The sequence below is a fragment of the uncultured Finegoldia sp. genome, from assembly GCF_947252345.1.
Lineage (GTDB): Bacteria > Bacillota > Clostridia > Tissierellales > Peptoniphilaceae > Finegoldia.
In genome coordinates, this window is the sequence record NZ_CAMXVC010000017.1 from 1 (window position 1) to 40441 (window position 40441).

Below are 40441 nucleotides of genomic sequence, written 5' to 3' on the forward strand. Positions count from 1 at the left end.
CAAATAACCTGAAATTAATTTCAGGTTATGCTTGACTTTTGTTAGCAGGTTTTTGCGGGAAAATTTTCCTGATTTTCTTTATACAGTGAATTTGATGTGATATAATTGTTACGGAAATTACTTAGGGGGTTTTTATGGGAGAATATAACATTTTCGATATTTTGGGGCCTGTGATGATTGGACCTTCTAGCTCTCACACGGCAGGAGCTTGCAGAATTGCCAAGACTGCCCTTATGATTGCTGGAAATAAATTCAAGAAAGTCGAGTTCGACCTTCACGGTTCGTTCGCAAAGACCTACAAAGGCCACGGAACTGACAGAGCGTTGTTGGCAGGGGTTTTGGGAATTGAGCCTGACGATATTAGACTTAGAAATTCATTCGAGATTGCAAAAGAACGTGGGCTTGATTATGTTTTTAGAGAAGCTGACTTGGGGGATGTTCATCCAAATACCGCAAAAATCACTTTTACATACGAGGATGGAAGAACTATGTATATAATCGGTTCATCAATAGGTGGCGGAAATATCGAAATTATAGATATAAACGGAATAGCTGTTCAATTTACTGGAAGCTATCCGACTATTTTGTTGAAATACGTCGATGTCAGAGGAATAATTTCATTCATCTCAACAGAACTTGCTCACAGAGGCTACAACATTGAAGGAATGAAAACTTTGAATCACGACGGAATTGTAACTTTGATTGTCGAGTTGGATAAAAACATCGGTGAAGATTTGTCTGAAAATCTGCTTAAGGACAAAAGATTTTTGTTCACAAAATATATTCAGCGAAATTAAGGAGAGTTTATGTTTGACACATCATTAGAAATAATTAACACTTGCAAAAAAGACAATCGAGATTTTTATGAATACGTTGTTGAAATAGAAAACAAAAGAACGGGAAAAACCGAAGAATTTATCAGAAGTGAACTCAGTCATATGCTAGATGTGATGGAAAAATCTGCGACGGATTTCTTGGAAGCACCTTCAGTGACTAATCAGCATATGATAGACGGATTTGCATACAAAATGCACAAGTACGCACAAAAAGGCGATTCAATCGTGGGAGAATTTAACGCAGAAGCGATGGCGATGGCTTTTTCAACATTGGAAATCAGTGCGGCGATGGGAAAAATCGTGGCGAGCCCTACCGCAGGTTCAGCGGGAATACTTCCAGCGGCTCTTATGAGTTTCAAAAAAAGATACAACTTGTCGAGAAAACAACTTGTAGATGCGATGCTTACAGCCGTTGGAGTGGGACAATTGCTCGGAAAATATGCGACATTTTCGGGAGCAGACGGAGGTTGCCAAGCAGAGACAGGCTCAGCAGCAGCGATGGCAGCAGGAGCGATGGTCTTCTTGCGAGGAGGAAGCGTGGAGCAAATTTTTCACGCGGGTTCATTCGCAATCTTGCATGTGCTTGGACTTGTGTGCGACCCAATCGCAGGACTTGTAGAATACCCTTGCACATTTAGAAACGCAATGGGAGTGACTAACGCTATGATAAGTGCGGATATGGCACTTGCAGGCGTGACAAGCATAGTTCCGTTTGAAGAAGTTTGCCAATCGATGAGAAAAGTCGGCAAAACTCTCCCACCTTCATTGAGAGAAACAGGATTAGGCGGCGTTGCAGGAACTAAAACAGGACAAGAAATCAGAAGAAGATTTCTGGGCTCATGCAATATGAACAACGACCAATACGAATAAAAAATTATCCACAGGATTTTAAAATCTTGTGGATTTTTTATTGCAAATAAATTTAAAAAATTATTTTTTGTTCACGCTCTTAGCAATCAAAATCGCCAACACAAACGACAATGCGATTTCAAAAGGCATATTCGTCGCCACAAGCCCGCCTAAAAAATACTGAGCCTTGATGTGAATGACCTCCTCGATTTGTTTTGAATGAAAAACATAGGCCATTCCCAAAACGCCAACCGTGTTCATAACACTTCCCAAGATTGCTGGAACGCCGTAGCGAATAACATCGTTTTTTGTTTTCAACTTATTGTAAACTTGATAAGTCACGACAGCTATCAAAACCCTCGGAAGAATTGACACCAACGGATTGTAAAACATAAACGAAAGAATTGTCGGCGAAATAATATTATTAATCAACGAAAACAAACCGAACAACAAACCAACGAACAAACTCACCCAAGGACCGCAAACCAAAGCCGCAATAATCGTCGGAATATGTAAAGTAGTGATTCTAACCGGGCCAATAGGAATCATTCCAAGAGGAGTAAGTCCGAGGACAATCGTCAACGCACCGAAAACTCCAATCTTTGTCAAATCTTTAGTAGTTAATTTCATTTTTTCCTCCTGACTAAATTTTATTTAATTATACCATTTTTCACAGAGATTTAAAAAACGCGACGATTTATAAAAAATATCAATAAATAAATCCTACAACTTTGGTAACAAATTTATTATAATAAAATACGTATGAAAATAGGAGGTATGCCAAAAATGAAAAAAATATTAGGAGTTCTTCTCACGGCGAGTATGGTAATGACAAGCGTCACACCGACAATCGCACAAGAACAAAATAAAATAACAACCGAAAGAATCAATGGAAATAATCGATACGAAACATCGGCGCAAATAAGCCGACAAACATTTCCGAACACAGCAAAAACGGTTGTAATAGCAAACGGAGAAAACTTCGCAGACAGTTTAGTCGCAGGAAGCTTGGCAAACAAAGAAAACGCACCAGTATTGCTAACTCAAAAAGAAAAATTGCCACAATCAATCAAAAATGAAATAAAAAGACTAAACCCAGAAAAAATAATTGTAGTCGGCGGCAAAGAATCAGTAAACATAAAAGAACTAGAAAATGCAACAAGAATATCGGGAAATGACAGATACCAAACATCGGTAGAAGTTATGAAAAAAATAGACCCTAATTCAAAAGTAATCATAGCCAGCGGATTAAACTTCGCAGACTGTCTGTGTTCAACGCCACTAGCGACAAAAGAAAATTTGCCGATAATACTTACGGACGGACACAATCTCCCACAAGAAATAACAAAAGATAAAGTCGCGCTAATCATAGGAGGAAGAAACTCTGTAAACATCAAAGGATTGGAAAACACAAAAAGAATAGCAGGAGCTGACCGATACGAAACGGCATTGCTAATAGCCAAGGAATATGGAAACTTGAACAAATTTATCTTAGCAGATGGAAGAAACTATCCTGATGCATTATCTGTAAGTCCATTGGCACACAAAAACGACGAGCCAATTCTATTAACAGAGCCAAATCGCACAGATTTTATCAGAAAAATAGTAAAAGAAAACAACACAAAACAAATCACAGTAGTTGGTGGAGAACAATCCGTAGCAGCAGAACAAGTCGGAAAAATAGTTGGACAAATAGAAAAAGATAAAACAGAAGATAAGAAAGAAGAAACAAAACCACAAGACAAACCAACTATAACGCCAAGTGCACCAACAGTTCCAAGCACACCAAGCAAACCAGAAGAAAAACCTGGCGAAACAAAGCCAGAAGACAAGCCGGGTGAAACAAAGCCAGAGGAAAAACCTGGCGAAACAAAGCCAGAAGACAAGCCGGGTGAAACAAAGCCAGAGGAAAAACCTGGCGAAACAAAGCCAGAAGACAAGCCAGGTGAAACAAAACCGGAGGAAAAACCTGGCGAAACAAAACCGGAGGACAAAATTGTTGAGTTTGGCGATGCAAAACTAAAAGCAAAACTTCTTAACCTATTTAAAAATTACGATGGCAAAGACGTGTTTGACAATGATATGCAAGAATACGACTTCAAGTTGTTGGATAAGAACTACCGAATAGACAAAAACGCAACAGATTTGACAGTAAAAGATATGGAACAACTTCAATCTTTTGCACATAGAGGAGTGGATGACAACTTCGATGTACTAGAATTTGGAAGCATCAAAGGATTGGAAACGGCTACAAACTTGGAAACACTCACACTCAGTGGAAATCCAGATGATTCATCAAAGTCATTCCAAGATATTACGCCATTAAAAAAACTCAAAAAATTAAAATTATTGAGATTGTCACACAATGCAATAAAAGATGTAAGTCCATTAAAAGACTTGACAGGATTGGAAAAGTTATACATTTCTCACAATCAAATAGAAAATGTAGCTGATTTGAACAATTTAAAAAATTTAAAAAATTTGGATATTTCTGTCAACAAAATCAAGGATATTTCGTCATTAAAAGATTTAGTTCAGGTTGAAAATTTGGACATTAGGAACAACGAAATATCTGACACCACTGTAATTGGAAATTACAAAAAACTAAATTGGTTGATGGCAAATGCAAACAAAATCGAAAACATATCCTCACTAAAAAACAACAAAGAATTAAAGTATTTGAATTTAGAAGAAAATCTCATAAAAGATGTATCTTCAATTTCTGAGCTAACAAAATTGGAATCATTGGATTTGAAAAATAACAGAATTGACAATATTGATTTTTCAAAATTGACAAACTTAACAGAACTCTATTTGGGTCACAACTTTATTTCTGATATTAGTTCGCTTTCAAATTCTAAGAAAATAACAGACTTAGATTTGTCTAGCAATACTTTTAAATCATTAGACGCACTAAAAGAGTTGAAGGATATCTTGTATTTAAATATTGGAAATAATCAGTTTAAAGATTTGTCTCCTATCAAAAATATGTCAAAATTGAGCCAATTGGACATTCATTCTACGGGAATAACAGACATAAAAGTTTTAAAGGAACTCAAAGATTTGACAGATGTCAAAGTAGGAGAAACTTGGATTAATGATTTAGAAGCACTAAACAATGAAAAAATATTTTCTGCTGAAGCCAATAAGTTGTCTACAAGCATTAAAGGGCTCAAAATTGTCGACAACAAAGTAGAATTTGACAATCCCTTCAAAAATTTAAACAAAGTTTTCAAAAAGTTCAAGTCAATCAAAGCAGATAATAAAGCAATCAAGGCAGAAGTTACAGAAAACAATAAAATAATACTAACTATTCCTGAAAATATTAAGAAAGAAGACTTGGATGTTATCAGATTGAATTATTCGTTTGAAAGTAATTCATTGACAGAACCTGTTTATGAGTACAAGATTGAAGTTTCTGACTTACAACAAACTAAACCATCACCTGAAGAAGAAAAAATATCGATGATTCAAAATTTAAGTGATGAAAAGTTAGCTGCAAAGGATGCTATTGCTAAGATAAGGGTTGGTGGTATAATCAACAATATTCCTAGTGGCAAATTTATAGTAAAATTGGTCGATGAAGATGGAAAAGAAAGTTATCCTGAAATTGAAGTTACTGGTAAGCAATCAAGAGCTGTCAGAATTATAAATATCAAGCTTCCAGAAAATACAACTGATAAGGAAAAAACATACGAAATATTTGCTTCATCAACCGGAAAGAAGGAAAATTTCAAAAAAGCAGATTTTAAGCTAAAACAAGATAAATCTTCGGGAACACCAGAAGTTGAAAAAACTTTCAAGATTAATTCGAGCAATCAGGACGTTGTAATAACAGTAAATGGCGAAGAAAAATCACAAGCTAAAAAAGGCGACGTTGTTGTAGTAAAGGCAAAGTCTGGAAAAGAAATATCGATGTTTTATGCAAGTGGATCGAATGAACAAGGAGTTTCAATGAAAGTCAACTTCAAACAAAAAGGAGATTCTTATCAATTCACAATGCCAGAAAGCGACTGTACTTTGAATGTCTCAACAAAAGATAAAAAAGTTGCAGTGGAAAATATTCAAGGACTCATATTACAAACTTCGGACAAAGTATCAAAGGATTCTTCTACTGCGAAAGTTCAAGTAATGGGTAGTTTGAGTGGAATTACAAATGATAAATTTGTCGTAAAACTTGTCGACAACAATGGTAATGAAACATTCCCTAAGGTAGATGTTTCAGGTGATGTAAACAATACTATGAGAACTGTTTCGTTTGAAATTCCTAAAAATACAACAACAAAAGAAAAAGAATACACGGTTTATTTGTCATCAACAGGCTCTAAAACTGATTTTGCAAAAGTAACTGTAAAAATAACACAGGAAAAATCGGATACAGAAGAACAAATTCCTGAAGGAATATTTGAGTTATCACTAGAAACTCCAGGAAAATCAGAAAAACTAGATGCTGCAGGTGGAAAAGTTGTTCTAAAAGTTATGGGTAATTTTAAAAATGTTTCCGACGATAAATTCGTAGTCAGATTGATTGATGCTAAAAGAAACGAAATTTTCCCACAAGTTGCAGTTAGGGGGAAAGGTGGAAGCAGAACTTTGGAATTTGAAGCACCTAAAAATGACGAATCTACAGAAAAAACTTACACAGTTTATGCAACTTCAACTGGCTCGCACACAAAATTCTTCAGTGATTCAGTAGAATTAAAACAAAATGCGGCTGAAAACACAAAAACAACTATCGAAAAAATCAATGTTCTTACGCCAATACTAAAAAAATCAGAAAAGCTAAGAGCTAATATAATCGGCGAAAATGTAAATCCCGATAATTTGGATGTTTTATTTTACAGACTTCAAGATGGAAAATTTGTTAAAGAAAATCTAAGGTCAACATTTGAAAAGTCAGGTAAATTTGTGCAAATTGTCGCAGATAATCCAACCGTAGAAAAAGGCAGTGAAGAAAATGCGTTCAAAGTTGTAGTCAGAGATAAAAAAGACCATTCAAAATCAAAAAAAGCGTTCTTCAGAGTAAAACACAAAGGGGATAAAGCTAACTATGAGGCAATACTTCCAAGTTATGTTAACGCGTCAAAAGACGGAAAAATAATCGAAGTTGGTTTTAATGAAGAAATCGAAGAAATATTTGATGGAAGCATTAAAGCAGGGATAAGTATTGACAAAAATGCCGATGGAAAATTTGATGACTTGGGCAAATTAGATAGCGTTGAGGTGGCAGATAAGAAATTCACTGTAATTCTTCAACAACCGTTGGATGTACAAAGTCTTGGCACTAAAACAGCCACAATAAAAATAAATCAAGGTGTATTTAGGAAAAAAGGCACTGAAAACTTGAACAGAGTTGTTGACAATATTATCAATATTGGAGAGCCAATCGTCCGCCAAGCTACAATCCAAGGCGACAAGGTCATCACCAACAAAAACAGAACGGTCACTATCAAAGTGAATGGAATGAATTTGTCAAGGGATGCAAAAGCAAAAGCTGTAATGCAAACAAAACTTTCACAAGAAGGGAAACAGCCAGAAGTTAAAGGAACAATTTTTGGGGCTGGCGATGAACAAACTATAACATTCGAACTTCCAGAAAACGAAACTAATAGAACTGTATCGTACGAAATTTTGTACAAACAAGGGAAATACGGAAAATTCGAAAAATTACCTGGAAATAATCCAAAATCCAGAGCAAATTCAATCGTGATTTCTTTGGTCGCAAACGGAGGAGATGTAAATGCTTCTACGTTATCATTTATGAAAATTCAAACTTATGGAGCAACATCTACAGAAGCTGGAAAAGTTCCAGATATAACTTACGGAGTGACGCCGAAAATTCAAGAATCCAAGAAGACATTTACTCATGTTTACGGAACTAATTTAGAAGCGAAGAAAACAAGAATAAAAATCACAGACGAACGAGGAGTTGAATGGTACATCGTAAACCAACCTTCATTAGGAGCTGCGGCATTTAAGATGGTAGTCCCTGCATTGATTGGGATTGATGGCGATGGCAATTATCAAACTATGGAAATAATTGGACCTAATACTTTGATTGGCGACCACACATTCACATACAAAGTTGCAGTAGATGGCAAAAAATACGATGATAATGTCACAGTTTCAGTTAAAATTCCAGCAAGTGGTAAAACAGATTCAGGAAAATTCGACTTAGATAAACAAGAAACTACATTGAAGATAAATTATGTCGATGAAGACGGCAAAAAAATTAAAGAATCTACAACAAAAAAATCATACAGTTTCTTTGAAGAATGTGCAGCAGGAATTTATCCGGAATCTATTAAAGATTACCGACCTGTTAAAATAATTTGCAAAAAAGACGGAAAAATTATCAATCTTCCAGGAGACAAAGACTATACAGATTACAGAAATCTTCAAACATTACTGAGAGTAAATCAAATTGGAGAAAATCCTGAATACACTATAGTTTATGAAAAAACCGGTTCGATAGTAGTATCTAAAAATAATTAAAAAATATCACACACAAAGCTTTCTTGATTTTCAAGAGAGCTTTTGTTTGTTCACGGGTTGAAAAATTAAAACAACACACAAAATTTTGCCGGTCAAAATTGAGCAACTCGAAAATTTTAAAAAAATTTTTTTAAATTCGGCAAATTGCTCACGCAATTAGGCAATGGTGTGCGAATATGTTATAATATTTTATATATGAGCATAAATTAAGAATGACTGATGGAGGTTATTTTGGAAGTTATAAAGGTAAAAAAAAGTTTAAATTTAAAGGGCGAGGTCAAGATTGATGGTGCCAAAAATTCAGCACTTCCTATTATAGCTGCTTCTATTTTGGGAACTGAGCCGATTATTTTGGAAGATGTTCCTAAGTTGAAGGATGTTTCTATTATATTAAAAGTTTTAGAAAAATTGGGTTCAAAGGTAACTTATTTGGACAAGAATAAGGTTGAGATAGATAGTAGCAATGTTAACAATTTTGTAACGCCACATGAATTGATGAACAAGATGAGGGCGTCTTTTTTGGTGATGGGTCCTTTGTTGACGAGACTTGGTCAAACGAAGACTTATTTGCCAGGAGGTTGTGCTATTGGGTCGAGGCCTGTTGATTTGCATTTGAAAGGCTTCAAGGCGTTGGGAGCGGAGATTGTATCTACTGACGAAAAGATTGAGGCGAAGGCTGAAAATGGTTTGGTCGGTGGGGAAATTTATTTGGATTTTCCTAGTGTTGGTGCTACTCAAAATATTATGATGGCGGCTACGATGGCAAAGGGCGAAACTGTTATCGAGAATGCTGCGAAGGAACCAGAAATCGTTGATTTGGCAAGTTTTTTGAATAAATTGGGAGCAAAGGTTCGTGGCGCTGGTACTTCTACAATTAGAATTGTCGGCGTTGACAAATTACACGGTGCGAAGCACACGATTATTCCGGATAGGATTGAGGCTGCGACTTTTATGGTTGCGAGCGCTATTACAAAGGGAGATGTCACAGTTAGAAATTGTATTTCTTCCCATATTATGCCGATTATTGCGAAGTTGAGAGAGGTTGGCTGTACTGTGATTGAAAATGAAGATGAGGATTCTATCAGAGTTATCGCGACGAGTAGGCTCAAGGGAACGAAGATTAAGACGCTTCCGTATCCTGGATTTCCTACGGATGTTCAGGCACAATTTATGGCTTTGATGACTGTGTGCGAGGGACAAAGCAGTGTCGAGGAGACTGTTTTTGAAAATAGATTTATGCACGTCGAGCAACTTCAGAAAATGGGAGCTGCTATTGCGACTGAGGGAAATGAAGCCAGCATTGCAGGAGTGGACTGCCTTCACGGTGCGACTGTGCGCTCTACTGATTTGAGAGCGGGTGCTGCTCTTATCTTGGCGGGGCTTGTTGCAGATGGTGATACAATTGTGACTGATATTCATCACATCGATCGTGGTTACGATGATATAGTGCATAAGTTTAAGAATTTGGGAGCAAATATAGAGCGAATTGAAATAGACGAGTAATAAAATTGATATGGTGAGGGATTGTTATTTTATTGAACAACCCTCTTTTTTGTAGGTGAGTGTATGAAGTTTAGTGCGACGGTGAAACATATTATTTTCGAAAATGACTCCAACGGTTTCAGGATTTTTTCGTGTGACAAGGATGGCGAGGATATTATCGTAAAGGGCAATAGTTTTAAAATTATGCCAGGAGATTTTCTCGATATCGAAGCGAATAAGGTTCTGGACAGAAAATACGGCGAGCAATACAATATCGTAACAGTTGAAAGGTCAAATAAGCCGAGTCTGTACAATATTTTCAACTACCTTAAAAGCGGTTTGATTAAGGGAATTGGAGAGACAACTGCGAGAAATATCGTCGATAAGTTTGGCGAGGACACGATGGATATTTTGAAAAACAGTCCATCTAAGTTGACGGAGGTCAAGGGAATCGGCAAGAAAAATTACAAGAAAATCAAAGAATCACTCGATGAGAAGAAGGATTATGCGGAGATTTTTTTGTATTTGCAGTCGTTGGGATTAAGTCTTCATCAGTCGAATATTATTTCCGATTATTACAAGGAGGACACGAAGAAAATCATCACACAAAATCCTTACGTTTTGATTGATGACATCAGAGGGATTGGTTTTAAGACGGCGGATATCATCGCTCAGAGGATTGATATCGCACCGGATTCTCCATTTAGAATCAAAGCTGCATTCAAATATTATATGGAGATGGAGGCAAATTCCAACGGCAATTGTTATGTTCTGGAAGATGATTTGATAAATGGAATTGAAAAGCTGTTGAATATTGAGTTTGAAAACAAATCGGACACTTTGGAGATGTTGGTTGTGAATGGAGTTATCGCCATTGACCACACCGACGATGAAAAGCGTGTGTACCTTCCGAAAATCGAGAAATCGGAGATGAGATGCGCACTCAACATTTCCAATATTTTGAAGACGGAGATCGAAGATGAGTTTGACGTGGAGGGTGAATTGTCGAACTTGAAAAATTCTGGGCTGGATGAGTTGCAACTAGAAGCGATAAAAAAATCGATGACGGAAAAAATGCTGATAATAACTGGTGGGCCAGGTACTGGTAAGACGACAATAATCAACAATATTACGAAAATTTTTAAGAAAAATGACAAGGAGATTATCTTGGCGGCTCCGACGGGTCGTGCTGCGAAGAGGTTGTCCGAAAGTTGCAACGAAGAAGCGAAGACTATTCACAGAATTCTAGGCTACATACCTGTGAATGACGGGATGGTTTTTGAGCACGACGAGGACAATCCAATTGACTGCGATTTGATTATCATCGATGAGGCGAGTATGATGGATATTTTCATCGCAGACAGTCTGTTTCGCGCGCTGGATTCTACGACAAGAGTTGTGTTCGTAGGAGATTGTGACCAACTTCCGAGCGTTCAGGCGGGAAATGTGTTGAATGATTTGATTGAATCGGGAAATATTGTGACTATTAAGTTGAAGAAGATTTTCCGCCAAGCACAAAACTCGAACATAATCGTCAATGCGCACAGGATTAACAACGGGGAATTTCCTATCTTGAACGAGAAAAACAAGGATTTTTTCTTCATCGAGGAGGACAATCCCGAAAATGTAAAAAAAACCATTTTGGATTTGTGCGCCCAAAGGCTTCCCAATTTCTACAAAAAAGATGAGTTTGACGATATTATCGTTTTGACGCCGATGAAAAAATCGAGCTGTGGAACAAAGGAATTGAACACGGCGCTGCAGGAAGTTTTAAATCCCCAGACACCAGCGACGGATGAAATTGAGCAGGCGGACAGGATTTTCAGGCTCAACGACAAGGTTATGCAGATAAAGAATGACTACTCGAAGGAATTTATTGATGATGACTCGACGGGAGTATTCAATGGAGATATCGGCAGAATCACTTATGTAGACCCGATTGACGAGTCGATTGATGTGCTGTTTGACGACAAAACAGCGAGTTTTACGAAAAAAGAATGTGACGGATTGACGCTGTCTTATGCGATTACGATTCACAAATCACAGGGAAGCGAGTTTCCAATCGTTGTAATTCCGGTGACACAGGCTCCATTTATGTTGTTGACGAGAAATCTCTTGTACACAGCGATAACAAGGGCGAAGGAGATTGTCGTTTTGGTCGGAAGCTTGAAAATTTTAAGGCAGATGATTTCAAACAACAAAATAATGAAAAGAAATTCGGGGTTGGACAAGAGAATCAGGGAATATATGAATGTTCATGTAGATTCGAGTGAGCAAGATATGATGAGAGAGATGTTCGAAGATGAGGAATTTTAGTTTTTTATTTCAAAAACGCTGCATCAATTGTCACGTCAACGCACAATACGAGTATATGCTGTGCGAGGATTGCCTAGACAAACTCGTGTTCGTCGACGGCTACCGTGACATTGACGATTCTGAATGTTATTTTTCGTTGATGTATCAGAAATTGGCGAAGAAATTGATTTACGATTACAAGCTCAACAAAAAAGAAGTTATAAAATACGTCCTGAGCGATATTTTAATCGACAAAATAAAAGAAAAAAACCTCTCTGACTACACGCTTGTCATAGTTCCATCTACACGAAAGACGATTGCAAACAGAGGATTCGACCACGTTCACGAAATCGCACGAGAAATCAGCGAACAAAATAATATGGACTATCTCGAAGGTGCGATAAAAAAAACAAGAGAAACCAAAATACAGCACAACCTGTCACAAATGCAAAGATATCAAAATCTAAAAGGGGCATTTGCAATCGAGACTGATTTGTCGGACAAAAAAATCCTAGTCGTCGACGATATCGTCACGACCAAGAACACTTTATGTGAAATCAAGAGGACGTTGAACGGGAAATATCTCGACTTGAAATTCATAGCAGTGGCAAGCAGGGCGAACGAAAAATACAAAATGTGCGACAGTGTATTTGATTTATAAAAAAACACATCAGGATTAATTTCCCGATGTGTTTTTCTCGTTAAACTTCTTTTCGTGATAGTCTATATCTTCCAACAGCGTTTTAAAAATCTCGTTAAAAGAAGGATTATATTGTTGCAAAGTCGACTTGTTCAAAACTTCCCTCGCCTTTTGAAACTGATGGTCTTCAACGTAAGCTATCGCCAAGTTAAAGTAGTACAGGCTTTTTGAGTAGTCTGTTTTGGGTTTATCCTTGATTTTTTTGAAATTTTGGAAAAGTTTATCCAAATTTCCATCTTTTTCGTAACTTGCCATAAAAAACTTGATTTCTCGTGCGATTTGTCTGTCGAGAATCATATTCTTGAGCACGACTAAAATGAAAATTGCTAACAAAATCGCTGTGACAATCAAAAAAGTGAACGATAATATTGTAAAAACTCTCGTTATTCCCGAAATTTTTCTCGTGAAATATATTGCCAGGGATTCCACCAAAAACGTAAGAATAAAAAGAATTGTGAATTTTGTTTTTGTTAATTTAATTCTCATATAAACCTCCGTACGTTAAATATATCGTATTTTGGTGTATTTTACAAGTAAATTCGTGTAAATTTATGTGAATTGGAGTTTTAAATTTGCAAAATGATTTAAAATATCATTGTAAAAATTGATTTATTGTGGTATATTATTTAATGAAAATTTTATTTAATGGAGGAAAATATTATGGATTTACCCGGTGAGCCGAGCTCATTGATTATTTTTTCGATAATTGCAATTGTTGCAGTGGGATACTTTATGTATATGAATGGAGTTGGATATTTTAGGAGTATGTCAGCTATGTGGTTTTATCAAACTCAGGGGATTTTTGAAGACAATATTCACGCAAGTTTGAAAAAAACCAGCGGAAAAGCGACTAAGGTGTTCAGAATTAAAAAAAGTGGATTCTACGATTTTAACTTGAACAGCGAATTAGACAGTGGCAACGTGACAGTTAGCCTGATTGATTCTTTGGGAAACAAAGTGTTCGAGTTGAACAAGATGAACGGATTTTCTTCTGATTATCTGAACGAATCTGAGAAATATCGACTTGTTTTTAGCTACAACAAAGCTAGTGGTAAGTTTGAACTTTCATGGAAATAGATTGGGGAATGAAGTGCTCCCTTGTTAAATTTAACTAAAACGCAAAGATTTTGCTGATGACTTCTGTTTTACGCAGATTTCATCAGCTTTTTTATTTTCAAAAGGAGGAATTATGTTAAAAAGTATAGCATTTATTATTATTTTGTCGCTGATTTTGGGGAAAATTTTCAAAAAAATAAATTTGCCACCGATATTGGCATTTCTAATCGTGGGAATAACGCTTGGGCCATTTGCGTTTAATTTGATTGACAAAAAAATTCTGGATATTTCATCTGAACTAAGAACAATTGCATTGGTAATAATCTTGACTCGTGCGGGGCTGTCACTTGACATCGACGATTTGAAAAAAATCGGACGACCAGCGGTGTTAATGTGTTTCGTGCCGGCGGTTTTTGAAATGTGCGCTGTGGGACTCTTAGCTCCGATTTTTCTGAAGGTGGATGTGTTGGACGCGTTTATAATCGGCTCGATAATCGCTGCGGTGTCTCCAGCAGTTGTCGTTCCACGAATGATACGACTAATTGAGGAAGGCTACGGAGATGAACACAAAATCCCGCAACTTATCTTGGCGGGAAGTAGCTGCGACGATGTTTTCTGCATAGTTGTGTTCACGTCGTTGGTGGCATTGGCCAAGACAGGAAACATAAATGTGCTAAAATTCTTTTCGGTTCCTATTTCGATTTTGGTCGGAATAGTAGTAGGAGTTGGAATTGGGATTGTGTTTGTGAAATTTTTCAGAAAATTTCATATGCGTGACACTGTGAAAGTGTTGATAATTCTGAGTGTGTCATTTTTGCTGTTGGAATTGGAAAAAATATCACCCGTTCCATTTTCGGGACTCATCGCGATAATGACGTTGTCCATGGTTATGAAGAAGATTTACGAAGATTTGGCAGAAAGATTATCAGAAAAATACAACAAATTGTGGGTTGGCGCAGAAATATTCTTGTTCGTCTTAGTCGGAGCGACTGTAAATGTAAAATATGCGATAAATTCTGGAATTATGGTTGTTGTGTTGGTGATTTGCGCCTTGTTTATTAGAATGGTTGGTGTGTACGCATCCATTTTGAAAACAAAACTAACTCCAAAAGAAAGACTGTTTTGTATGGTAGCCTACACTCCAAAGGCAACTGTGCAAGCAGCCATCGGTGCAATTCCGTTGTCGATGGGATTGAAAGTAGGGGATATGGCATTGACTGTAGCGGTTATTTCTATCTTGATTACTGCACCATTTGGAGCGATAATGGTGGATAATTTGTATAAGAAATTGTTAACAAAATAAAAATTAAAAAACTAGAATAATTGGCGTTTGTAGCCAATTTATTCTAGTTTTTGTTTAACAATTCGATTTGTTTTATTTTCAAAAATTTATTATCATTCTTTAGTTCTTTTTCATCTACATTTATTTTAATCCTGTCAGATTGTTTTAAATCATCAAATTTTATAATCTTTGGCTGATTTGATGAATTAAATTCTACTATTTTGCCATCTTTTTCTAAATGTTTGCAGTCAATTTTTGACTCTTGTTGAATAATTTTCCTGCCGCCTTCAGCGCCTATAATTGTAAGTATTTTGTCGGTTCTATTAACGTCTATTATCTCACATTCTACTCCCAACTGTACTATATTTTCTTCTTTTTTAGTTGTATGAATGAAGTAAAAGAAATATATTAATAGGCAAATTATCAATACGAATATCATTATTTTTTTCATTAAAACACCTCCGATATATAATTAATTCACTAAATCATTTATTTGATTAAATCATATCAAAATAAAAAATAATGTCAACATAAAAATGTTAAGATTTGTCAAATGAGATTTATTTGTAAAAATTAGTGGTATAATCTAATTAAACATACGGGGTGATTTATGAGGAAGAAATTGGCAGGAGCAGGGATTTTTTTGCTGATGATTTTATGCGTTGTCTGTGCATCTAAAATAATCAACAAAAATAAATTCGACAAATTAAATTTAAAATCTGATTGTATTTACGTTTACTCAATCGATGATGAGAAGGAAATTTTCTCCAAAAATCCAGACAAGAAAGTATATCCTGCTTCATTGACCAAGATGATGACGGTATTAACAGCGGTTGAGAACATCGACGATTTCGACAAAAAAGCTCCGATAGATAAGAAAAGCTACCAAAAACTTGTAAAACAAAACGCTTCAATGGCAGGTTTTTATGGTAATGAGCCCACTACTTTTGAGGATTTGTTGTATGGAACAATGCTTGCGTCAGCTGGAGAATGTGCGGATAGTTTGGCTATTAATGTAGCTGGTTCCAAGGGAAAATTTGTGGATTTGATGAATGAAAATGCAAAGAATATGGGATTGAATAATACGAATTTCAAAAATTCTGAGGGAATGGATGAGGATGATCATTATTCGAGTGCAAAAGACATGGCGATTTTGTTGAAAAATTCGTTGAAGAATGAAAAATTCTACAAGATTTTCACGACAGATAAGTACACTTCCACTAAAACTTTGGATCATCCAAAAGGAATTGAAATCGAAAGTACAGTTCTTGGAAGATTGAAAGATTACGAGCAAGATGGCTTCAAAATTATTGGTGGCAAAAGTGGCACGACCGAAAAAGCTGGACTTTGCTGGGCGACTTTGGCGATTAAAAACAACAAAAAATACATCGTCGTTGTAATGGGCGTTCCTTTTGATGACATAAGAAATCCCGGAGATGGACAGATACAAGATACATTGGAAATTTTGCAAAATTTATAAGGAGATTATATGGCGATTTTAGAATTGACATTGGTTCCAATCGGAACACAAACTACAAGTTTATCAAAATATGTGGCAAAGGCATACGATAATGTGAGAAACAAAGAAAATATAAAAGTTGAACTAAACCCGATGGGAACTGTGATAGAAGGAGACATCGACGAACTGTTGAAGGCCGTTCGTGATATGCAAGAAGCTGTATTCAATGAAGGCGTCGACAGAGTTTACTCTGTGATTAAAATTGACGATAGAAGAGACAAAAAAGCATCGTTTGAGCAAAAAATAAATTCCGTGAAAGAGAGATTAAAATAATGAAAAAGAAAACTGTAAAGCTGTACAATTTGATATTTCCGGTGTGGGCTCTGTGGCTATTTCCAATAACGTGGATTGCGATTGTGCCGGCAAATATTTTGGTGGATTTTTTGGTGAGCTTGTTGGCTCTGAAATTAATCAAAGTCCAAAAACCGATGGATGTTATCAAAAAATCGCTAGCAAAGACAGTTGTACTTGGGTTTGTGGCTGACATAATCCCTACGGCTGTTTTGATGACGATATCATTCGGAATTAATGAAACCAGAAACAGTTTTTCGAAATGGTTCTACAACAATATTTCAATTCCGGTATTGAATGATTATTACGAAACGCCTTGGGGAATTTTGGTGATGGTTATGGCAGTGATATTCGCGGGATTTTTGGTGTATTATTTCAACCGCAGATTTTCGTTCAGAAACACCGATTTGACGGAATCTCAAATCAAAAAAGTGTCAATGATATTGGCAATAATAACAGCGCCATACTTGTTTTTGTTACCTACAGGTTTGTTTTACAATTTATTAAACTGATATTTAAAATTCCAATAAAAAAACTGTGTGAAGTTGACTTCACACAGTTTTCGTTTTTATAGATTATTTTTGTGAACCAGTTTCAACAGGAGTTGTTGCGTTTGGTTTGTCAGTAGAATTGTTTTTAACTTTTTCTACGATAATTGTACCACCGTCAATTATTTTTTCTCCGTTTTCACCAATTGTATAGTATGAGTTTTGCAAATCTTTGAACACTTGTGCTCCTATTGCATTAACACCACCGAATACTTTGATGTTAGATAATTCGTTGTTATCTCTTAAGTAAGAAATGATAGAACCATCAATTGATTTAGCAGAAGACAACAAGATTGGAGCGTCCAATTTTTGACTTACTGGAGCTGCAACCAAAGCGTCTGCGAAGTTTTCGCCACTAGCTACAAGAGCAGTTTTTAATTTGCTTCCGTAAACTTCTTTAGCTACTTTCAAAGAACCTTGGTATCTGTTAGAACCAGAAATTCTGTTGACAAGAGCGATTGAAGACAATTCTTCTTCTACTTTTGGAGTTATTGTTTTTTCTCCACCGATGATTGTGATTCTAGTTACATTCAATGATTTCAAAACTTTTAATGTGTCAGCAGGAATGCTGTTTTTTTGAACTAACATTACAGGAGCGTTAACTTTGTTTGCATAGCTTACTCCGTACAATGCGTCAACGTAGATTTCCCCACTTGCGATGACAACTTCATTTGTCTTTTTAACATTGTCTTGGATTGTTTGAGCGTTAGTCTTGTATCTGTCAGCACCCGTGATTCTAACAACTTTGCAGTTTGTAGCTGATTTTACTGCACTAACAACAGATTCAGATACAGATTTTTCTCCACCCAAAACATAAACATTTTCAACGCCCATTGATTTTAATTGGTTCAAAGTATCAGAACTGATGTTGTTTGATTCAGAGAATAAAACTGGCATAGTTCCCTTGCTCAATACAGTTGCACTCAAAGCATCTGGGAAAGCTAATTGATTAACTAAAATAGCTGATTTTGCTGAAGTAAATTGGTCCTTAGCAACATTAACAGCCGTTTCAACTCTGCTAGTTCCAGAATATCTTTCCACATTCAACTTGGAAGCAAATGATACTGTTGGTAAAACCAATGATGTAGCAAGAGCTGCTACTAATAATTTTTTCTTTAAATTCATTACATATCTCCTTTACTAAATTTATATTTTAATTATATCACATTTTTTCTCGTATGGAGTTTGTGACAATAAAATGTTGAAATTTGTCGTTGCGATTTTTTTAAAATAAAAAAAACACACAACTCATTCAAAATGAATTATGTGTCAAAATACAAGAGCCTTATTTATTTTTTCGATTATTTCGTCAGTATTTGTGTTGTGATATCCATAAAAATCAGCATGGATGTTTTTCTCGTCAAATAATTTTTTCAATTGCTCCATAAAAATTCCGTTGTCATTATTTTTTGTCGAATCGACACAATGAGCAATATCTTCCATAAAAGAAAAATCATCGACAGAGCTTTCGTATTTGAAATTTTGCCCAACAGAACAACTAGAAGACCTATCTATTCCAATAACTCCCAAGAAATTCACGCCGTCATCAATGTATTCGCAGATTTCATCGACAATCGGCTTCAAAATCGTGCGACACTTGTTTGTGAAAAAGCAATCGCCGATTTCTCCCTCGAAATTTTCATTAGAAGATGGAGTTTGCTTTTCGTCCTCTGGACAAGGAAGTTGAAAAATCCCCACATTCATTTTCATTAAATTTTTAATCAAACTCAAATTGTCTTTTATTTCAGGATTGTTGTTGACGGATAATTTGTTCAACAGACAATGCGTTATCAAAATTATATTTTTATATTCTTGCATATTAACCTCTGTGAAATAATTATAGCATATTTTAATAGCCATCAAAATGTATGGTATAATTAATACAATAGTGAGCAGGAGGACATATATGAAACTTGTAATAAAAAATTTGACAAAAAAATACGACGACAAATTGGTACTCGATGAAGTAAATTACGAATTCAAAGAAGGAGTCATCACTTCTGTTTTGGGTAGAAATGGAGCCGGAAAGACAACTCTGTTCAACGTCTTATACGATGAGATAGATTTTGATTCGGGAGAATTTTATTTGGAAAATGAAGGCGTAACTGAAAAATTAAAAAAAGAAGACATAGGAATGCTTTTTTCGGAAAATTTCTTGCCGGAATTTCTCACAGGATATGAATACATTAAATTCTATCGTGACATCAATTCACCAAACGATATAAAAACGGTTGAAGATTATATGGAAATGATGGAATTTTCCAAAAAAGATCAAAACAGACTCATCAAAGATTATTCACACGGAATGAAAAGCAAAATTTCTTTGATTACGTTGTTCATTTCCAGACCGAAAGTTTTGCTATTGGACGAACCATTGACAAGCTTGGATGTTGTAATCAGCACGCAAATCAAAAAATTACTTATGGAATTGCAATCACAAGGAAGAATTATTGTCTTGTCTACACATATGTTGGACTTGGCAAAACAATTGAGCGAAGAAATCGTGCTACTTCATCACAAGAAATTACAAAAATTGGATTTGGACAAGAACGATGAGAAATTTGATGCAGAACTCTACGATATTTTAAAGGATGAGTCCGATGAGTAATTATCTTAGCACTTATTTGAAACTTGTCATGAAGATGAGGCTCAATCAGACAATGTATCAGCTTCGCAAACTCCTAATTTTCAAGAAGATTATTCCTGCGGATATTTACGGAAATGACGTGTTGAGCTTTGGCTATTCTGCATTTTTCTACATTTCAGATGTAATCAAAACATTGTTTCTCAAAATCTTGTACTGTGCAGGAATTTACGGCATTGCAACTATCGCAACTGCGAAGATTTTCAAAGGAACAATCCAAGAAAATATATTATTATCGTTGTTTTACATCTCGGCTGTAATTGGAAGCATGATTTCAGAATTTACGTACGTAAGTTTCGATAACGAGGATTCGATTTGTGTCAAAGCCTTGAAACTTGACGCAAAGAGATACACGATTTTGCAGGATTATTTGTCGGATATTAGCTTTGCAATCTCTGGAATAGTATTTGCGATATTTTTCGCTATATTTGACATCAATCCAATGAATGCAATGAATATCACTGTGTTCTGCCTTGGATTTAGAAAATTAATCAAATACATCAACATCTTGGTGTACTCTACAACAAGAAAAAAACATTTAACCGAAAACTACTTCTGCATGTGGGCGATTTTGCTATTGGGAATGGGACTTTTGGTGTTGTACAGCACGAAATCCAAAATCTTCGTAGACATATTCTATTCAACCTATGCGCTAATTTTCGGGGTTGTTGCATACATTATGGGCGCTGTTTTGATTTCAAAAACCGACAAAATCAGACACATCGCTAGAATTGAAATCACCAATAAATCCATAATCGACCGCGACAACACATTCAAAGATATCAACACAATCGCATACCAAATCGACGATGAAAAAATCGCACAAGAAAACGTGGGAATTTACGATAATTACAACGGGATTGAATACATCAACAAATTATTCCGCTACAGATTCAAACACAAATACCACAAAATGATATTAATTCGTTCGGGGATAATCTTGGCTGTTGGTGTAATTGGATTTATCGTATTAAGAGGGCTCACAATCAATCCGAAACCAAGTGAATTGAAAATATTAGTGTCAGTATTTCCGATAATCTTGTTGTATTTCGGAATACAAATAGCAATTCCAGAATCATTGGATAGATTTATTTTCTTGAATATGGACAGATATTTGATGAAACAAATGATTTACGCCAATAAACAAACCATAAAAGACACATTAAATTTTAGAATAAAACAAAACCTAAAAGACAACGCACCTACATTTGGATTGGTGTTATTATTGATAATAAGTTGGATATTCGCCGCAAAATTAAACACAACAGATTTGATAATAAAAGCCGCAGTCGCAGTCATCATAATCTACTTGTATCAATCAGTAAAACAACTCTACATGTACATGCTACTTCAACCATTCACAGTGGGACTCAAAAGCAAAAACATCGTCTACTCAATATTAAACACTTTTGAATCATTATTGTTCTGGGCGATAATATTCTTGCAAATAAAATTGAATTTCAACATAGGATTAGTAGCATTGGCAATCTGCATGATTTATACAGTTGTGGGATATTTCTTGGTGTTGGCAAAAGGAAATAGGACATTTAATTTGAGGAAAAGTTAAAAATAGAATAAATAATTAAAAAAACAAGCCGAAAGGCTTGTTTTTCCATTTTGGTTAGATTATAACTTGCTTTTTTGTTGTCTTTATTACTTACACATTACCCGTAGTATTTTTTTAGGTTACATCCATTTTTTATTTCTCGTGTTGTTTTATCATATTGTATGTTAAATTCTAAGAAAAAAAATATCGGCTCACCCGTATATGGTGTGAGCTGATATTTTAAATTTTTATACCATTGTTGTATTCATCGGTTAAGGTAGGAATCATTTTTTTGAATGATTAAATTTATTTAACCAATTCTTTTACAACTGATTCACCTATTGAGTTTTCTCCACCGAATATATTAATTTTTTCAAATTTTGAGTCTTTGATAGCTTCTTTTGTAGCTTTTGGAATTTCATTTGATTCTGCTAATAATATTGGACAATCAATGGAGCCTATTACTAAGCTGTCTGCAAAGTTTGTTCCGTTTGCGATGTTAACTTCTACTCTGTCTTTGAAGCCGTATTCGTAGATTTTCTTTGCTGTTTCGTAACGGTTTGCTCCGGCAATTCTTGTAGGGCTTGGAAGTTTGTTTTCCAATTCTTTGGAGATTGTATTTTCTCCTCCTACAATTATTACGTTTTTGATTTGTTTCATTACTTCTTGTGTTGGTTTTGGTATGTTGTTTGGTTGTACTAGTAGGATTGGCATATTTTGTTTGTTTGCAAGAGGAGCTACTGTCAATGCGTCTGCGAATGTTTCTCCGCTTGCGATGACTGCTTGTGTAGTCTTCGTGCGTTTGATGATTTCTTGAGCAATCCTAGCACTTGTTTCGTATCTGTCAGAACCAGCTATTGTTTGAACATTGTATCTTGATAGGCTGTCTTTTGTTTTGTCTACTGATTGTTTTCCACCTATTACGATTACATTTTTAGCGCCTAATCTCTTGATTTCTTGTGATACTACTGAATCTAATTCATCTTTTTGTACAAGTAGGATTGGGGCTTTTAATGCTTTTGATAATGCTGCTGCTGATAAGCTGTCTGCGAATTTTTCGCAGTTTGCTACGATTACTGTGTCAGCTTTGTTGTAGTATTTCTTAGATACTTCTACTGCTGTGTGGATTCTGTCAGCTCCTGCTATTCTTGTTGTAGCTTTTGGTTGTGCTTGTTCTGGTGTACTTGGTGTTATACTTGGTAGAATTGGCACAACTGGAGTTGGTAAATCTGGTAAAACTGGAACAGATGGCAAACTTGGAATATTTGGCTCTGGAGAAGATGGGAGAGAAGGTTTTGTTTCAGGTTTAGTATTTGCATCTCCATTTTCAGGTGTTTCAGCTTTAGGAGTTGTATCTGGTTTCTTTTCTTTTTTAGAAAATTTAGGATATAGCGTCATATCTTTTTCTACATTTTTATCCAGATTATCTTCTTTGTTTTTTAATTGCTCATCTGAATACCATCCGTCAAATTTCAAATCATCAGTATCTTCTATATTTGGAAGGAGTTCTTTTAGCGATACTTTTCCCAATAATACATCGTAGATTTTTTCTTCTTTGTTTTTGATGTGAACTCTGACATATCCATCTTCTTTAGTTTTGTTAATATCTTCAATTTCTATTATTTTTGGAGCTTCAATCTTTTTAACTTTAAATTTGAATTCTTTTGAATTTCCAAACTCATCTTTTATATTTAACGTGATTATATCATTGTCTTCTACTTGTATTTCCTTGCTAAATTCTTTTTCATTATCTCCAAATGAAGATCTGCTTTTGCTAGCCTCGACAAAATCCCCGTTAATTGTTAGAGAATATCCTGTTCCATCGTCAGATATTTTGCCTTTAAATTCCACCTTATCCTTCCAAGTTTTTATTAGAGAATATTCTTCCTTAATAGTTTTGTCTTTTTCAGATTTTGCGTTTTTATTCTCTACCTCAACAACTTCTACGCCGTCAGTAAGAGGACTTTCTAGAATTAAATCCGGAAGTTTTGTATCTAAGATTACTCTTACTTTTACTTCTTTTAGTATTTTATATTCCTTATCTAAGATTCTCAAATTGAATTTGTTCATTCCAGGATTCAATTTAACCTTGTGTTCAAAATAGCTTCCATTATCAACTGTATCTTTTCTGAAAATTTCCTCTCCATCCAAGAGAATTGTGTTTTCTTTTCTGTTAGTGAATCCATTTATAGAATAGAAATATTCTTCGCCAACTTTTTCTGCTTTGATAGCTTCGTTTTTGCCGATTGTATCTGCGTTTATTATTACTTCTGTTGCAGTTGTAAGCTTAAATTCTGGTTCTTTCATAGTCTCATCAGAATCAATATATGAATTGATTACATAAGTTCTTTCGAGACCTTTTTTCTTTATTGGTTTACTTGTCGCCAAATCCAAACCGTTAATTAAGCTTGAATTTTCAGAATCAGAATCTATTTTCTGAGATACATTAATAAAATCAAAATGCTTTGAAGGTGTTTTTAAAGTGTAATTGAACGAACCGTCATCGTTGATTTTAACAACATTTTCTCTACTACCGATTGTCAATTTCAATTCTTTTGCACTGAATACATTATCTGATACTTTTCCAGTGAAAGTTGCAGTTCCATCTGGGTTTTTCTTCATAATATATTCTTGGTAGTTTTTTGATTTATTTTTAAGAGGGTTTTTAACTTTGTCTCCCTTTACAACTTCACAGTGATTAAATGAAACTGTAGGAGCGATATAATCGTATATAAATTCTCCTAGGGAAGTTCTCTTGATTTCTGTTTTGTTAGCGTCTTTTTCTATTGCATAGGCATTGTATTTTCCTTGTTGTTTAGTAGTTAATGTGTACGATGCAAATGCAAATTTTCCATTAATAACTTTGCAGTCATTCGAGTTTATTTCTTCGTTTGTCTTTTTGTTTACAAATTTTATGGAGATAAACTTTGTATCCTTGTTGCTAGTGGAACCGCTATAATCTTTTCCCATAAAACCAATTTTTTTATCGACTATGCTATCCCATGAAGTGAATGCAAGGGAATTGCCTTTGATATTGTTTATTGTAGTTCTCGTTTCATTCAATGCGAAGTCGTTAGCTACAAGCTTCAACGACTCATTCATTTCTACGTTGAATGGAATCAAAATTTCATAACCTTCATTGGTTTTAGTAGCCTTTATCTTTTCCTTCGAAACTTTTCCGTAGAAACTTGAAATTCCAACATCATCAGTAACTTTGAATTTCAAAAGTCTTCCTTTATCAGTTACTTCGTAGTCTTTGCCGTCTTTCGTTTTAATCAATTCTATTTTTGGTCTTTTTGTATCTATTTTGACAGGGAAAAGACGCTTTTGTTCACCGTAATTCTTTCCTAATTTTGCAACTGCTTCAAGATAGTATTGTCCATCAGAAGCGGCTTCGAACTCGCCTTTTTTCTGATTGTATAATTTACCGTCCCACATTCCTTCAACAAAAGGATAAACCTTGAATTGTTGCTTAGATTCAACTCTTGATTTGAAATCTTTGTAACTCTGTCTTCTGACAAACTCTTGTCTGTCCAATTTTCTGATAAATTTCTTGTCTTTATCCAAAATATTAAACTCCAAAGATTCACAACTTCTAAGAACTCCGATTTGAGGAATCAAAACATCTGCAAATCCATCGTTGTTTGGCGAAATAGACCAATGTTGTTCTGATGGCTTCTCATTAGAATCTGACTTGTCGATTTCCAAGCCCAATGCGAAGAGTTTGCCTTTGTCAAAAATGTTTTTAGGGTCTTTTATCATCGAAATCAACTTAGTTTCACCGAAAGTGATTGCATCTTTGTTTTCAACGGTGTCAAGGTTGTCTAAGATGTTTTCACCGTTCCAATCCCCGGCAAATCCCATATATGGGAAATGAATGTTAGGTTGGTTTTTATCCTTGGAAATGAATTTAACAAATCCTTCAACGAAATTATCGTTCACATTACTAGCATCAATTGTAACTGTAAGGTTAGTTGAAGAATTTGCTGGAACTTTTATCTCTTTTTTATCCGCAGTGATAGATGCTGGAGAAACTTCTTCTAATAAGTTATTATCAGCTGTTTTTGTAGTGTAAACTCTGTCGACATCAACATCAAATGAAAGGTCATTATCAGAATAATTTTTTAAGTTAATCTTAAATGTTTTTTGACCAATAAAACTTCTTAGCTCTCCACAAGCACTGCCGTTTTCGTTTTCGTAACTCAAAATAACTCTGTTTTCTATCGCATCTTTTACTTGGACAAGTCCCGAACCCTGTCTTCTAACCGTATATGGGATTTTGGTATCTATATCATTGTTCATCAAAATCTTTGCAGTATTCATCATTGTTTTTTTAGTAAAATCTGCAAAATTATTTACGTTTTTGACATCTTTTTTAACTTGTGAATAGACAATAGCGCTAGAACCCGAAACAAAAGGAGCAGCCATTGAAGTTCCATCCATCATTACATAAGAATTGTCGTTGTCTGTAGAATAAATTCTTCCACCAACACCAGTTATCTCTGGTTTGAAGTCTAGGTTTGAAGTAGTACCTAATGAAGAGAAATTACTCATTTTACCACTATTAGCATTTATATCTTGTACTTGTTTGTTGCTAAACAAAACCTCAACATCTTTGTTCTTCTTGAAAGCATCCAAAAGCTTCACGCCGTGTGAATTTAAAATGTTAAATACAGGAAAATCTCCTAGGCCTGAAATAGAATATCCAGTTCTAACATCATCAGTATTGTAAATAATCGCACCGATAGCTCCTGCATCTTTTGCGTTTTTAGATTTTTCGCTAAATGTTATGCTGCCTCTTTTTATCAAAGCCAACTTGCCCTTAAAATCCTTGCCGGTAAAATCTTCTTTCTTTCCAAGTCCTGCATCTTCGATTTTATGAGGTTTACCATCGTTAACACCATTATCCAAAGAGTAACTGAAGTTGATTTTTTCTTCACCATCTTTAAATTCGAATTTTTTTACAAAAGTATTAGTGTTCTCAAATGAGGCAACAGACAATGCTCCTTTTGATGTAGAAGGAGAACCTACAAGACCGACATCTTTTCTTCCAAAAAAATTCTCCACGCCATTTGATTGCTTGCTAGAAAAAGCCGCTGTATCATTTCCGGCAGCGACAACTACTAAAATTCCTTTTTGTCTTGCCTTTTCGATAGCTTTTGCAGTAGGGTCATTGTCATTGCAAAAACCGCTAGCAGTTCCCAACGACATATTGATAATGTCGGCATCTTTTTCGATGCTTTTTTCAATCGCAGAAATAATATCATCTTCTTGTGCACCTTTAAGCTCGGAGTTGTTGCTAAACACAGTCATAGCGAGAATTTGCGCTTGACTAGCTACACCGTCAATACCAGCAAAAGATTCTAACTCGTTATCTCTTGCATTTGCACCGGCGATACCAGAAACGTGAATCCCGTGGTTAGAAGCATAACCTTTAACTCTGTAACTATTATCGGCGAAATTATACCCATAAGGAACTTTTAAATTAAAATATGTGTCTTGATTTTCACCACCATAAGGCATAACATTTTTGATTTTAGCTTTTTTTGGATTATCTAGTCTTTGAAAATCCTTGTGAGTAAGATCTAGACCAGAATCGATAACAGATATAACCATTCCCTCGCCGCTGTTCTTATATTTTTCCTGTGCCTCAAAAATTTGACCGAGTTTTTTGGCGCTTGCCATTGTAGGATAAAAAACCTTAGATTTTGAAATGTTTTTAACTCTATTATCAAGACGAAGTTTGTAATAGTCTGATTCTTTGATATCAGCAGAAAAACCATCAAAAACAACATCAAAATCCTTTTTCAAACTAGCCTTCTGTAATTTTGAAACATAGCCTTTTAAAGAATTTTTTGCCTTCTTATCTTTTGCCTGAATAATAACTCTAATAATTTCATTAGAATTATATCCTTTTGAAGAAATATCTTTACTAGATAAATCTCTGTGAAAACTAGCTTCTGCATGTACAGGGCTGGAAAACCCTGATAAAACAAGCAAAAAAGCCAGAAAAAATGAAATAATTTTTTTCTTCATAATAATACTCCTTTTTTGCGAAAATTTTTATTATTATATAATAAATCTCAATATTTTTGCAACTATATTTATACAATATAAAACAAAAACTTATCTATAAAATCTAAAAATTATTTCATAAAAAAACACAACTTAATTTTAATAGTTTAAATTGACAGAAAAAATAAAAAATATTTTATCATAAATTCTTAATCAACACTGATATTAAAAATTATTGAATTATCGCTTAACAAAAAATGGATGCAACCTAATTTTTTAGGTTGCATCCATTTTTTATTTTTCGTGTTGTTTTATCATATTTTCTAATCTATTGTATTCTTTTTTGAATCTCGGGTTTGTGGATTTGGATTTCAATTCGTTTAATTTAGCCCTTGCTGATACAAAATCACCATCAAATATATTTTTCATTATATACAATTGGTTGATGTTTTCGCCGTAATTTGGACTGTTTTCAAATTGTTGTAGAAGTTTTTCGTGTGTTGCGAATAGTTCATCAAACTTATTTTGCTCGTTCAATTTGAAGTGAGCTATCATTGTGTTGAGCCAATATATAAGCTGAAGGTCTTGGTTTTTTAACTGGTCTGTTGCAATTGTTTCATAAGTTGACAATGTTTTATTTGGCTCATTAAGTTCCAAATATCCCGCTCCCAAATTCATTTTCATTACTGTTTTAATGTGTTTGTTTTTGATTTTGGGAATTTTAGGTTCTAACTCATTGACGAAATCCTTGTATTTCATTTCTTCAAATAATTTCATTGAATGTTTCAATTCATTTGTTTTGTAGAAAAAATAAATTGTGTTGACTATTAGAATGACTGCCAAGACAATACCGCCGATTATCCAATAATAGCGCAGCATCACTTTGTCGTCGATTTTGAATATGAGCTTTGTGATGAGCAAGGCTATTCCTATTGCAAATGATATGCCCAACAATTTTAGATATCTTTTCATTTGTACCTCTGTTTTACTTTATTTGAAAATATCAAATATACTTCTTGTAGTTTTGTTATAAATCTTGTTGTAGAGTGCTTTTTTTGGGTTTTTAAACCAGCCAATGCCTTTTTTGCCGTATGTTGGGTCAATTGCTGATTTTAATTTTCTTTTCAATTTCGAAGTCGTTCTCGCTTTTAGTGATTTTTTCAAGCTTGGTGTTCTAAATCCGATTTTCATAAATGCCTTCCTTTATATTATTATTTCTCTTATCTTTTGAACTGTTTTTTGCATTTTTTAATTTATAATTATATTACATAGTTTTAAAGTTAGTTTGTCAAGTCTTTTTGCTTTTTTTTAACTGCCTGTAGTTGAGCGTCTGATTTTTTATCCACTTGTTTTTTAACAATCTTTATGGTATTATTTACATAAGTTAAAGGCGAGCTAAGACTATAATAGTCCCAACTCAAGCAATTTACTAACAAGCTTTAAAATAGCAATAATCAAGTTAATAACTGCAATTATTAATTTGATATTTAACTCGTGTTTTAAGCTAGTTTTTTTATTGTTTTTTATGCTTACGCATTCAACTCACTACCTTTTTAATTGTATTTGTGATGTGTGGTTGGGTGTATGCATTTCTTTAACTTATAACTTGGTAATACAATTGCAGAAATGTATTACCAAGTTTTTTTTATTCTTTTCTCTTTGTTTCTGATGTTTTGTAATTTTTTACACTTGTTTTTTAAACCATTTTTATAATATAATTTATTTATGAAATCTTTGACCTTGTCCATGAGTCCACCTCCTAACTATTTTTGAATTTGTCGGGTGGCTCTGGATTATGGTTTTTTAGCTTATACTTATACTATGCACTTGTATAATTGTGTTATCAATACTTTTTTTATTGTCCTTATTATGATTTTTTCAGTGTTTATGCCGTTGATATGGCTTTCTTTTTTGCTTTCAAAAAGATATTCGAAGTACTTTAGCTTTTGCATTTAATTGATAATTGTTATTAGATATTTATTATAATTCATTTATGCGGATTTTCAATTGGGTTTTGTATTTGAAAAATTTGTGAGATAATAAAAATGGTGATATTATGTTGGAGTTTATGAGTTTGAATGATAAAAATATGATAGCCATTCAAGGAGCTGGGGGAAAGACGTCGACACTTTTTAAATTGAAAGACGAGTTTAGATTGTCAAACAAGGCTTGTTTGATAAGCACGACGACGAAAATGGGTAGAGTTTCCAGAGAAAACTTCGATTTTTTGTGGGAAGCTACTGACAAATCACGCCACAATGATGGCAAAATATATTTCGCATCCCAATCACACACGGACACAAAAGAAATCGGATTTGAACCGGAATTTTTCGACAAAATTTTTGGTGAAGGTTTGTTTTCTAATATAATTTTGGAAACGGATGGAGCGAAGACAAGACCCATCAAAGCTCCACGAGAAGATGAGCCACTCAATCCTAAAAGCATCACGCATTGTGTCGGTGTGATGGGGCTTGACAGCGTGAACAAGCCGTTTGATGAGAGGTTTTGTCATAGGAAAGAATATATGGAAAAAATCATCGGCAATCCCAAGACTTTGACGACAGAAAGCTACGCAGAAATCATCAACTCCAATCGTGGTCTGTTCAAAAATTCATACGATGCGAAAAAATTTTTGATTTTGAATAAGGCAGACACAAAACAAGATATTGAAAATGCGATGGATATTATTGAGAGAATTGATGTAGACGTGAAGATTTTTGTGATGAGTTTTGGGAAAATCATTGAGATATACTAGGAGAATTTTTATGAATTTACTTGAAGATTTGAATTTTGATGAGAATCACATTATTAAGGATATAATCGTGAGAAATAATAGATTTGAAATAGTCAGGATTCAATCGAAAAACGAAACATCAGGGCCATACAATCAGGATTTTGACGAATTTGTTGTCGTGATAAAAGGCGAGGCGATGTTGAATGTCGAAGGAAAAGATGTGAGACTTAAAGAGATGGACACTTATTTTATTCCAAAAAATATCGTTCACGAAGTCAAAAGCACGAGCGATGAGTGTGTGTGGCTGTGTTTTGCGATAAAATAGTTGACAATTGAATCAAGAGAGTATATAATATTTTGGTATGTAAAAGGAGTCATTTCCTTTTATACAATACAGAAAGTCGCCGATGGCCGGGTGTGCGACGTGTCTAAATTCCCGGTGAGAACACAATCGCTTTTTGGCAGCGATGTCCAAGTAGCCAAATATTGTAAATAAAGGAAAGGATGAATTGAATGAAAACTTATATACCTAAGAAAGATGACATCCAAAGAAAATGGTATGTAGTAGACGCAACAGATGTTGTATTGGGTAGATTATCTACTGAAGTTGCTTCTATTTTAAGAGGAAAAAACAAACCAATGTTTACTCCTAATGCGGATGTTGGAGATTACGTTATAGTAATCAACGCTGAAAAAGTAAAATTAACAGGTAAAAAATTAGAACAAAAAGAATTGAGACATTACACTGGTTATGCTGGTGGTCTTAAATCAATTACCTACAAAGACTTAATGCAAAAAAATCCTGAAAGAGCTGTAACTCATGCCATCGTTGGTATGCTACCTCACAACTCATTGGGACGTCAAATGGCTAAAAAATTAAGAGTTTACAGAGGAAATGACCACGATCATATCGCTCAAAACCCTGAAGTTTTGGAAATTAAGTAGGAGGTAATTAAATGGCTAATAATAGATATCAAGGAACTGGTAGAAGAAAAACTTCTGTTGCTAGAGTTACTTTAGTACCAGGAAGTGGAAAATTCACAATCAACAAAAAAGATATAAGTGAATACTTTAACTTCGATACATTAAGAGTTATCGCTAAAGAAGCTTTGGAATTAACAAACAACACTGAAAGCTATGATGTTACTGTTAATGTAAAAGGTGGCGGATACACTGGTCAAGCTGGAGCAATCAGACACGGTATTGCTCGTGCATTGTTGGAAATTGACCCAGAATACAGAGCTGAATTAAAAAGAGCAGGATTCTTGACAAGAGACCCTCGTAAGAAGGAAAGAAAGAAATACGGTCTTAAAAAAGCTCGTAAATCTCCACAATTCAGTAAGAGATAGAAAACAATTATATATCAATGGAAAAGCACTTTTTGGTTCACACCATCAAGTGTTTTTTTTATGATTTTTTACTAAAGTTCACACCATCATTATTAATAAGCTTATGATATACTAGTTCTCCAGGGGAAATATTTACAAAATTATTCCCACAGATTTTTATCTGTGGGTTTTTTATTTGCGTAAAAATTATTAGAAATATATTGACGTATCACGTATTAATACGTATAATAAAAGTGTCAGGAGGTAAAGTGCACATGCCGATGACACAAAAAGAAATGGTCAAGCTTCTGAAACAACATGGATTCGTTGAGGTAAAAAGTGAGGGTAAAGGCTCACATATCAAAATGAAAAAACCAGGAGTACGATCAATTCCTGTTCCTAAAGGTGAACTGAAAAAAGGAACAGAAAGACAAATATTGAAGCAAGCAGGGCTATTATAGCCCGCTACTTCAATATCTAATGGAGGTGTTTTATGTTAGTAAGTTATCCAGCATTGTTTTACAAAGAACCAGAAGGCGGATATTTTATTAATTTTCCTGATTTTGAGTATTCAGGAACGCAAGGTGAAGATATTTCGGATGCTATGTTTATGGCCAGTGATTGGTTGGGAATTACTGTCTCAGGATATATCGAAGAAGGGATAGATTTGCCAAAAGTTAGTAATATTAACGATTTGTCGCTAGATGGAAATGACCCTTTCAAAGATGATCCTGAAATTAATCTGGAATACGTTGATAATGAATCATTTATTTCGATGATTTTTGTGGATGTAGAAAAATATTTTGAAAACACTAAATTAGTAAAGAAAACTTTGTCCATACCAAAATGGGCGAATGATTTGGGTAACAGATTGAATTTGAATTTTTCAAAAATTTTGACTGTTGCTATTGAAAATGAAGCTATAAAATAAATTTTTTTAAAGGACTATTTTTGATAGTCCTTTATTTTTATTTGCGTAAAAATTATTATTTCAAACTCCCAATCAATATATGATATACTTATTAAGTAAAAAGGTTGTGATTATTTTGAATATCGACGTAATTTCGGTGGGTAAGGTTAAGGAAAAATACATAAAACTTGGTATTGCAGAATTTTCGAAGAGATTATCTGCTCACTGCAAGCTCAATATCATCGAGGTTGATGATTTGAGTGCTGCAGAGAATTTGTCCGACAGCGAAAGGGAGATTGTGAAGGACAAGGAAGCGGAGAAAATCATCTCCAAAATCAAGGATAATCATTATGTGATTACTTTGGAAATTTTGGGAAAGCAACTTACTAGCGAGAAATTGGCCGCAAAGATTGAAAACTTAACTATTCAAGGTCATTCCAATATTTGTTTCGTAATCGGTGGATCGTTGGGACTGGGAAAAAGTGTGCTCGATAGGAGCGATTATGCGCTTTCTTTTTCCAAATTTACATTTCCACATCAACTAATGAGACTGATTTTGTTGGAACAAATTTATCGAAGTTTCAGAATAATTAATAATTTACCATATCATAAGTGAGGGAGTTATGAATAAGAAAATAACTGTTGCGTTTTCTTTTTTAATTGTGGTCATCTTGGCGATTCTGGGGGTAAGGTTTTTTCATTTGCCAACGAGCGTTGGTGAATCCCAAAATTCACACAAAATCTCACAAAAAGACAGAGTTTCCGAGAAAAAAACAAAACCAATCCAAAAAAATAAACACGAAAAGAAAGAAAACAAACCACAAGACAAAAGGGAAATAACGATAACTTGCTGGGGCGATTATATGAATCACATCACGCAAATTCGCCAAGCAAAGGCTACAAATTATGATTTTACGGATTCTTTTGCGGCTATTAAAGACATTGTGCAAAAAAGCGATTTATCTATCGTCAATTTGGAGACGACTATTGCAAAGGACGATTCGGATATGAGCGGTTATCCTGAGTTTGCGACGCACGAAAATGTAATAAAAGCGTTAAAAAACACGGGATTTGATGTTGTTAGCACTGCGAACAATCACGCATACGACAAAAGGTCGAAGGGAATTGACCACACAATTGACACAATCGAAAAGTACGGTTTGAAGAGAACTGGAACTTTCAAGAAAAATGAGCCTACAAATCCGCCTATCATAATAGATGTAAAGGGAATCAAAGTTGGATTTTTCTCGTACACTGAGATGCTAAACGGCTTAGAAAAGTATATGCTCAGTTCGGTAAGAAACAATGCTGTGAATTTGATTGATATGGAAAAAATCCAAAAAGACGTCGATTATTTGAAGAAAAATCACGCTGACGTGATAATGTGTTATATGCACTGGGGCGAGGAATATTCTGATTATCCCAACTCTTATCAAAAAAATACATTCAAGAAACTTGCAGACATGGGAGTGGACTTGGTGATTGGCTCACATCCACACACAATACAAAAATCCGATGTGATTGAAAACAACGGCAAAAAATCCTACTGCGTGTACTCTTTGGGAAACTTTGTCGCAGACCAGAGGGAATCGTACGGACAATATTACGGAGTAGAAATCGGAGTGTACTCGGACATTAAAATCGAGAAAATTGGCGACAAGACAACTGTAAAGAGTTTCGAAAACAAGCCATATTACATTGACAAGTACACAGACAGCGTGACTACACATTATGTCGTCGTGCCAGTCGAACAAGTGCTAAATTCAGAAATAAATTATCCACGAAAAGCAAAAATAATTAGCAAATTGCAAAGGGCAAATAAGCATTACAAAGATATCTTTAAAAAGGAGTAAAAATGGGAAATATTATACTTACAGGTGACAGACCTACGGGGAAATTACACTTGGGTCACTATGTTGGCTCGTTAAAAAATAGAGTTATTATGCAAAACAAAGGCGATTTTGACAAAATGTATGTCATGATTGCAGATGCACAAGCATTGACAGACAACTTCAACAATCCAGACAAAGTGCGTGACAATATAATTGAGGTCGCACTAGATTATTTAAGTTGCGGAATTGACCCTAATAAAGTTACGATTTTCGTGCAATCACACGTTGAACAACTAACAGAATTGATGTTTTACTATATGAACTTGGTTACACTTTCGAGACTCGAAAGAAATCCAACAGTAAAAGCAGAAATTAAACAAAAAGAATTTGGTGCGAGCCTTCCTGTCGGATTCTTGACGTATCCAATCAGCCAAGCGGCGGACATCACGCTATTCAACGCAAACATCGTTCCAGTTGGAGAAGACCAGCTTCCGATGTTGGAACAAACTCGTGAAATCGTGCGCACGTTCAACAACTACTATTCAGAAGTTTTGGTTGAACCAAAAGCTGTAATTCCCGACAACAAAATCTGCTCCAGACTTCCAGGACTTGACGGCAAAGCGAAAATGAGCAAATCGTTGGGTAACTGTATTTATTTGTCAGATTCTGAAAAAGATGTCAAATCAAAAGTAATGAGTATGTTCACAGACCCTAATCACATTCAAATATCAGATCCTGGAAAGGTTGAAGGAAACACAGTCTTCACATACTTGGATGCCTTCTGCACAGATGATGACTTCTCGGAATTTCTTCCAGAATATAAAAATTTGGACGAGTTAAAAGAACACTACAGACGTGGTGGACTCGGCGATGTGAAAATCAAAAAATTCTTGAACAATATCTTGCAAAAAGAATTATCGCCAATAAGACAAAGACGACAACACTATGAACAAAACATTCCAGAAATATTTGAAATGCTATTAAAAGGCTCCGAAGATGCGAGAAAAGTCGCAGCAGAAACTCTGAAAAAAGTAAAAGCCGCAATGGGAATAAATTACTTCGAAGATTTGGAATTAATAAAAAAACAACAACAAAAATACAAATAAATCCAAAAATCAATCACTTAGGTGGTTGATTTTTTATTGCGTGGAGAATTTAGCTAAAAATAAACACGATTATAAATGTTAAAAAAATATTGCAAATAATCGTGATTAGTATTATAATGTATTCAACAAGATAAAAATCTTGAAAAATCAGTGCACAGATGAGAATAATTAAAAGGTGGTTAGAATATGAAATTTGAAATTGGTAATTTCAATGTTAAGGATGTCGTTTTCGGTGACAAAACAAAATTCGAAAATAATATTCTTACGATTAACAAACAAGAAGCAATCGATTTTATAAAAAAAGATTCACATATTACTGAATGTGACATAGAGATTGCAAAACCGGGCGATGAAGTTAGAATCGTTCCAATAAAAGAAGCTGTTGAGCCGAGAATTAGACCAGATAAAAGAGCTGTTTTTCCTTCAATTACAGGGGAATTAGTTCCTACTGGTGAAGGTAGAGTTCATGCTTTAAAAGGCGTAAGTGTATTGGGCGTTGGAATGCATTGGGGAAGCTTCGGAGATGGCCTATTGGATATGTCAGGAGAGGGAGCAGATTATTCTTATTATTCACAGTTGATTAACGTTTGCTTAGTAATCGATACTGATGAAGAATTTGAAAGACATGAACAACAAAAGAAAAATCACGCAATAAGATGGGCTTGTCACTTGTTTGCAGAATATTTAGGAGAAACTGTTATCGACAAGCAACCAGAGGAAATAGAAGAATATGAATTTACGCCAGTAACAAAAAGAAGTGATGATGTAAACAAGCTTCAATCTGTAGTATTGGTTATGCAACCACAATCTCAAATGGAAGAATTGGGATATAATGATTTGATCTACGGATGGGATATGAATAAATATCTTCCAACGTTTATGAGTCCGACAGAAGTTTTGGATGGTTGTATTATAGGTGGAAGTTTTATGCCATGTTCTTCAAAATGGTCAACATATGACTTGCAAAATTTCCCTATAATAAAAGAATTATTCAAAGAGCATGGGAAATCCATTAATTTCTTGGGAGTTATAATGTCAAACTTGAACGTTTCACTAGAACAAAAAGAAAGAGCAGCGATTTTTGTATCAAATATGGCAAAATCATTGGGAGCAGATGGTGCGATTGTAACTGAAGAAGGTTACGGAAATCCAGATGCAGATTATGTGAGATGTATTTGTGCGTTAGAAGATGTAGGAGTAAAAGTTGTAGGAATAAGCAATGAATGCACAGGTCGTGACGGAAAGTCTCAACCATTGGTAGTTATGAACGAAAAAACTGACGCTTTAGTATCTACAGGAAATGTTTCTCAATTGATTAGATTAAAACCAATGAAGAAGGTAATTGGAGAATTAGAAGCATTGGCAAGAGATGGATTGTCTGGTGGATGGGCAGGAGATGAAATCTTAGGTTCTTCTGTAAAAGAAGATGGTTCAGTGATTATGGAAAACAATGCTATGTTCTGCGGAGATCAAATAGCGGGTTGGTCAAGAAAGACTATGAAGGAATATTAGGAGTGAAGCTATGAAAAAAGCTATTTTATACATTAATCAGTTTTTTGCAGGAATCGGTGGAGAAGACAAAGCTGATTATAAACCAGAAATTAAAAAAGAATTAGTCGGTCCTGCAAAAGAGTTCGACAAAGAATTGGATTGCGAAATCACACATACAATTATCTGCGGAGATAATTACATTGGTTCAAATCCAGAAGAAGCAACAAAAGAAATTTTGGGATTTTTAGAAGGATTGGAATTTGATTTGTTCTTAGCGGGTCCTGCATTCCAAGCTGGTCGTTATGGTGTTGCCTGTGGAAGAATTTGCAAGGCTGTCAAGGAAAAATTTGGTGTAGAAGTTATTACATCAATGCATCCTGAAAATCCTGGTGTTGAAATGTACAGAAAAGATATGGTTATTTTTGAAGGTGGCAAGTCTGCTAGGGATATGAGAAAAGATGTAAAAGCTATCTCGAATTATGCAAATAAATTTTTAAATGGACAAGAGTTAGGTTCTGCAGCTGAGGAAGGATATTTCTCTCGTGGAATAAGAAATCAGTACTTCAACCCAGAAATGAAACCAGCAGCTCAAAGAGGAGTTGAGATGCTAATCAAAAAATTAAACGGAGAAGAATTTGTAACTGAGCTTCCAATTCCTGTTAAAGAAGTAATAGAACCAGCAGAACCTATCAAAGATTTGAAGCATGCGAAAATAGCTTTGATGACAACTGGTGGTATTGTTCCTGTAGATAACCCAGATAGAATCCAATCTGCATCCGCTACTAGATGGGGAAAATACGATGTAACTGGAATGGATAGATTAAAATCAGGAGAATTTAAAACGATTCACGCAGGATTTGACCCAGCAGCAGCAAACGCTGACCCAAATGTTATTATGCCAATAGATGTTTTGAGAGATATGGAAGGTAAAGTTTTCGGAGAACTTCACAAATATTTTTACTCGACAGTTGGAACTGGAACTACACAAGCTGAAGCTGAGAGAATGTCATCGGAAATTCTAAAAGAATTGCAAGAAGCCAATGTTGACGGGGTTATAATGACTAGTACCTGAGGTACATGTACTCGCTGCGGTGCAGCGATGGTAAATGTGATTGAAAAGGCTGGTATTCCAATCGTTCAAATGTGTAACTTGGTTCCAGTAGCTCAATCAGTTGGTGTTAATAAAATTGTACCAACAATTTCAATTCCTTATCCACTAGGAGACCCAGCTACAGGTAAAGATGTTCAATGGAATTTGAGACATCACAGAGTAGAAGTAGCATTAAATGCTTTGACAGAAAAAATAGAAGAACCAAAAGTTTATACGGTTTAAGAAATGAAGGGGGATTAATTTCCCCCTCCTATAAAAATGGAGAATTGATATGAAAAATAAAAAAATAAATCCAGTTTATATGATATCTATATTGATAAGTTTGATAATAGCCGTGTGGGGAATAGTTGGTTCAAAAAGTTTTGAGAATTGTGCAAACGCTTTAATGAGCGTTGTAACTGTCAATATGGGTTGGCTGTACTTACTAGCAATGCTTATTTTCGTAGTATTTGCACTTATTGTCGCTTTTTCGAAATATGGAAACATTAAATTAGGAGCTGACGATTCAAAACCTGAATATTCTACACTTTCTTGGTTTGGAATGCTTTTTGGTGCGGGAATGGGAATAGGTCTTGTATTCTACGGAGTGGCAGAACCATTAGCACACTTTGTAGCACCGATTGAAACTTTAAAGGCAGGAAGCTCTGAAGCAGCAAATTTTGCAATGCGAGCATCATTTATGCACTGGGGAATCCATCCTTGGGCGAATTATTCGATAATAGGACTTGGTCTGGCTTACTTCCAATTTAGAAAAAACAAACCCGGTTTGATATCTACACTATTTATTCCTTTAATTGGAGAAGAAAAAGTCAATGGGCCTATCGGTAAAACTATTGATATATTTGCTGTCATAGCGACAATAGCAGGAGTTGCGACTTCTCTAGGAATGGGAACTTTGCAAATAAACTCAGGTTTATCACATTTGTTTAATATTCCTAACAACAAATTCACTTGGCTGATTATTGTAATCATAATTGCAGTGATATATATTTGGACAGCTGTTGCGGGAATTGATAAGGGAATAAATTTGATTTCAAATATTAATTTAATTTTAGCTGCGACAGTATTGGGATTGTCATTCATCGTTGGGCCAAAGCTTCTTATGCTAAATTCATTAACAAGCGGAATGGGAGCTTATCTGAATAATTTCTTTTCAGATTCTCTTGCTATTAATCCATTTGGAAAAAACAATTGGCTATTAGGTTGGAGAATATTCTATTGGGCTTGGTGGCTAGCTTGGGCGCCATTTGTTGGAACGTTCATTGCGAGAATTTCAAAGGGTAGAACTGTTCGTGAATTTATACTTGGAGTTTCAGTTGCACCGGCATTTGCATCCATAGTTTGGTTTTCAGTTTTTGGGCCATTAGGATTGAATTTTGCACAAAAAATGCCATTTGATAAAGTAAAAGCGTTGGCAGCAAATTCTGAATTGGCATTATTCAAAGTGTTTTTTGAATATCCATTGGGAACAGTGCTTTCGATTATAACTGTTGTGTTGTTGTGTACATTCTTCATCACATCGGCAAACTCTGCTACTTTTGTTTTGAGTATGTTAAGTCAAGGTGGTGATTTGAATCCGGATAAAAGCAAAAAATTGGTATGGGGAGTATTGCAAGCTGTAATAGCTTACGCACTTTTGCTTTCAGGTGGACTTAAAGCATTACAAACAGCATCAGTAGCAGCAGCATTTCCATTTATTTTTATAATGCTTTTGATTTGCGTTGCAATAATAAAAGAATTTAAATCGGAAAAATTATAAAATATGAATTTTAACTTTAAAGTCTGTCATATGGCAGACTTTTTTATTTAATCGTTTAAAAAAAGTCAAATAGGTGATATAATCAATGTAATCAACCATTTGGGAGGTAGTTTAATGCAGCTTGAAAACAAAAAACTAACTAAGCATAGGAAAAATATGATAGTTGGTTTTATGAATTGCACGAAAAAAATAATAAGAGAAGAAGGAATCGAAAATGTGACTATAAGAAAAGTTGCGAATTGCAGTATGATGAACAGTGCAACTATTTATAATTACTTTGAGAATTTGGACCACTTGATTATATTTTCGATAATGGATGTCCTACAAGATTATATTGAAGAAATTCCGAGTGCGATAAGCGGGACAGACAATTCTTTGGAAAGATTGTATGCCGTGTGGAGATGTTTTGTTAGACATTCTTTTTACAAAACAAAGGCATATATGAAATTATTCTTTTCTCAAATGGAAAATCAGATTGAATTTTACATAGAACAATATTATAAAATATTTCCTTTGGAATTGGATAAGAAAAAATATCCGGATGAAATTGTGGATATGTTAAATTCTAGTGCCATTTTTACTAGAAATATTTATATGATGAATGAATGTGTG

34 protein-coding genes and 1 riboswitch are annotated in these 40441 nt (G+C 34.8%); of the genes, 26 read left to right on the top strand and 8 right to left on the bottom strand.

Annotated elements, in window-relative coordinates:
* Positions 1-134 precede the first annotated feature (134 nt).
* Positions 135-797 carry an L-serine ammonia-lyase, iron-sulfur-dependent subunit beta gene (gene sdaAB, locus Q0X02_RS04600; protein ID WP_297812250.1) on the top strand — a complete coding sequence of 221 codons (663 nt, stop codon included), beginning with the start codon at positions 135-137 and terminating at the stop codon, positions 795-797.
* Positions 798-806: 9 nt separating this feature from the next.
* On the top strand, positions 807-1706 hold the full coding sequence (gene sdaAA, locus Q0X02_RS04605; RefSeq protein ID WP_297812253.1) for an L-serine ammonia-lyase, iron-sulfur-dependent, subunit alpha: 900 nt from the start codon (positions 807-809) through the stop codon (positions 1704-1706).
* A gap of 60 nt (positions 1707-1766) precedes the next feature.
* Here sdaAA and Q0X02_RS04610 read toward each other — a convergent pair whose 3' ends face one another.
* Positions 1767-2315 (bottom strand): ECF transporter S component, encoded by a 549-nt coding sequence (locus Q0X02_RS04610; protein WP_297812256.1) that lies wholly within the window; start codon positions 2313-2315, stop codon positions 1767-1769.
* A 156-nt stretch (positions 2316-2471) separates the two neighbouring features.
* On the opposite strand from Q0X02_RS04610, the gene Q0X02_RS04615 reads away from it, so the two are divergent.
* The 4 genes from Q0X02_RS04615 (at position 2472) to Q0X02_RS04630 (ending at position 12618) form a co-directional block, all read left to right on the top strand.
* Positions 2472-8180, top strand: coding sequence for a cell wall-binding repeat-containing protein (locus Q0X02_RS04615; protein WP_297812261.1), 5709 nt, complete (start codon positions 2472-2474; stop codon positions 8178-8180).
* A gap of 231 nt (positions 8181-8411) precedes the next feature.
* Positions 8412-9683 carry a UDP-N-acetylglucosamine 1-carboxyvinyltransferase gene (gene murA / locus Q0X02_RS04620; RefSeq protein ID WP_297812264.1) on the top strand — a complete coding sequence of 424 codons (1272 nt, stop codon included), beginning with the start codon at positions 8412-8414 and terminating at the stop codon, positions 9681-9683.
* 63 nt (positions 9684-9746) lie between these two features.
* Complete coding sequence (locus tag Q0X02_RS04625) at positions 9747-11978, top strand: ATP-dependent RecD-like DNA helicase (protein WP_297812267.1); 2232 nt, start codon at positions 9747-9749, stop codon at positions 11976-11978.
* 55 nt (positions 11979-12033) lie between these two features.
* Positions 12034-12618: a ComF family protein gene (locus tag Q0X02_RS04630; RefSeq protein ID WP_297812269.1), complete on the top strand. Its 585-nt coding sequence runs from the start codon at positions 12034-12036 to the stop codon at positions 12616-12618.
* Positions 12619-12633: 15 nt separating this feature from the next.
* Here Q0X02_RS04630 and Q0X02_RS04635 read toward each other — a convergent pair whose 3' ends face one another.
* Positions 12634-13143: a hypothetical protein gene (locus Q0X02_RS04635; RefSeq protein WP_297812272.1), complete on the bottom strand. Its 510-nt coding sequence runs from the start codon at positions 13141-13143 to the stop codon at positions 12634-12636.
* Positions 13144-13317: 174 nt separating this feature from the next.
* Between Q0X02_RS04635 and Q0X02_RS04640 the strand changes: the two genes are divergently transcribed.
* Entirely contained in the window at positions 13318-13734 is a 417-nt protein-coding gene (locus tag Q0X02_RS04640; RefSeq protein ID WP_297812277.1) for a hypothetical protein, read from the top strand.
* Positions 13730-13807, top strand: a riboswitch (Fluoride riboswitch). It overlaps the preceding gene by 5 nt.
* Before the next feature lie 39 nt (positions 13808-13846).
* Entirely contained in the window at positions 13847-15016 is a 1170-nt protein-coding gene (locus Q0X02_RS04645; RefSeq protein WP_297812282.1) for a sodium:proton antiporter, read from the top strand.
* 43 nt (positions 15017-15059) lie between these two features.
* On the opposite strand, the gene Q0X02_RS04650 is transcribed toward Q0X02_RS04645, so the two are convergent.
* Complete coding sequence (locus Q0X02_RS04650; RefSeq protein ID WP_297812285.1) at positions 15060-15446, bottom strand: hypothetical protein; 387 nt, start codon at positions 15444-15446, stop codon at positions 15060-15062.
* Positions 15447-15605: 159 nt separating this feature from the next.
* On the opposite strand from Q0X02_RS04650, the gene Q0X02_RS04655 reads away from it, so the two are divergent.
* The 3 genes from Q0X02_RS04655 to Q0X02_RS04665 are packed head-to-tail and all read left to right on the top strand — an operon-like array spanning position 15606 to position 17317.
* Positions 15606-16475: a D-alanyl-D-alanine carboxypeptidase family protein gene (locus Q0X02_RS04655; protein ID WP_297812289.1), complete on the top strand. Its 870-nt coding sequence runs from the start codon at positions 15606-15608 to the stop codon at positions 16473-16475.
* Positions 16476-16484: 9 nt separating this feature from the next.
* Positions 16485-16787, top strand: coding sequence for an MTH1187 family thiamine-binding protein (locus Q0X02_RS04660; RefSeq protein ID WP_297812291.1), 303 nt, complete (start codon positions 16485-16487; stop codon positions 16785-16787).
* Positions 16787-17317 (top strand): hypothetical protein, encoded by a 531-nt coding sequence (locus Q0X02_RS04665; protein WP_297812294.1) that lies wholly within the window; start codon positions 16787-16789, stop codon positions 17315-17317. Before Q0X02_RS04660 ends, Q0X02_RS04665 begins: the two co-directional genes overlap by 1 nt.
* A 63-nt stretch (positions 17318-17380) precedes the next feature.
* Here Q0X02_RS04665 and Q0X02_RS04670 read toward each other — a convergent pair whose 3' ends face one another.
* Positions 17381-18478: a cell wall-binding repeat-containing protein gene (locus Q0X02_RS04670; RefSeq protein WP_297812297.1), complete on the bottom strand. Its 1098-nt coding sequence runs from the start codon at positions 18476-18478 to the stop codon at positions 17381-17383.
* A 144-nt stretch (positions 18479-18622) separates the two neighbouring features.
* A complete protein-coding gene (locus tag Q0X02_RS04675) occupies positions 18623-19171 on the bottom strand; it encodes a hypothetical protein (RefSeq protein ID WP_297812300.1) in 549 nt (182 codons plus the stop codon).
* An 88-nt stretch (positions 19172-19259) separates the two neighbouring features.
* Here Q0X02_RS04675 and Q0X02_RS04680 point away from each other — a divergent pair, with 88 nt between their 5' ends.
* Both Q0X02_RS04680 and Q0X02_RS04685 read left to right on the top strand, forming a co-directional pair.
* On the top strand, positions 19260-19961 hold the full coding sequence (locus Q0X02_RS04680) for an ATP-binding cassette domain-containing protein (RefSeq protein ID WP_297812303.1): 702 nt from the start codon (positions 19260-19262) through the stop codon (positions 19959-19961).
* Positions 19954-21564, top strand: coding sequence for a hypothetical protein (locus Q0X02_RS04685; protein ID WP_297812306.1), 1611 nt, complete (start codon positions 19954-19956; stop codon positions 21562-21564). Before Q0X02_RS04680 ends, Q0X02_RS04685 begins: the two co-directional genes overlap by 8 nt.
* A 285-nt stretch (positions 21565-21849) precedes the next feature.
* On the opposite strand, the gene Q0X02_RS04690 is transcribed toward Q0X02_RS04685, so the two are convergent.
* The 3 genes from Q0X02_RS04690 to Q0X02_RS04700 all read right to left on the bottom strand — a co-directional run bounded on the left by Q0X02_RS04690 (position 21850) and on the right by Q0X02_RS04700 (position 28749).
* Entirely contained in the window at positions 21850-27579 is a 5730-nt protein-coding gene (locus Q0X02_RS04690; protein ID WP_297812309.1) for a cell wall-binding repeat-containing protein, read from the bottom strand.
* Positions 27580-27852: 273 nt separating this feature from the next.
* A complete protein-coding gene (locus tag Q0X02_RS04695; protein ID WP_297812312.1) occupies positions 27853-28530 on the bottom strand; it encodes a hypothetical protein in 678 nt (225 codons plus the stop codon).
* Between the two features lie 18 nt (positions 28531-28548).
* Positions 28549-28749 (bottom strand): hypothetical protein, encoded by a 201-nt coding sequence (locus tag Q0X02_RS04700; RefSeq protein WP_297812314.1) that lies wholly within the window; start codon positions 28747-28749, stop codon positions 28549-28551.
* An 865-nt stretch (positions 28750-29614) separates the two neighbouring features.
* Between Q0X02_RS04700 and yqeC the strand changes: the two genes are divergently transcribed.
* From yqeC to Q0X02_RS04765, 13 genes are all read left to right on the top strand, one after another.
* Positions 29615-30313 carry a selenium cofactor biosynthesis protein YqeC gene (gene yqeC / locus Q0X02_RS04705; RefSeq protein ID WP_297812317.1) on the top strand — a complete coding sequence of 233 codons (699 nt, stop codon included), beginning with the start codon at positions 29615-29617 and terminating at the stop codon, positions 30311-30313.
* Between the two features lie 10 nt (positions 30314-30323).
* Positions 30324-30617, top strand: coding sequence for a cupin domain-containing protein (locus Q0X02_RS04710; RefSeq protein ID WP_297812320.1), 294 nt, complete (start codon positions 30324-30326; stop codon positions 30615-30617).
* A 188-nt stretch (positions 30618-30805) separates the two neighbouring features.
* Positions 30806-31237, top strand: coding sequence for a 50S ribosomal protein L13 (gene rplM, locus Q0X02_RS04715; RefSeq protein WP_297812322.1), 432 nt, complete (start codon positions 30806-30808; stop codon positions 31235-31237).
* Between the two features lie 11 nt (positions 31238-31248).
* Entirely contained in the window at positions 31249-31641 is a 393-nt protein-coding gene (rpsI, locus tag Q0X02_RS04720) for a 30S ribosomal protein S9 (RefSeq protein ID WP_297812325.1), read from the top strand.
* 254 nt (positions 31642-31895) lie between these two features.
* Positions 31896-32081, top strand: coding sequence for a type II toxin-antitoxin system HicA family toxin (locus tag Q0X02_RS04725; protein WP_035111485.1), 186 nt, complete (start codon positions 31896-31898; stop codon positions 32079-32081).
* Between the two features lie 32 nt (positions 32082-32113).
* Positions 32114-32551, top strand: coding sequence for a type II toxin-antitoxin system HicB family antitoxin (locus Q0X02_RS04730; protein ID WP_297812327.1), 438 nt, complete (start codon positions 32114-32116; stop codon positions 32549-32551).
* Between the two features lie 115 nt (positions 32552-32666).
* Entirely contained in the window at positions 32667-33146 is a 480-nt protein-coding gene (gene rlmH / locus Q0X02_RS04735; protein WP_297812350.1) for a 23S rRNA (pseudouridine(1915)-N(3))-methyltransferase RlmH, read from the top strand.
* A 7-nt stretch (positions 33147-33153) separates the two neighbouring features.
* Complete coding sequence (locus Q0X02_RS04740) at positions 33154-34383, top strand: CapA family protein (protein WP_297812329.1); 1230 nt, start codon at positions 33154-33156, stop codon at positions 34381-34383.
* Between the two features lie 2 nt (positions 34384-34385).
* Positions 34386-35468 (top strand): tryptophan--tRNA ligase, encoded by a 1083-nt coding sequence (gene trpS / locus Q0X02_RS04745; RefSeq protein ID WP_297812332.1) that lies wholly within the window; start codon positions 34386-34388, stop codon positions 35466-35468.
* Positions 35469-35654: 186 nt separating this feature from the next.
* Entirely contained in the window at positions 35655-36980 is a 1326-nt protein-coding gene (locus Q0X02_RS04750; protein ID WP_297812334.1) for a glycine/sarcosine/betaine reductase component B subunit, read from the top strand.
* A gap of 10 nt (positions 36981-36990) precedes the next feature.
* Positions 36991-38292, top strand: a complete 1302-nt coding sequence (locus Q0X02_RS04755; RefSeq protein WP_297812337.1) for a glycine/betaine/sarcosine/D-proline family reductase selenoprotein B — start codon at positions 36991-36993, stop codon at positions 38290-38292.
* Between the two features lie 49 nt (positions 38293-38341).
* Positions 38342-39829 carry a BCCT family transporter gene (locus Q0X02_RS04760; protein ID WP_297812340.1) on the top strand — a complete coding sequence of 496 codons (1488 nt, stop codon included), beginning with the start codon at positions 38342-38344 and terminating at the stop codon, positions 39827-39829.
* A 114-nt stretch (positions 39830-39943) separates the two neighbouring features.
* Positions 39944-40441 (top strand): TetR/AcrR family transcriptional regulator (locus tag Q0X02_RS04765; protein WP_297812343.1); only part of this gene is annotated, 498 nt, incomplete at its 3' end.

Bases quoted from the DNA above. Each gene is read 5' to 3' on its own strand.
- Q0X02_RS04650 (WP_297812285.1), bottom strand. From the start codon at position 15,446: ATGAAAAAAATAATGATATTCGTATTGATAATTTGCCTATTAATATAT.
- Q0X02_RS04660 (WP_297812291.1), top strand. From the start codon at position 16,485: ATGGCGATTTTAGAATTGACATTGGTTCCAATCGGAACACAAACTACA.
- yqeC (WP_297812317.1), top strand. From the start codon at position 29,615: ATGTTGGAGTTTATGAGTTTGAATGATAAAAATATGATAGCCATTCAA.
- Q0X02_RS04630 (WP_297812269.1), top strand. From the start codon at position 12,034: ATGCTGTGCGAGGATTGCCTAGACAAACTCGTGTTCGTCGACGGCTAC.
- Q0X02_RS04760 (WP_297812340.1), top strand. From the start codon at position 38,342: ATGAAAAATAAAAAAATAAATCCAGTTTATATGATATCTATATTGATA.
- Q0X02_RS04610 (WP_297812256.1), bottom strand. From the start codon at position 2,315: ATGAAATTAACTACTAAAGATTTGACAAAGATTGGAGTTTTCGGTGCG.
- rpsI (WP_297812325.1), top strand. From the start codon at position 31,249: ATGGCTAATAATAGATATCAAGGAACTGGTAGAAGAAAAACTTCTGTT.
- Q0X02_RS04725 (WP_035111485.1), top strand. From the start codon at position 31,896: ATGCCGATGACACAAAAAGAAATGGTCAAGCTTCTGAAACAACATGGA.
- Q0X02_RS04670 (WP_297812297.1), bottom strand. From the start codon at position 18,478: ATGAATTTAAAGAAAAAATTATTAGTAGCAGCTCTTGCTACATCATTG.
- Q0X02_RS04655 (WP_297812289.1), top strand. From the start codon at position 15,606: ATGAGGAAGAAATTGGCAGGAGCAGGGATTTTTTTGCTGATGATTTTA.
- Q0X02_RS04645 (WP_297812282.1), top strand. From the start codon at position 13,847: ATGTTAAAAAGTATAGCATTTATTATTATTTTGTCGCTGATTTTGGGG.
- Q0X02_RS04615 (WP_297812261.1), top strand. From the start codon at position 2,472: ATGAAAAAAATATTAGGAGTTCTTCTCACGGCGAGTATGGTAATGACA.
- Q0X02_RS04700 (WP_297812314.1), bottom strand. From the start codon at position 28,749: ATGAAAATCGGATTTAGAACACCAAGCTTGAAAAAATCACTAAAAGCG.
- Q0X02_RS04740 (WP_297812329.1), top strand. From the start codon at position 33,154: ATGAATAAGAAAATAACTGTTGCGTTTTCTTTTTTAATTGTGGTCATC.
- Q0X02_RS04685 (WP_297812306.1), top strand. From the start codon at position 19,954: ATGAGTAATTATCTTAGCACTTATTTGAAACTTGTCATGAAGATGAGG.
- Q0X02_RS04730 (WP_297812327.1), top strand. From the start codon at position 32,114: ATGTTAGTAAGTTATCCAGCATTGTTTTACAAAGAACCAGAAGGCGGA.
- Q0X02_RS04695 (WP_297812312.1), bottom strand. From the start codon at position 28,530: ATGAAAAGATATCTAAAATTGTTGGGCATATCATTTGCAATAGGAATA.
- trpS (WP_297812332.1), top strand. From the start codon at position 34,386: ATGGGAAATATTATACTTACAGGTGACAGACCTACGGGGAAATTACAC.
- Q0X02_RS04710 (WP_297812320.1), top strand. From the start codon at position 30,324: ATGAATTTACTTGAAGATTTGAATTTTGATGAGAATCACATTATTAAG.
- Q0X02_RS04750 (WP_297812334.1), top strand. From the start codon at position 35,655: ATGAAATTTGAAATTGGTAATTTCAATGTTAAGGATGTCGTTTTCGGT.
- Q0X02_RS04690 (WP_297812309.1), bottom strand. From the start codon at position 27,579: ATGAAGAAAAAAATTATTTCATTTTTTCTGGCTTTTTTGCTTGTTTTA.
- sdaAA (WP_297812253.1), top strand. From the start codon at position 807: ATGTTTGACACATCATTAGAAATAATTAACACTTGCAAAAAAGACAAT.
- Q0X02_RS04665 (WP_297812294.1), top strand. From the start codon at position 16,787: ATGAAAAAGAAAACTGTAAAGCTGTACAATTTGATATTTCCGGTGTGG.
- Q0X02_RS04625 (WP_297812267.1), top strand. From the start codon at position 9,747: ATGAAGTTTAGTGCGACGGTGAAACATATTATTTTCGAAAATGACTCC.
- sdaAB (WP_297812250.1), top strand. From the start codon at position 135: ATGGGAGAATATAACATTTTCGATATTTTGGGGCCTGTGATGATTGGA.
- Q0X02_RS04640 (WP_297812277.1), top strand. From the start codon at position 13,318: ATGGATTTACCCGGTGAGCCGAGCTCATTGATTATTTTTTCGATAATT.
- Q0X02_RS04675 (WP_297812300.1), bottom strand. From the start codon at position 19,171: ATGCAAGAATATAAAAATATAATTTTGATAACGCATTGTCTGTTGAAC.
- Q0X02_RS04635 (WP_297812272.1), bottom strand. From the start codon at position 13,143: ATGAGAATTAAATTAACAAAAACAAAATTCACAATTCTTTTTATTCTT.
- Q0X02_RS04680 (WP_297812303.1), top strand. From the start codon at position 19,260: ATGAAACTTGTAATAAAAAATTTGACAAAAAAATACGACGACAAATTG.
- rplM (WP_297812322.1), top strand. From the start codon at position 30,806: ATGAAAACTTATATACCTAAGAAAGATGACATCCAAAGAAAATGGTAT.